Origin of the sequence: Terrabacter terrigena, from assembly GCF_042676085.1 — a bacterium.
Lineage (GTDB): Bacteria > Actinomycetota > Actinomycetes > Actinomycetales > Dermatophilaceae > Terrabacter > Terrabacter terrigena.
Map to the genome: position 1 here is coordinate 54632 of NZ_JBHTKH010000011.1, position 56274 is coordinate 110905.

Annotated in this window: 53 protein-coding genes (2 of these 53 only partly in view); 18 read left to right on the forward strand and 35 right to left on the reverse strand. The window is 72.1% G+C overall.

Annotated elements, in window-relative coordinates; genetic code table 11:
* From ACFQ2V_RS15840 to ACFQ2V_RS15855, 4 genes are all read right to left on the reverse strand, one after another.
* Window positions 1-343 carry the beginning of a 5-oxoprolinase subunit B/C family protein gene (locus ACFQ2V_RS15840; RefSeq protein ID WP_386053817.1) on the reverse strand. The gene continues 1289 nt to the left of window position 1, outside the view, so the window shows 343 of its 1632 coding nt (coding positions 1-343); its start codon is at window positions 341-343; its stop codon lies beyond the left edge, outside the window.
* Between the two features lie 8 nt (window positions 344-351).
* The gene (locus ACFQ2V_RS15845) at window positions 352-1110 is read right to left on the reverse strand and encodes a LamB/YcsF family protein (protein WP_386053818.1); all 759 of its coding nucleotides are present in this window, start codon (window positions 1108-1110) and stop codon (window positions 352-354) included.
* Between the two features lie 53 nt (window positions 1111-1163).
* Complete coding sequence (locus ACFQ2V_RS15850; protein WP_386053819.1) at window positions 1164-2534, reverse strand: 6-phospho-beta-glucosidase; 1371 nt, start codon at window positions 2532-2534, stop codon at window positions 1164-1166.
* A 64-nt stretch (window positions 2535-2598) separates the two neighbouring features.
* The gene (locus ACFQ2V_RS15855) at window positions 2599-3627 is read right to left on the reverse strand and encodes a cation diffusion facilitator family transporter (RefSeq protein WP_386053820.1); all 1029 of its coding nucleotides are present in this window, start codon (window positions 3625-3627) and stop codon (window positions 2599-2601) included.
* A gap of 53 nt (window positions 3628-3680) precedes the next feature.
* Between ACFQ2V_RS15855 and ACFQ2V_RS15860 the strand changes: the two genes are divergently transcribed.
* From ACFQ2V_RS15860 to ACFQ2V_RS15870, 3 genes are all read left to right on the forward strand, one after another.
* The gene (locus ACFQ2V_RS15860) at window positions 3681-4067 is read left to right on the forward strand and encodes an ArsR/SmtB family transcription factor (RefSeq protein WP_386053821.1); all 387 of its coding nucleotides are present in this window, start codon (window positions 3681-3683) and stop codon (window positions 4065-4067) included.
* A 78-nt stretch (window positions 4068-4145) separates the two neighbouring features.
* Complete coding sequence (locus ACFQ2V_RS15865; RefSeq protein ID WP_386053822.1) at window positions 4146-5267, forward strand: carbohydrate kinase family protein; 1122 nt, start codon at window positions 4146-4148, stop codon at window positions 5265-5267.
* 49 nt (window positions 5268-5316) lie between these two features.
* Window positions 5317-5688 carry a hypothetical protein gene (locus ACFQ2V_RS15870; protein ID WP_386053823.1) on the forward strand — a complete coding sequence of 124 codons (372 nt, stop codon included), beginning with the start codon at window positions 5317-5319 and terminating at the stop codon, window positions 5686-5688.
* 103 nt (window positions 5689-5791) lie between these two features.
* On the opposite strand, the gene ACFQ2V_RS15875 is transcribed toward ACFQ2V_RS15870, so the two are convergent.
* The 7 genes from ACFQ2V_RS15875 to ACFQ2V_RS15905 all read right to left on the reverse strand — a co-directional run bounded on the left by ACFQ2V_RS15875 (window position 5792) and on the right by ACFQ2V_RS15905 (window position 14423).
* Window positions 5792-6268, reverse strand: a complete 477-nt coding sequence (locus tag ACFQ2V_RS15875) for a hypothetical protein (RefSeq protein WP_386053824.1) — start codon at window positions 6266-6268, stop codon at window positions 5792-5794.
* A 74-nt stretch (window positions 6269-6342) separates the two neighbouring features.
* A complete protein-coding gene (locus tag ACFQ2V_RS15880; protein ID WP_386053825.1) occupies window positions 6343-7632 on the reverse strand; it encodes a glucoamylase family protein in 1290 nt (429 codons plus the stop codon).
* A gap of 144 nt (window positions 7633-7776) precedes the next feature.
* Complete coding sequence (locus ACFQ2V_RS15885; RefSeq protein ID WP_386053826.1) at window positions 7777-8820, reverse strand: LacI family DNA-binding transcriptional regulator; 1044 nt, start codon at window positions 8818-8820, stop codon at window positions 7777-7779.
* Between the two features lie 91 nt (window positions 8821-8911).
* Window positions 8912-10765, reverse strand: a complete 1854-nt coding sequence (locus ACFQ2V_RS15890) for an ABC transporter ATP-binding protein (protein WP_386053827.1) — start codon at window positions 10763-10765, stop codon at window positions 8912-8914.
* Entirely contained in the window at window positions 10762-11694 is a 933-nt protein-coding gene (locus tag ACFQ2V_RS15895) for an ABC transporter permease (RefSeq protein WP_386053828.1), read from the reverse strand. Before ACFQ2V_RS15895 ends, ACFQ2V_RS15890 begins: the two co-directional genes overlap by 4 nt.
* A complete protein-coding gene (locus ACFQ2V_RS15900) occupies window positions 11691-12680 on the reverse strand; it encodes an ABC transporter permease (RefSeq protein WP_386053829.1) in 990 nt (329 codons plus the stop codon). Before ACFQ2V_RS15900 ends, ACFQ2V_RS15895 begins: the two co-directional genes overlap by 4 nt.
* Window positions 12681-12764: 84 nt before the next feature.
* A complete protein-coding gene (locus ACFQ2V_RS15905; RefSeq protein WP_386053830.1) occupies window positions 12765-14423 on the reverse strand; it encodes an ABC transporter substrate-binding protein in 1659 nt (552 codons plus the stop codon).
* A 231-nt stretch (window positions 14424-14654) separates the two neighbouring features.
* Between ACFQ2V_RS15905 and ACFQ2V_RS15910 the strand changes: the two genes are divergently transcribed.
* From ACFQ2V_RS15910 to ACFQ2V_RS15925, 4 genes are read left to right on the forward strand one after another with little or no spacing between them, the layout of a single operon-like run.
* A complete protein-coding gene (locus ACFQ2V_RS15910) occupies window positions 14655-18089 on the forward strand; it encodes a GH36-type glycosyl hydrolase domain-containing protein (protein WP_386053831.1) in 3435 nt (1144 codons plus the stop codon).
* A 1-nt stretch (window position 18090) separates the two neighbouring features.
* Window positions 18091-20298 carry a glycoside hydrolase family 3 N-terminal domain-containing protein gene (locus tag ACFQ2V_RS15915; protein WP_386053832.1) on the forward strand — a complete coding sequence of 736 codons (2208 nt, stop codon included), beginning with the start codon at window positions 18091-18093 and terminating at the stop codon, window positions 20296-20298.
* Window positions 20295-22628: a beta-galactosidase gene (locus tag ACFQ2V_RS15920; RefSeq protein WP_386053833.1), complete on the forward strand. Its 2334-nt coding sequence runs from the start codon at window positions 20295-20297 to the stop codon at window positions 22626-22628. Before ACFQ2V_RS15915 ends, ACFQ2V_RS15920 begins: the two co-directional genes overlap by 4 nt.
* Window positions 22629-22680: 52 nt before the next feature.
* The gene (locus tag ACFQ2V_RS15925; protein WP_386053834.1) at window positions 22681-23619 is read left to right on the forward strand and encodes an amidohydrolase family protein; all 939 of its coding nucleotides are present in this window, start codon (window positions 22681-22683) and stop codon (window positions 23617-23619) included.
* Here the strand turns inward: ACFQ2V_RS15925 and ACFQ2V_RS15930 are convergent.
* The gene (locus ACFQ2V_RS15930; protein ID WP_386053835.1) at window positions 23609-24010 is read right to left on the reverse strand and encodes a hypothetical protein; all 402 of its coding nucleotides are present in this window, start codon (window positions 24008-24010) and stop codon (window positions 23609-23611) included. The two genes, ACFQ2V_RS15925 and ACFQ2V_RS15930, sit on opposite strands and share 11 nt — an antisense overlap.
* A gap of 176 nt (window positions 24011-24186) precedes the next feature.
* Here ACFQ2V_RS15930 and arr point away from each other — a divergent pair, with 176 nt between their 5' ends.
* On the forward strand, window positions 24187-25140 hold the full coding sequence (arr, locus tag ACFQ2V_RS15935; protein WP_386053836.1) for an NAD(+)--rifampin ADP-ribosyltransferase: 954 nt from the start codon (window positions 24187-24189) through the stop codon (window positions 25138-25140).
* A gap of 401 nt (window positions 25141-25541) precedes the next feature.
* Window positions 25542-26570 carry a molybdopterin-dependent oxidoreductase gene (locus tag ACFQ2V_RS15940; protein ID WP_386053837.1) on the forward strand — a complete coding sequence of 343 codons (1029 nt, stop codon included), beginning with the start codon at window positions 25542-25544 and terminating at the stop codon, window positions 26568-26570.
* 53 nt (window positions 26571-26623) lie between these two features.
* On the opposite strand, the gene ACFQ2V_RS15945 is transcribed toward ACFQ2V_RS15940, so the two are convergent.
* Window positions 26624-27565, reverse strand: coding sequence for a hypothetical protein (locus ACFQ2V_RS15945; RefSeq protein ID WP_386053838.1), 942 nt, complete (start codon window positions 27563-27565; stop codon window positions 26624-26626).
* 342 nt (window positions 27566-27907) lie between these two features.
* Here ACFQ2V_RS15945 and ACFQ2V_RS15950 point away from each other — a divergent pair, with 342 nt between their 5' ends.
* Window positions 27908-28714 carry a hypothetical protein gene (locus tag ACFQ2V_RS15950; protein WP_386053839.1) on the forward strand — a complete coding sequence of 269 codons (807 nt, stop codon included), beginning with the start codon at window positions 27908-27910 and terminating at the stop codon, window positions 28712-28714.
* Between the two features lie 114 nt (window positions 28715-28828).
* On the opposite strand, the gene ACFQ2V_RS15955 is transcribed toward ACFQ2V_RS15950, so the two are convergent.
* Together ACFQ2V_RS15955 and ACFQ2V_RS15960 are read right to left on the reverse strand one after the other, a co-directional pair.
* Entirely contained in the window at window positions 28829-29263 is a 435-nt protein-coding gene (locus ACFQ2V_RS15955; protein WP_386053840.1) for a VOC family protein, read from the reverse strand.
* A 47-nt stretch (window positions 29264-29310) separates the two neighbouring features.
* Window positions 29311-29976, reverse strand: coding sequence for a Type 1 glutamine amidotransferase-like domain-containing protein (locus tag ACFQ2V_RS15960; protein ID WP_386053841.1), 666 nt, complete (start codon window positions 29974-29976; stop codon window positions 29311-29313).
* 225 nt (window positions 29977-30201) lie between these two features.
* Here ACFQ2V_RS15960 and ACFQ2V_RS15965 point away from each other — a divergent pair, with 225 nt between their 5' ends.
* Complete coding sequence (locus ACFQ2V_RS15965; protein ID WP_386053842.1) at window positions 30202-31605, forward strand: hypothetical protein; 1404 nt, start codon at window positions 30202-30204, stop codon at window positions 31603-31605.
* Between the two features lie 88 nt (window positions 31606-31693).
* Window positions 31694-32155 carry a phage tail protein gene (locus ACFQ2V_RS15970; protein WP_386053843.1) on the forward strand — a complete coding sequence of 154 codons (462 nt, stop codon included), beginning with the start codon at window positions 31694-31696 and terminating at the stop codon, window positions 32153-32155.
* A 21-nt stretch (window positions 32156-32176) separates the two neighbouring features.
* On the opposite strand, the gene ACFQ2V_RS15975 is transcribed toward ACFQ2V_RS15970, so the two are convergent.
* The 4 genes from ACFQ2V_RS15975 to ACFQ2V_RS15990 all read right to left on the reverse strand — a co-directional run bounded on the left by ACFQ2V_RS15975 (window position 32177) and on the right by ACFQ2V_RS15990 (window position 36298).
* Complete coding sequence (locus ACFQ2V_RS15975) at window positions 32177-33079, reverse strand: carbohydrate ABC transporter permease (RefSeq protein WP_386053844.1); 903 nt, start codon at window positions 33077-33079, stop codon at window positions 32177-32179.
* The gene (locus ACFQ2V_RS15980; protein WP_386053845.1) at window positions 33076-34026 is read right to left on the reverse strand and encodes a carbohydrate ABC transporter permease; all 951 of its coding nucleotides are present in this window, start codon (window positions 34024-34026) and stop codon (window positions 33076-33078) included. Before ACFQ2V_RS15980 ends, ACFQ2V_RS15975 begins: the two co-directional genes overlap by 4 nt.
* A gap of 25 nt (window positions 34027-34051) precedes the next feature.
* Window positions 34052-35317 (reverse strand): extracellular solute-binding protein, encoded by a 1266-nt coding sequence (locus tag ACFQ2V_RS15985; protein WP_386053846.1) that lies wholly within the window; start codon window positions 35315-35317, stop codon window positions 34052-34054.
* Window positions 35318-35497: 180 nt separating this feature from the next.
* On the reverse strand, window positions 35498-36298 hold the full coding sequence (locus ACFQ2V_RS15990; RefSeq protein WP_386053847.1) for a DeoR/GlpR family DNA-binding transcription regulator: 801 nt from the start codon (window positions 36296-36298) through the stop codon (window positions 35498-35500).
* A 125-nt stretch (window positions 36299-36423) separates the two neighbouring features.
* Here ACFQ2V_RS15990 and ACFQ2V_RS15995 point away from each other — a divergent pair, with 125 nt between their 5' ends.
* The gene (locus ACFQ2V_RS15995; RefSeq protein ID WP_386053848.1) at window positions 36424-37323 is read left to right on the forward strand and encodes an SIS domain-containing protein; all 900 of its coding nucleotides are present in this window, start codon (window positions 36424-36426) and stop codon (window positions 37321-37323) included.
* Between the two features lie 128 nt (window positions 37324-37451).
* On the opposite strand, the gene ACFQ2V_RS16000 is transcribed toward ACFQ2V_RS15995, so the two are convergent.
* The 3 genes from ACFQ2V_RS16000 to ACFQ2V_RS16010 are packed head-to-tail and all read right to left on the reverse strand — an operon-like array spanning window position 37452 to window position 40146.
* The gene (locus ACFQ2V_RS16000; RefSeq protein WP_386053849.1) at window positions 37452-38285 is read right to left on the reverse strand and encodes a class II fructose-bisphosphate aldolase; all 834 of its coding nucleotides are present in this window, start codon (window positions 38283-38285) and stop codon (window positions 37452-37454) included.
* A complete protein-coding gene (locus tag ACFQ2V_RS16005) occupies window positions 38282-39244 on the reverse strand; it encodes a 1-phosphofructokinase family hexose kinase (protein ID WP_386053850.1) in 963 nt (320 codons plus the stop codon). Before ACFQ2V_RS16005 ends, ACFQ2V_RS16000 begins: the two co-directional genes overlap by 4 nt.
* Complete coding sequence (locus tag ACFQ2V_RS16010; RefSeq protein WP_386053869.1) at window positions 39241-40146, reverse strand: ROK family protein; 906 nt, start codon at window positions 40144-40146, stop codon at window positions 39241-39243. Before ACFQ2V_RS16010 ends, ACFQ2V_RS16005 begins: the two co-directional genes overlap by 4 nt.
* Window positions 40147-40362: 216 nt before the next feature.
* On the opposite strand from ACFQ2V_RS16010, the gene ACFQ2V_RS16015 reads away from it, so the two are divergent.
* Window positions 40363-40767, forward strand: a complete 405-nt coding sequence (locus ACFQ2V_RS16015; protein WP_386053851.1) for a VOC family protein — start codon at window positions 40363-40365, stop codon at window positions 40765-40767.
* Between the two features lie 14 nt (window positions 40768-40781).
* On the opposite strand, the gene ACFQ2V_RS16020 is transcribed toward ACFQ2V_RS16015, so the two are convergent.
* Both ACFQ2V_RS16020 and ACFQ2V_RS16025 read right to left on the reverse strand, forming a co-directional pair.
* Window positions 40782-41711 (reverse strand): alpha/beta hydrolase, encoded by a 930-nt coding sequence (locus ACFQ2V_RS16020; RefSeq protein WP_386053852.1) that lies wholly within the window; start codon window positions 41709-41711, stop codon window positions 40782-40784.
* Between the two features lie 66 nt (window positions 41712-41777).
* Complete coding sequence (locus ACFQ2V_RS16025; protein ID WP_386053853.1) at window positions 41778-42119, reverse strand: MmcQ/YjbR family DNA-binding protein; 342 nt, start codon at window positions 42117-42119, stop codon at window positions 41778-41780.
* A 176-nt stretch (window positions 42120-42295) separates the two neighbouring features.
* On the opposite strand from ACFQ2V_RS16025, the gene ACFQ2V_RS16030 reads away from it, so the two are divergent.
* The gene (locus tag ACFQ2V_RS16030; protein WP_386053854.1) at window positions 42296-43141 is read left to right on the forward strand and encodes a hypothetical protein; all 846 of its coding nucleotides are present in this window, start codon (window positions 42296-42298) and stop codon (window positions 43139-43141) included.
* On the opposite strand, the gene ACFQ2V_RS16035 is transcribed toward ACFQ2V_RS16030, so the two are convergent.
* The 5 genes from ACFQ2V_RS16035 to ACFQ2V_RS16055 form a co-directional block, all read right to left on the reverse strand.
* Entirely contained in the window at window positions 43114-43623 is a 510-nt protein-coding gene (locus ACFQ2V_RS16035; RefSeq protein WP_386053855.1) for a GNAT family N-acetyltransferase, read from the reverse strand. The genes ACFQ2V_RS16030 and ACFQ2V_RS16035 overlap by 28 nt on opposite strands.
* A 47-nt stretch (window positions 43624-43670) precedes the next feature.
* Window positions 43671-44453, reverse strand: a complete 783-nt coding sequence (locus ACFQ2V_RS16040) for a hypothetical protein (RefSeq protein WP_386053856.1) — start codon at window positions 44451-44453, stop codon at window positions 43671-43673.
* Between the two features lie 7 nt (window positions 44454-44460).
* A complete protein-coding gene (locus ACFQ2V_RS16045) occupies window positions 44461-44844 on the reverse strand; it encodes a YciI family protein (RefSeq protein ID WP_386053857.1) in 384 nt (127 codons plus the stop codon).
* 3 nt (window positions 44845-44847) lie between these two features.
* Window positions 44848-45729 carry a CPBP family intramembrane glutamic endopeptidase gene (locus tag ACFQ2V_RS16050; protein ID WP_386053858.1) on the reverse strand — a complete coding sequence of 294 codons (882 nt, stop codon included), beginning with the start codon at window positions 45727-45729 and terminating at the stop codon, window positions 44848-44850.
* Window positions 45730-45909: 180 nt separating this feature from the next.
* Window positions 45910-46443 (reverse strand): mycothiol transferase, encoded by a 534-nt coding sequence (locus ACFQ2V_RS16055; protein WP_386053859.1) that lies wholly within the window; start codon window positions 46441-46443, stop codon window positions 45910-45912.
* Between the two features lie 192 nt (window positions 46444-46635).
* Here ACFQ2V_RS16055 and ACFQ2V_RS16060 point away from each other — a divergent pair, with 192 nt between their 5' ends.
* Window positions 46636-48051, forward strand: a complete 1416-nt coding sequence (locus ACFQ2V_RS16060) for an FAD-binding oxidoreductase (RefSeq protein ID WP_386053860.1) — start codon at window positions 46636-46638, stop codon at window positions 48049-48051.
* A 134-nt stretch (window positions 48052-48185) separates the two neighbouring features.
* Here the strand turns inward: ACFQ2V_RS16060 and ACFQ2V_RS16065 are convergent, their stop codons facing one another.
* Window positions 48186-49622, reverse strand: coding sequence for an adenylate/guanylate cyclase domain-containing protein (locus ACFQ2V_RS16065; RefSeq protein WP_386053861.1), 1437 nt, complete (start codon window positions 49620-49622; stop codon window positions 48186-48188).
* Window positions 49615-51363 carry an FAD-dependent oxidoreductase gene (locus ACFQ2V_RS16070; RefSeq protein ID WP_386053862.1) on the reverse strand — a complete coding sequence of 583 codons (1749 nt, stop codon included), beginning with the start codon at window positions 51361-51363 and terminating at the stop codon, window positions 49615-49617. The genes ACFQ2V_RS16065 and ACFQ2V_RS16070 overlap by 8 nt, the downstream gene beginning before the upstream one ends.
* 140 nt (window positions 51364-51503) lie before the next feature.
* On the opposite strand from ACFQ2V_RS16070, the gene ACFQ2V_RS16075 reads away from it, so the two are divergent.
* Window positions 51504-52760: a cysteine desulfurase-like protein gene (locus tag ACFQ2V_RS16075; RefSeq protein WP_386053863.1), complete on the forward strand. Its 1257-nt coding sequence runs from the start codon at window positions 51504-51506 to the stop codon at window positions 52758-52760.
* Complete coding sequence (locus ACFQ2V_RS16080) at window positions 52757-53254, forward strand: DUF427 domain-containing protein (protein ID WP_386053864.1); 498 nt, start codon at window positions 52757-52759, stop codon at window positions 53252-53254. Before ACFQ2V_RS16075 ends, ACFQ2V_RS16080 begins: the two co-directional genes overlap by 4 nt.
* A 21-nt stretch (window positions 53255-53275) precedes the next feature.
* Here the strand turns inward: ACFQ2V_RS16080 and ACFQ2V_RS16085 are convergent, their stop codons facing one another.
* The 4 genes from ACFQ2V_RS16085 to ACFQ2V_RS16100 all read right to left on the reverse strand — a co-directional run.
* The gene (locus ACFQ2V_RS16085; RefSeq protein ID WP_386053865.1) at window positions 53276-53770 is read right to left on the reverse strand and encodes a metallophosphoesterase family protein; all 495 of its coding nucleotides are present in this window, start codon (window positions 53768-53770) and stop codon (window positions 53276-53278) included.
* Window positions 53767-54288 carry an EVE domain-containing protein gene (locus ACFQ2V_RS16090; RefSeq protein ID WP_386053866.1) on the reverse strand — a complete coding sequence of 174 codons (522 nt, stop codon included), beginning with the start codon at window positions 54286-54288 and terminating at the stop codon, window positions 53767-53769. Before ACFQ2V_RS16090 ends, ACFQ2V_RS16085 begins: the two co-directional genes overlap by 4 nt.
* A 33-nt stretch (window positions 54289-54321) precedes the next feature.
* Window positions 54322-55260 (reverse strand): FAD binding domain-containing protein, encoded by a 939-nt coding sequence (locus tag ACFQ2V_RS16095; RefSeq protein ID WP_386053867.1) that lies wholly within the window; start codon window positions 55258-55260, stop codon window positions 54322-54324.
* Window positions 55257-56274 carry part of the coding region annotated (locus ACFQ2V_RS16100; RefSeq protein ID WP_386053868.1) for a xanthine dehydrogenase family protein molybdopterin-binding subunit on the reverse strand (this coding region is incomplete at its 5' end). 675 nt of the annotated region lie beyond the right edge of the window, so 1018 of the 1693 annotated nt are shown. The genes ACFQ2V_RS16095 and ACFQ2V_RS16100, both read right to left, overlap by 4 nt.

Below are 56274 nucleotides of genomic sequence, written 5' to 3' on the forward strand. Positions count from 1 at the left end.
GCCCGGTGAGCCGGGCGACCTCGTCGAGGTCTGCACCGTCGTAGCGGACGGCAACCTCGACCGCGTCGCCGTCGCCCGGGCCGAGGGCGAGGTCCAGGTGGGCGGCGAGCTCCAGGCAGGCGCGTCCCACCTCGTCCCGACGCCGGGCGTCGCGCAGGACGACGAGCACGGTGCGGGCTCCGACGACGACGTGCTCGAGAGCCGTCCCGATCGCCGTCTCGTCGCCCGCCGGCGAGACAGCGGCCGCCAGTCCGGTGCGCAGCGCCAGGGCCGCGTCGGTGTCGGCCACCTCGACGAGCAGGGCCGACGCACCCATCGGGAGCAGTCGCGCCTCCATCGTCATCGCCCCGGTCAGCCTGCGAACGCGCGGATCTCGACACCGGCGGCCTCGAGCTCCCGCCGGACCGCGCGTGCCATCTCGACGGCGCCCGGGGTGTCGCCGTGGATGCACACCGACTCGGCCCGCACCTCGACGTCGGTGCCGTCGACAGCCGTGACGACGCCCTCGAGTGCCAGCCGCCTGACCCTGGCGGCCACCTCCTCGGCGCCGTGCAGCACCGCCCCCGGCTCGGTGCGGGGGACCAGACGCCCGTCGGGCAGGTAGGCCCGGTCGGCGAACGCCTCGCTGACGGCGCGCAGCCCGGCGGCCATGGCCCGGGCGAGCACCACGCTCCCGGGCAGCCCGAGGATCGGCAGCGAGGTGTCGACGGCCACCACGGCGTCGACCACCGCCTGGGCCTGGGCCTCGTGGTGGACGATCGCGTTGTAGAGCGCGCCGTGCGGCTTGACGTAGGCGACCCTCGTGCCCGCCACGTGGGCCATGGCCGACAGGGCACCCAGCTGGTAGATGACGTCGGCGGCGAGGGCGTCCGGCGGCACGTCGACGAAGCGCCGCCCGAAGCCGGCGAGATCGCGGTAGCCGACCTGCGCCCCGACGACGACACCCCGCTCGGCGGCATACGCACACGTCGTGCGCAGGGTGAGCGGGTCGCCGGCGTGGAAGCCGCACGCGACGTTCGCGCTCGTGACGACGTCGAGCACGGCAGCGTCGTCGCCCAGGGTCCACACCCCGAAGGACTCGCCGACGTCGGCGTTGAGGTCGAGGTGCATGCCTCGATCCTGCCGGGACGGAGGGCGATCGGGCCACCGTTGCCGCGGAGCGTCTAGCCCAGTCCGCCGTAGAAGTCGGGCAGTCGCCGGCCGTACTCGGCGAGCAGCTCGCGCGCCACCGTGACGGAGTCGACGAGAGGGTGGAGCGCAAAGGCTTGCACCGCAAGCGATCTCGACTGCTCGGTGGCGGCACGGATGACGATCTCGTCGACCGCCTTGACCTGCTGCACGAGTCCGAGGGCGTGGCCGGGCAGCGGGCTCACCCGCACCGGCACCGGCCCGGCCGCGTCGACCGTGCACGGCACCTCGACGACGGCGTCGTCCCGCAGGCCGGCGACGGCCCCGTCGTTGCGCACGTTGAGGATCAGCCTCGCCGGCTCGTCGCGGGCGATCGCGGCCATCAGCGCGAGCGCGACCCCTTCGTAGCCGCCGCCCTCGACGTCGGCCTCGGAGCGCTCGTGGGAGTCACCGTCGCCGTTCCCGCGGGTCTCCTGCATGTAGGTCGCATTGCGTTCGCGGCGCACGGCGTCCCAGCGCTCCCACGCCTCGCCCGGCGCTCGGGCGACCGCGCCGTAGAACTCGGCCTGCTGCGCGACGAGGTACTCGCCACGGGTCTGGGCGGCCGAGGCGATCTGGGCGACGGCGTCGCGGGTGAAGTAGTAGTAGAAGAGGTACTCGTTCGGGAGCGACCCGAGGCCGCGCAGCCACTCGGTGCCGAAGAGGTGTCCCTCCTCGATCGCGCTGAGCGCCGCGTCGTTCTCGAGCAGGCTCGGCAGCAGGTCACATCCGTCGTGGCGCAGCCCGGTGAGCCAGCCGAGGTGGTTGAGCCCGGCATAGTCGATCTCGAGGTCGTCCAGGTCGTGCCACAGCGCACCCGCGGCGCGCTTGGCGAGGCCGAGCGGGGAGTCGCAGATGCCGACGACGCGGCCGCCCAGCACCGACTGCATCGCCTGGGTGACGAGGCCGGCAGGGTTGGTGAAGTTGATGACCCACGCGTCGGGGGCCAGGCGGCGTACGCGGCGGGCGACGTCGAGCGCGACCGGCACGGTGCGCAGGCCGTAGCCGACGCCGCCGGGGCCGGTGGTCTCCTGACCGAGCAGGCCCATGTCGAGGGCGATGCGCTCGTCGGCGGTGCGTCCTGCGAGGCCACCCACCCGCATCGCCGAGAAGACGAAGTCGGCAGCCTCGAGCGCACTGTCGAGGTCCGTCGTGGCCGTGACCGTCGGCGGTGTCCGCGAGTCGGGGTGCGCACCGAGGTGTGCCTGCGCCTGCGCGCTGAGGACGTGCCCCATGACGTCGAGCCGCGAGACGTCGGTGTCGTGCAGGACGACCTCGGTGACCCGCCGCCGGGCGGTGTCGCGCAGCAGCGCCCCGTGCACGAGCGGCACGCGGAAACCGCCGCCACCGAGAATGACCAGCTTCATGGCTGCACCACCCTCGGAACCGTACCAACCCGCGAGCCCCGCGCCAGTTCTGGCGCGCTCGGACTCAGTCGTGACCCGGATAGGCGTGCACGACCGCCCCGGCGAGCCTGGGGACGGCGCGGACGAGCTCCTGCTCGGCACGGTGGGCGACGGCATGGGCGTCGGTCAGCGACAGGCGCGCCGGCACGTCGAGCTCGGCGTCGGCATGGACCTCGTGCCCGATCCACCGCATGCGCACCCGACGCACGGACAGGACGGCCGGGTCGGAGGCCAGCACCTGCTCCGCCCGCACGACGAGCTCGGGATCGACGCCGTCCATGAGCCGGCGGAAGACGTCGCGGGCGGCGGCGCGCAGCACCAGCACGATCGCGACCGTGATGACGAGCCCGATCGCAGGGTCGGCCCAGCCCCAGCCCAACGCGACGCCGCCTGCCCCGACGACGACGGCGAGGGAGGTGAGTCCGTCGGTCCTGGCGTGGTGCCCGTCGGCGACGAGGGCGGCCGAGCCGATGGCCCGCCCCTCCCGGATGCGGTGGCTCGCGACGAGCTCGTTGCCGATGAAGCCGAGCAGCCCGGCCACGGCGACCCAGCCGAGGTTCTGCACCGGCGCGGGATCGGCCAGGCGGCGTACAGCCTCCCATCCCGCCACGACCGCCGACACCGCGATCATCGCGATGACGAAGAGGCCGGCAAGGTCCTCGGCTCGGCCGTAGCCGTAGGTGTAGCGACGGGTCGCTGCGCGGCGCCCGATGACGAACGCGATCCACAACGGCACGGCGGTGAGCGCATCGGAGAAGTTGTGGATCGTGTCGGCCAGCAGCGCGACCGAGCCGGAGACCACGACGACCGCCAGCTGCAGCACTGCCGTGACGCCGAGGCCGACGAGACCCACCTTGACGGCACGGATGCCTCGCGCGCTCGACTCCAGCGGCGCGTCGATGGAGTCCGCCGCGTCGTGGGAGTGCGGCGTGACGGCGTGCCGCAGGCGGCCGAGCCATCCGCTGCCGTGCTCGTGGCCGTGGTCGCGCTCGTCATCGTGGCTGTGGCTGTGGCTGTGCTGATGGTCGTGCTGGGTGTGGAGGTGCTCCGGCATCCCCACACCTTATCTGCATAGTTGCGAAGGTAGTCAGGCAGTAGGGTCCACGTGTGCACGACGCGATGCCCGACCTGTCCATGCCCGCGGACGAGCAGGCCGACCTCGCGGCCGAGACCTTCCGGCTGCTCTCCGACCCGACCCGCATCAAGCTGCTCTGGGCCCTCCTGCAGGGCGAGTCGTCGGTCAACTGCCTCGCCGAGCTCGCCGGCGTCAGCCCCACCTCGGTCAGCCAGCACCTGGCCAAGCTGCGGCTCGCCGGGCTGGTGCGCGGCCGGCGCGAGGGCACGTTCGTCTACTACACGGCCGCCGACACCCACGTGCACGCCCTGCTCGCCGAGGCCCTGTCCCACGCCGACCACGCCGACGCCGAGCTCGGGCCCGAGAGCGAGCACGACCACCACCTCCCGTCCGTCGCGCGCGGGACGAAACGCGCGTGACCGACGAGTCGGGCGGCATACGCGAAGCAACCCGGGAAACCCGGTGAGTCGCGAACGCACGTGCGGGATCATGGGCGCGTGGCCCACCGACAGTCGTTCGACCCGCTGGCGTCGCGTCGCACCGACGACGACCCGCCGCTCGACGTGTTCGTGTGGGGGACCGTCTTCCTCGACATGATCTTCGCGGGGATGCCGAGCGCTCCCAAGCCGGGCACGGAGGTGTGGGCCGAAGGCCTGGCCTCGTGCCCCGGCGGCATCGCGAACCTCGCCGTCGCGACGCGCCGGCTCGGCCTGCGCACCGGGCTGGCCGCCGCCTTCAGCGACGACGACTACGGCGACTTCTGCTGGCGCACCCTCGAGCAGCAGGAGGGCATCGACCTCGGCCACAGCCGCCGCTTCGCCGACTGGCACAGCCCGGTCACGGTCTCGATGTCGGTCGACCGCGACCGCAGCATGGTCTCGCACGGCCACCCCTCGCCCGTGCCGGCGAGCGAGCTCATCGGCACGCCGCCGCGATCGCGCGCCGTCATGGTCGACCTCGCAGAGGACGAGGCCTTCGGCCCGAGCGGACCGACCTGGGTCGACCAGGCCCGTGAGAACGGGTCGCTCGTCTTCGCCGACGTCGGCTGGGACCCCAAGGAGCAGTGGTCGCCGCACGTGCTCGAACGGCTCGACCGCTGCGACGTCTTCATGCCCAACGCCGTCGAGGCGATGGCCTACACCGGCACGAGCACACCGGTCGAGGCCGTCTACGCCCTCGCCGACCGGGTGCCGGTCGCGATCGTCACCGTCGGCTCCGACGGCGCCCTCGGCATCGATGCCCGCACCGGTGAGGAGGCCCGGGTGCCCTCGCTCCGGGTGCACGAGGTCGACCCGACCGGCGCCGGCGACGTCTTCGGGGCGGCCCTGCTCGTCGGCACGCTCGCCGGGTGGCCGCTCGAGCAACGCATGACGTTCGCGAGCCTGTGCGCCGGACTGGCGCTTCAGCAGTACGGCGGGTCGCTCGCCGCGCCCGGCTGGGGTGACCTCGCCGACTGGTGGACCGCGCTCGTCAGCGACACGAGCGGCGACGCGTACCACCGCTCGCTGCGGCGACGCTTCGCCTTCCTCGACGAGATCGTGCCCCGGGTCCCCGTGCTCGCCTGCCGACGCGCGACGGCCACGATCGCCAGGCGCGCCGACGTCCAGGACCTCGACTGAAGGGGGTCACACCCACCCCGTCGACCGTGCGGGCGGCAGGATGGGGCGCGTGACCGGCCGCGACCTGCCCGACGACATCCGCGACCTGCTGGCGCTCGACCTGCTCGCCGCGCAGGTGCAGGACTGGTCGATCGCGAGCGACTCGTTCACGTGGACGCTGCTCGCCGGCGACAGTGAGCGTGGGCACGAGCTCGCGACCCTGACCTACGTCGGCGCCGTCGTGCTCCACACGAACCGGCGCCACCTCGACCGGGCAGTCGAGGTGGCGGCCGAGGTCGTGGGCTCGGAGGTCGTGGCCGCGGAGGGCGGGGGCTTCGAGCACCGGGTGACGCTCGGGCCTGCCCACGCGTTCGTCATCCGCTTCTGGAGCGTCGACGTGCGCCGTATGCCGGCACCCGACCACCTGCGCCGCACCCGCTGAGCGCTGCGTGGCCGACACCTACGGCTCCCCATATCGAAAAGAGCACTCCGTCCACCTCGGGGGCGCGACGCGGCGCGCTCTCGATGGGGAAGGTGGGCTCGGTCTAGATCGAGGCGGGGGAGTTGAGGGGGTTGTCCGCAGCGGTCTCGGCCGACGTGCGCAGCAGCTCGTCCACGAGGATGAGGGTCTGCTCGTCCTCGTGCGTCATGCGCCGGCCGAACGGCCCCCGGGCCAGTGCCACCGCGGCGCCGACCCGCACGATGCCGAGCCGCACGTCGTCGCGGGCCTCGGCCGACAGGCGCTCGAGCAGGCGCGTCACTGCGAGCATCCCCGAGACGACCGGGCGGCCGTCGAGGGCGAACTCGTCGAAGAGCCAACGGCGTTCGGAGGCAGCCGTCTCGAACACCGCCCGGCCTGCGCCGGTGCTTCGCAGCGCTGCGTCGGTGACGGCGTCCCAGAAGGCACCCCGCTCGTCGTCGTCGAAGACCGTGCGCCCCGTGAGGGCGCTCAGCACCCAGACCGGGCCGAGCCGGAGCGTGGCGACCTCATCCTCGGTCCACCCCTCGAACCACTGCGACACGTCACCCCACCTCTCGCATGCCGGCGACACCCCCAAGCGTACGACCGTCGCGAGAACCGGGTCCCGCCCAGGACTCACGTCAGGGGCATCGTCCGGGCCGCCACGACGGGACGCAGCACGGCCTCGACCTCCGGGGTGCAGAACCAGCGGCGCAGGCAGTCGTCGGCGAGCACGTTCGCGAGCGCCCCCAGGACCATCGACTGGTCGAGGGAGAGGTGGCGGCCCGCGTGCCGCCCGGTCAAGGTGTCGACGCTGTCGATGAAACCGCCGGGGCCGTACGCGCCCAGGTCGCTCTCGATGCGCGCCAGGTTGTCGGCCGCCTCGTCGGGCTCGACCATGAGGGCCATCGCCGACGCGTGGGGGGTCACGACGACCTCCCCGTCCCGCTCGCTCGGGTAACCATCGGCCTCCCAGGCGATCGGCGGCACGCCGAACACCGAGTAGCCGTCACCCGGACAGGCCGATGGGCTGAATCCCCAGTAGCCGTATGCCTTCTCGTCCATCGCGTACTCGCGCTGGAGCGCGACGGTGCGGGCCTGGTTGACCCCCCAGGTGTCCGGAGCCCACTCCGCTTCGGGGACGAAGATCGTCGGCATCAGGGCCTCGAACATCGACCCGCCGAAGGTCGGCACGACGTCGCGCCCGCGGTAGTGGCGCAGCGGAGTCTCGAGCGAGGCGTAGTGCTCGGGCGGGACCTGGCCGTGCGCGATGCCGACGTAGCTCGCGATGCGCGGCTCGGAGTCGAGCAGGTCGTAGTGGTGCCGGGTGTGGAAGACCGGCGCCTTCCCGTCGACGAACGACACCGGCCGCGTGTCCGCGCCGGGGTCGACGACCCAGAAGCCGCCGCTCAGCCGGCCACCCGGGCCTTCGTCGCCTGCTGCCGCGTCGTGGAAGACCCCGAAGTCCATCCGGTCGAGCACCGCGTGGACCTCGTCGGCCAGCGCGGGCTCGGCAGCCGCCACGACCATGAGCCCGGCCGCGAGCCAGCCGTTGTCGACGCTCGAGAGGAACGGGTGGATCGTGCCGCCGTCGGGCATCCGGTGCATGAGCGCGCCGGTGCGGTCGTCGTACCAGTTGTAGAACATGCCGCTCTCGCCGTGCACCTCCATCCGATGGAGGGTGGCAAGCAGACGGCCGAGCCCGTCGCGGCAGACCTCGGGGTCGACGAAGCCGAGGTCGCGGGCGGCGACGGTGCACCACAGCAGCCCACCGATGTTCGTCGGCGACGTGTAGCCGCTGCGGGTGTCGGGGTCGAGCGAGACGCCGATCGAGTCGGTCGGCAGGCCCGAGACGGGGTCGGTCATCGCCTCGAACGAGCGCCAGGTGTCGGCCGCCCAGCGGCGGAGAAGGTCGTGGTCGGGCACGGGGTTCCTTGTCGTGGGGCAGCGGGAAGGGTGGCGAAGGACTGGCGAGCGGTCGCACGGACCGCCACGAGACGGCATACGTGGACGGGGCGAGCGTGCGGGGACGCGTCGTGGCGGTCGGTCGGCCCGGACGCCGAGGAGGGGTCAGGCTCTGGCGACGGAGGTCGGGTCCCAGTCGCAGCCGCACGAGCCCCGGACGACGAGCCGTGTCGGCAGCACCTGCGGCTGCACGTCGAACCGCCGGCCACCGATGCGCTCGTGGAGCCGGATGGCCGCCCACCGCCCCAGCTCGCGCATCGGCTGCTGGACGGTGGTGAGGCCCGGGGCCAGGTAGCGCGAGGTCATGATGTCGTCGAAGCCGACCACGGCGACGTCGTCGGGCACGCGCCGCCCCTCGCGCGCGAGCATGACCATCGTCGCGAGGGCGAGCTCGTCATTGGCACAGACGAGCCCGTCGAACGAGGCGCCTGACGCCTCGGCCGCGAGCAGCTGCTCGACGACGCTCTTGCCCGACAGCTCCTCGTACCTCACGCGGACCGGCGCAACGGCCTCGACGCCGCGCTTGCGGGTCAGGGCGTGCTGGAAACCGCGGTAGCGCTCGGAGATGTCGTGCGAGTCATCGGGGTCACCGACGAAGACGAGACGGCCGCGACCGTGCTCGAGCAGGTGGCGCGTCAGCTCGGCCGAGCTGATGAAGTTCTCCACCTGCACCGAGTCGCAGCCCTCGATGGCCTCGCGGGCCACGAGCACGGTCGGTGTGGTCTTGACGATCTGCCGGATCAGCGACTCGCTGATCGTGTCGTTGGCGATGACGATGCCGTCGATGCGACCGAGGATCTTGCGCACCGACGCCTCGGCGTCCTTGGAGGCGTCGCACACGACGACGACCACCGACTGCCCGTCGCGGGCGGCCGTGGACTCGAAGCCCGACAGCAGCTCAGAGTAGTACGGCCCGGCCAGCCCCGGCAGCACGAGCCCGTGCGTCTCGTGGGTCGGCACGTCGACGGGCCGACCCGCACGCAGCGGGACGTACTCGAGGTCCTCGACGGCACGCAGCACCCGCTGGCGGGTCCTCGCAGAGGCTGGCGTGGAGCCGCTGAGCACGCGCGAGACGGTAGCGATGGACACGCCGGCACGCTCGGCCACGGTGTAGATCGTGACCGGGCGGTCATCGTGCTCTGTCGACACCCGGGCTCCCTCTGTCGGGGTCCACTGTGCACGCCACCACGAGGCTCCACAACCCGGACGCGCCCTGCGGCGCCGGCGTCCCGGGCGTCGGTCAGAACGGGTTGGGGATCGCATCGATGAGCTTGCGGGTGTAGGCGTCGCTCGGGTCACGGATCACCTTGAGGGTCTGCCCCTGCTCGACGACCCTGCCGTTGTTGAGCACGATCACCTCGTCGGCGAGCATCCGGGCGCTCAGCAGGTCGTGCGTGATGTAGAGGATGCCGACGTCCTTCTGCTGCACCAGGTCGTTGAGCAGCTCGAGGATCTCGGCGCGGATCGACACGTCGAGGCTCGAGATCGGCTCGTCGGCGACGATGATCTCGGGCTCGACGGCGAGGGCCTTGGCGATGACCACCCGCTGGCGCTGCCCACCCGACAGCTCGTAGCCATAGCGGTTCATGAAACGGTCGGCCGGGGTGAGGGCGACCGTCTCGAGCAGCTCCTTGACCCGCTCGCGCAGGGCGTCGCCGCGCAGCCCGTGGTAGTTGGCGAGCGGCCGGGCGAGGATGTAGCCGACGCGCTTCGCCGGGTTGATCGAGCTGTACGGGTCCTGGAAGACCATCTGCACGTCGCCGCGGTAGTCACGCAGGGCGCGGCCGCGGAAGCCCGCGACCTCCTGGTCGCCCTTCGGACCGTGGAAGACGATGCGCCCGCTCGTGGGGCTGTCGACCCCGGTGATCATCCGGGCGAGCGTGGACTTGCCGCTGCCGCTCTGGCCGACCAGCGCGGTGACCTCGCCCTTGCGCAGCACGAAGCTCGCGCCGGTGACGGCCTCGGTGCGCTGGACCGCGAGCCCACGCCGGCGGGTGAAGACCTTCGAGACGTCGTCGACAGTGAGCACCACGTCACCGCGCAGGGCCCGGGTCGACTCCTCCGACGTCTTGACGAACTGCGGCCCGTCGAACGTGCGCTTCGGCTCGCCGTGCTCGCCCGCACCGCCCTCGCGCTGCTGCGCCTCGGCGACGATGCAGGCGGCCCGGCCAGCGCCCAGCGGCACGATCGGCGGCTCGACCTCGGTGCACCGGGCCACCCGCTCGGGGCAGCGCGGCGCGAAGCTGCAGCCGGCCATCGGGAGGCTGAGGTCCGGCGGACGTCCAGGCACGTAGGTGATCCGCACCGTCTCCGCGCGCGGGTCGCCGTACGAGCCGAGCAGGCCCTTGGAGTACGGGTGGTAAGGCTGCGTGAGGAGCGCAGCGGCCGGCTGCTCCTCGACGATGCGGCCGGCATACATCACGAGGATGCGGTCGGAGAGGTCGAGCACCGTGCCGATGTCGTGGCTGATGAACAGCACGGCGAAGCCCTGCTCGGCCTGGAGCCGGCGCACGTTCTCGAGGATGGAGTGCTGCACGACGACGTCGAGCCCGGTCGTCGGCTCGTCGAGGAGGACGAACTTCGGTTCGAGCGCCAGGGCCAGCGCGAGGTTGACGCGCTGGCGCATGCCGCCCGACAGCTCGTGCGGGAAGGCGCTGATGAACCTGTGGTCGATGATGACCATGTCGAACAGCTCGCGGATGCGTCGGGTGACGGCCTGGCCGCGCAGCTTCGAGTGCTGCTCGATGACGTCGCGGAACTGCGCCTCGACCCGGGTCACGGGGTTGAGCGCGTTCATGCTGCTCTGGAAGACGGTCGAGATGTCACGCCAGCGCAGGTCGCGCAGCTCGTCCTCCGACAGGTTCGTGATGTCGGTGCCGTCGAAGGTGATGCTGCCGCCGCTGATGCGCCCGGGGCGCTGCAGCAGCCGGAGCAGCGCCGTGCCGAGCGTCGTCTTGCCCGAGCCGGACTCGCCGATGAGACCGACGAACTCACCCGGATCGATGGAGAAGCTGACGTCCTGGACCGCGTCGAGCGACCGGTGGGCCTTGGGTTCGTAGCGGACCGAGAGGTCATTCACGTCGAGCAGGCTCATGCGTCCTCCCTGAGGTGCGGGTTGCTCAGCAGGTCGACACCGAAGTTGATGAACGCCATTCCGGTCATGAGGATGGCGAGGACGAGCCCGGGCACGAAGACCCACAGCCACAGTCCCTGCGTGATCGCGCCCTGCGCGTTGGCCTGGTAGAGCATGGTGCCCCACGAGACGCTCTGCGAGTCGCCGAGACCGAGCACCGCGAGGCCTGCCTCGGCGCCGATCGCTCCCGTGGCCGAGCCGACGAAGGCCGCCGCCACGAGCGAGCTCATGTTCGGCATGATCTCGCGGAAGACGATGCGCATCGTGCCCTCGCCGGAGAACTTCGCGGCGGTGACGAAGTCGCGGTTGCGCAAGGTGATGATCTGCGCTCGCTTGGCCCTGGCGCCGCCGGCCCACGACGTGATCGCGATGACGCCGACGATGAGCCAGACGCCACGCACCTCGGAGTAGGCGACCAGGGTGATGATGAGCGGCAGCGTCGGGATGACGAGGGCGACGTTCGTGATGAACGAGAGGACGTCGTCGACGATCGTGCCCTCGGCGTAGCCCGAGATCATCCCGATGACGAGTGCGATCATGGTCGCGAGCAGGCCGCCGAAGAGGCCGACCAGCAAGGAGATCCGCGACCCGTAGATCAGCTGGGACGCGATGTCGCGGCCGTCGGTCGTCGTGCCGAGCCAGTTGTCACCGCTCGCCCCGGCCAGCGGGGTGAACGACGAGTCGAGCGGGTCGTGCGGCGCGATGAGCGGCGCAAGGACCGCGACGAGCACGTACGCCGAGACGATGACGATGCCGACGCGGGCCTTCCTGCTGCTCCAGACGACCTGCCACCAGCGGTCGGGTCGCTCGACGTCGGGCACCTGCTGGAAGCTCGCCGACTGGGCCGGATCACCTTCTGCCATCACGTCGTTCAGGGGTGTGGTGGTCATGACTCCGCCCTCCTCGCGCGCGGGTCGAGCACTCCGTAGAGCAGGTCGGCGACGAGGTTGGCGATGAGCACCCCGACGGTCGTGAGCAGCATCAGCGTCTGCAGCAGCGGGTAGTCCTTGTTCTCGACCGCCTCACCCATGAGCCGCCCGAGGCCGGGATAGTCGAAGGCCTGCTCGACGAGGATCGCGCCGCCGAGCACGCCGCCCAGCGCGAGCGCGAAGCCCGTGACGCTGGGGAGCATCGCGTTGCGGGCGGCATACTTCAGGGCGACCACCCGGTCGGGCAGGCCCTTGGCCTTCGCGAGCCGGATGTAGTCCTCGCCGAGGTTCATGATCATCGTGTTGCGCATGCCGAGGATCCAGCCGATCGGCGTGACGATGAGCAGCGCGAGCGCCGGCAGGAACGAGTGCGACACCGCCTCCTGGATGAACGGGACGTTGAAGCCCGGGGTCGACTCCTCGTAGCCGCCCGACGTCGGGAACCAGCCGAGGCTGTAGCCGAAGACGTAGAGCAGCAGCAGCGCGATCCAGAAGGGCTGGAGCGTCCCCAGGAACGTCGAGCCAAGGGTCACGAAGGAGTCGAAGCGCGAGTTGCGCCGCCACGCGGCATACGCCCCCAGCACGATGCCCACGACGAAGGACAGCACCTGTGTGACGGTGACGAGGACGACCGTCCACCAGAAGGCCTGGCCGATGACCTCGGTGACCTTGAACGGGTAGTAGCTGTAGGAGAGCCCGAAGTTGCCGCGGACGAGCTCACCCAGGTAGGTGCCGTACTGCTGGAGCAGCGAGCCGTCCGGCGCACCGAGCATCGCGCGCATGGCGCGGACCTGGGCAGGGTCGAGCGCGGCGTCCTTGCCCGCGAGCTTCTTGACCATGATCTCCGCCGGGTCGCCCGGCTGGAGACGCGGGATGAGGAAGTTGAGCGTCACCACGGCCCACAGGGTCGCGAGGAAGAAGCCGAACTTCCGTGCGAAGTACTTCATGACGACCTCACCTTCGTCCAGGCACCCGCCCCCACCGGGGCGGGCTCACGAGGAGCCCACCCCGACGGGCGTGCAGGGGTCGCATCAGTTCGGCGCAGTCAGGCGCGTGATGACGAGGAGGCGGTCGTCGACCGGGTTGGCGTACGCGTTCTGCTCGCTCGGCCAGCCGACCGCCTTGTCGGTGCGGTAGAGGATGCGGGCCGGGGCGTAGATCAGCGAGGTGACCGGGTACTGCGTCATCATCGTCTCGACGAGCTCCCCGAGGTACTTCTTCTGGTCGGCCTTGTCGGTCGACTGGGAGAGGTTCTTCACCGCCTCGTCGGTGGCGGGGTCGCTGTAGCGCTCGACGTTGGGGAAGATGTCGGTCGCCGTCGGCATCTGCTTGCTCGAGAGCTTGGCGCCGATGTTCTTGGCGAGCTCGCAGCCGCCGTGGAGGTACTCGAACATCAGCTGGAAGTCGCCGGTCTTCTTCTGGCCGTCGACCGAGTCGGGTGCCGAGGCCGTCACCTTGGTGTTGACCCCGGCGTCGTTCATCCCCTTGGCGACGACGTCGGCCATGGCCTGGTAGTCGATGAAGCCGGCCTGCACGGAGAAGTTCACCGAGAGCGGCGAGCCGTCGGGGTTGGTGCGCTTGCCGTCCGCGCCCTTCTTGTAGCCCGCCGCGTCGAGCATCTGGTCGGCCTTCGCGAGGTCGAACGGGAGGACGGTGTCCTTGCCGGCGTACTTCTCCGGCAGGAGGTTGTCCATCGACGGCAGCTTGAGGCCGGTCTGGCTCGCCGGCTTCATGATGCCGTAGGTCGCCTTGGTCGACATGCCCTGCTTGTCCATCGCGTAGCTGATCGCCTCGCGGAACTTCGGGTCGTTGAAGGGCGCCTTCTGGACGTTGCCGGTGAGCACGGTCGTGCCGTTGGGGGCGTAGTAGAAGTGGTTGTTCTTCGGGTCGGCCTCGACGAACGTCTTCTGCGGGTTGGGGATCTCGCCCCAGTACGCGTCGAGCTGGCCCGAGCGCAGCTTGAGCGCGGCCTGCGAGGCGTCGTAGTTGCCCTCGAGGACGAGCTTCTTGACCTTGATCTTGTCGGCCTGCCAGTAGTCCGCACGGCGCTCGAGGACGAGGCGGCGGCCGTTGTAGCTGCCGACCTTGAACGGGCCCGTGAAGACGGGCGTCTTGTCGACGTACTTCGACGGGTCGCCGACGGTGGAGTAGTAGTGCTCGGGAAGGATCTTCGTGGCGATGATGGCGTCGTACTTCGGCGCCGCGTTGCCGGTGAACTCGAAGACGACCTGGTTGCCCTGTGCCGTCACGGACTTCGCAGGCGCACCGAAGGTGTCGTTCCAGACGCCGGCCTTGTCGATGGCCGGATACTTCTTGAGCAGGTTGAAGGTGAAGGCGACGTCCTGGGCCGTGAAGGGCTTTCCGTCGCTCCACTTCACGCCGTCGCGGATGTCGAGGGTGAGCTTCGTGGCGCCCTCCCACGTCGACTTCGTCGCGAGCCAGGGCGTCTCCTCGCAGGTGAGGTTGTTGCGCACGATGAGCGGCTCGTAGAGCCAGTTCGAGGTGAGCGGCTTCGGCGAGTTGGGGTTGTAGTTGACGAGTCCACCGACGGTGGCGTCCGCATCCGACGGGAACGTCAACTGTTCGATCATGCCGCCTCCGCCGCCAGCACCCCCGCTCGCGCTCTCCTTCTGCTTGGCGCTGCCCGCGCACCCGGTGAGGGCGAGGGCGGCGGCGGTCAGACCGGTCACGATCAGAGTGGGTTTTGTGCGAGTCAGCGTCATTGCGGAGCTCCGTCAGTCGTTCGGCATGGTTCGTGAGGGGCGGATTTCCGTCAGGTTAGGGGCGCCCGGATGACTGCTGTCAACGCTCTGGAGGCATGTAACTACTTTCATGGGCTGCGTCGTGCGTGGTCTGACTTTCATTTGTTTTCAAGGGGATTCGGCCTGTCCAGAAAAGAGGGCCGCTGGTAGGAATGAATGGTGCTCGACGACAACGCTGTCCTGACCGCCCCCGAGGTCCTCGCCCTGAAGGGCCCATCCGGCCTCTTCGCGGAGGTCCTCGACAACGGTGCCCTGCGCCGGCTCGAGGCCTTCGGCACGAGCCTGCTGCTGCACCCTGCGACCGTCGCAGAGGCCGGTCTCGCCAACGTGCACCTGCGGGTGCACCGGCCGGACGGCATCGCCCGCCTCGCCCTCCTCGGCCCGGGGAGCGGCTCCGTCGTGTCGCACGCGGACGGCGCCGTCGTCGTGACCGGCCGGCACGAGGGGCTGCGCTACCGCCTGGTCTTCCGTCTCGGAGCCGATGTGTCGGCGCAGCCCACCTGGCACTGGGACGTCGACCTGACGAACACGACCGGTGAGCCGGTCACGGCCGACGTCGTGCTCACCCACGACCCCGCGCTGGCGCCGCTGGGCAACGTGCGCATCAACGAGTACTACGTCAGCCAGTACCTCGACCTCACGCCGGTGGCCACCGCGGAGCACGGCACGGCCGTCGCGGTTCGGCAGAACATGCCGGGCGAGCGCGTGCCGTGGCTCATGGTCGGCACCACCGGCACCGGCACCGGCTGGGCGACCGACGCCCTCCAGCTCGTCACCCGCACCGAGCGGTCCGTCGTCTGGTCCGGCCTCGACGCGGCCGACCTCCCGGGCACGCGGCTGCAGCACGAGCACTCGCTCATCGCCCTGCAGGACGCCCCGGTCACGATCGCACCGGCCGACTCGCACCGCACCGGCTTCTGGGGCATCGCCCTCGACGACCACCCCGAGGCCACCTCCGACGACGACGCCCGGTGGGCCGACGTCGCGATCGCGGCCACCCCGACCCCGTGGGCGCCGGCGGGCGACGGCGCCCACGGCCAGGACCGTCCCGTCCCCGCCACGCTGTGGTCGTCGAGCCGGCCCTTCGCATCACAGCCGCTCAGTCGCGAGCAGCTCGATGCCGCAGGCCTGCTCACCGATCGACAGCACGTCGAGTCCGCCGAAGACGGCACCGAGCTCGCCTGGACCGTTCGCGGCGGGCAGCTCGTCACGCCCACCAAGGAGGTCGCCGTGCTGCGGCCCCACGGGCACCTGCTGCGCACGGGCGACGCCTTCACCCCCGACTCGCGCTCACTCGCCTCGACCGTGTGGATGACCGGCACCTTCCACTCGCAGGTCACCCGCGGGCACGTCGGCCGCAGGTCCGTCGCCACCGGCCGGCGCACCTACCTCGGCCTCCAGCGCGCGCACGGCATGCGGCTCTTCGTCGAGGACTCCGACGGCGAGTGGTCCCTCCTCGAGACACCGAGCGCATGGTTCACCGGCCTCGACCACTGCACCTGGTGGTATGCCGCCGAGTCGGGTCCCCTGGTCACCGTGACCTCGAGCGCGCCGGCCCACCAGCACACGCTGAGCCTGTCGGTGGGCCAGGAGGGCGCGACGCCGAGGAGGGTGCTGCTGGCGGTGCAGGTGGCCGACGACCTGTCGGACGCGCCCACCGTCGACGTGGCACACGACCACTTCGACGTGACGACGACCGGCGACCCCCGCCCGTGGCGCGTGTCCTGGACCGGACCGGGTGCCGCCGAGGTCGGCGACGGGCGCCTCCAGGCCGACGGCGCGGCTCGCGGCCCGGGCTGGGTCACCGTGCTGTTCGAGCCGTCCGCGCAGGTCGAGGTCGTCGTCGCCTCGGCACCCGGCGCCGGAGACGCCGCCGAGGGCGAGGTCACCCCAGCGGGTGAGCACCTCGGTGCCGGCTTCTGGGACCGGGCCGGCCACGCCGTCTCGCTGGACGGCCTGCGCCTCGGCGACGCCGCCGGAGCGCAGGCCGCCCACCTCTCGGCAGCGCTGCCCTGGTTCACCCACAACGCCTTCGTCCACTACCTCTCGCCGCGCGGTCTCGAGCAGTTCTCGGGCGGCGCCTGGGGCACGCGCGACGTGTGCCAGGGACCCGTCGGCCTGCTGACCGCCCTCGGCAGGCAGGAGTCGGTGCGCGACGTGCTGCTGCGGGTCTTCCGGGCGCAGAACGCCCGCGGCGACTGGCCCCAGGCCTTCGAGTTCCTGCCACCGCTGCCCGAGTCGGGCCAACAGGACTCGCACGGTGATGTCGTCTTCTGGCCCGTCCTCGCAGCGGGCGACTACCTCCGCACCACCGGTGACGCGTCCCTGCTCGACGAGCCGGTCGCGTTCGTCGGTGACACCGGGCTCGAGGCGGCCGCACCGGTCGCCGAGCACCTCCGGCGTGCGGTGACCCGCATCGCGGAGTGCACGGTCCCCGGCAGCCCGCTGCCGGCGTACGGGCACGGCGACTGGAACGACTCGCTGCAGCCGGCCGACCCGCGCCTCGCCGCCAACCTCGTGTCGACGTGGACGGCGGTGCTCCAGACCCAGGCCCTGCGCACCCTCGCAGAGGGGCTGCGGGCGGCCGGCGCCCCCGACGGGCCCGACGACCTCGCCACCGAGGCCGACGAGCTCGCCGAGCGCACGCACGACGCGCTGCTGGACCAGCTCGCCTCCGACCCGGTGCTGCCCGGCTACCTGCTGCACCACGACGACGGCCGCGTCGAGCCGCTCGTGCACCCGACCGACGAGCGGACCGGGCTGCGCTACGGCGTGCTCCCGTGGATCCACGCGATCGGTGCCGACCTGCTCACCCCCGAGCAGGCTCGCCACCACCTCGACCTCATCGAGGAGCACCTGCTCGGCCCCGACGGCGCGCGCCTCTTCGACCGGCCGGTCAGCTACGTCGGCGGACCCATGACGGTGTTCCAGCGAGCCGAAGCGAGCACCTTCTGGGGCCGCGAGATCGGCCTCATGTACATGCACGCGCACCTGCGCTACGCCGAGGCCCTGGCCCGCGTCGGCGACGGAGACGCTCTGCTCACAGCCCTCGCCAAGGCGAGCCCGGTCGGGCTGGAGTCGCTCGTGCGTCAGGCGCGTCCCCGCCAGACGACGTGCTACTACTCCTCCTCCGACGGCGCGTTCACCGACCGCTACGACGCCTCCGACCGGTATGCCGCCCTGATGGCCGGCGACGTGCCGCTCGAGGGCGGGTGGCGCATGTACTCGTCGGGCCCGGGGCTCGTGCTCCGGCTGGTGACCGAGGTGCTGCTCGGCATCCGGCAGCGCGGCGACGACGTGGAGATCGACCCCGTGCTGCCTGCCGGCCCGGGCGACGACGCCCTCGCCGACCGCGGGCTGACCGCCCGCCTGCCGCTGGCGGGACGCGACCTGACGGTCCGCTACGTGCTCGGGCCCGAAGGACACGGCGTTCGCCGCATCACCGCCGGTGGTCGCGAGCTCGACCTGCGCCCACTGAGCAACCCCTACCGCCGGGCGGGGGTGGCCGTCCGGGGCGCCGACCTGCTCGGCAACGCCGACGACGACGACACCGACGCCTCGACCGCCATCGAGATCTACGTGGAGACCCACTGACATGACCGACTCCAGTGCCACGCCTTCGCGGCCGTGGCTCGATGCCACGCTGCCCGTCGAGGAGCGCGTCGACCTGCTCATGGCCCGGATGACCCTCGCCGAGAAGGTGGGCCAGACCCACCAGGTCGCGAACATCGACCCCGACGCGGACGCGGAGGCGATCCGGGCCGGCCGGCTGAGCTCGAGCCTCTACGCGTCCGGTGCCACGGGCGGCAACGAGCGCGACGAGGGTGTGCTCGTCGGCAACATCGACGCCGCGCAGCGTCATGCCGTCGAGGGCAGCCGCCTCGGCATCCCGATCCTCTTCGGCCGCGACGTCATCCACGGCCACCGCACCGTCGCGCCGATCCCGCTCGGGCTCGCGGCGTCGTTCGACACCGATGTCGCGGAGGCAGTCGGTGAGATCGCGGCCCGGGAGGCCGCGGTCGACGGCGTCGCGTGGACGTTCACCCCCATGGTCGACATCTCCGAGGAGCCGCGCTGGGGTCGCGTCGCCGAGTCGCTCGGCGAGACACCGGTGCTCTCCGGGCGCCTGGCCGCCTCCATCGTGCGCGGGTTCCAGGGCGACGACCCCAGCGACGCCGACCGGATCGCCGCGTGCGCCAAGCACTTCGCCGGCTACGGCCTCGCCGCAGGCGGGCGAGACTACGACACGGTCAGCGTCGGCGAGAACACGCTGCGCAACCTGCACCTGCGGCCGTTCAAGGCAGCGGTCGACGCCGGCGTCCACACCGTCATGGCGGCGTTCAACGACGTCGACGGCACCCCGATGCACGCGCACGAGCACCTGATCCGCGAGGTGCTCAAGGGCGAGTGGGGCTTTGACGGCGTCGTCGTGGCCGACTGGAACGGCATCGGGCAGATCGTCTTCCAGGGCGTCGCCGCCGACGACCGCGAGGCGGCCGCGCTGGCCATCCGGGCCGGCGTGGACCTCGACATGGTCAGCGGCGCCTACCTCGCCCACCTCGAGGATCTCGTCGAGTCGGGCGAGGTCGACCTCGCGCTCGTCGACGACGCGGTGCGTCGGGTGCTGCGCCTCAAGTTCCGCCTCGGCCTCTTCGAGCGGCCGTATGCCGCCCGCCCGGGTGCCGCGAACGCGCCCACTCCCGAGACGCGCGCCGTCGCGCTGCGGGCAGCCCGGGCTGCCCACGTGCTCGTGAAGAACGCCGGTGTGCTGCCGCTCGACCCTCATGCAGACGCGGGCACGGGCACGGGCACGGGCACGGGGAAGGTGCTGCTCAGCGGCCCGTTCGTCGACGAGGGTGAGGCGCTGCTCGGCACGTGGACCCTCGACGGCCGGGGCGAGGACGTCGTCACTCCGGCCAGCGCCCTCCGCGAGCGCCTGGGCGACCGGCTCGACGTCTCCGACGGTCGCTTCTCCGACCGCACGCTCCAGCAGGCTCGGCGGGCCGACCGGACCGTGCTGCTGCTGGGCGAGCACCCGTCCCGCTCGGGCGAGGCGAACTCCGTCACCGACATCCGGCTGCCGCACGGGCAGCTCGACGTGCTGCGCGCGGTCGCCGGGCTGGGCAAGCCCGTCGTCGCCGTCGTCTACACCGGCCGACCGCTCGACCTGTCGGAGGTGCTCGACCTCTCCGACGCCGTCGTCGTCGTGTGGCACCCCGGGGTCGAAGCCGGAAACGCCCTCGCCTCAGTGCTGTTCGGCGAGGTCGAGCCGCACGGACGACTGCCGATGACGTTCCCGCTGACCACCGGGCACATCCCCACGAGCACGCACCAGCGACCGACCGGCCGGCTGATCCGCGCCGACGTCGACCTCGACGAGGGCCGCTACCTCGACGCGCTCACCTACGCCCGGCTCCCCTTCGGCTTCGGCCTCTCGTACACCACCGTCGAGTACGGCGCTCCCGTCGTCTCGTCGCCGACCGTCGCCCGCGACGGGTCCGTCACCGTGACCGTCACCGTCACGAACACCGGCGAGCGGCCCTGCCGCGAGGTCGTCCAGCTGTACTTCCGTGACCCGGTGGCGCAGGTCACCCGCCCCCTCGTCGAGCTCACCGACTGGGCCCTCGTCGACCTCGCACCGGGCCAGGCGCGCGACGTCACCTTCGACGTGCGCGCCGAACAGTTCGCGTACGCCGGCCGTGACCTCTGTGCGCGCGTCGACGAGGGCGAGATCGTCCTGCTCACCGGCCCCGACTCCGCCCGACTCCAGTCCACCAGCATCACCGTGAGGACCGACTCATGATCGAGACCACCCGACGCCAGATCCGCATCGACGGCGAGCCCCGCATCGTCATGTCGGGCGAGGTGCACTACTTCCGCGTCGCGCGGGCGGAGTGGGGCCAGCGCCTCGACCTGCTCGTCGAGGCCGGCTGCGACACCGTCGCCTCCTACGTCCCGTGGATCTTCCACGAGCTGCCCGACGGCTCGCTGGACGTCACCGGGCAGACGCGACCCGAGCGCGACGTCGGCGCGTTCATCGACCTCGCCGCCGAGAAGGGCCTGCGCTTCATCGCGCGCCCGGGGCCCTTCATCATGGCCGAGCTCAAGAACGAGGGCATCCCGTTCAGCGTCTACCGCGACCACCCGGAGGTCGTGCCCGTCGGCTGGGACGGCGAGCCCGTCTCGTCGCGCACCGTCGACTACCTCGCGCCGGCCTTCCTGCGCGAGTGCGGCCGGTGGTTCGACGCGATCATGCCGGTCCTGGCGCCCCGGCTGCAGCCCGCCGGCGGGCCGGTCATCGGCGTCCAGCTCGACAACGAGGTGGGCATGCTCGCGTGGGTGACGAACTCGCCCGACCTCACCGACGGGCTCGTCGAGTCCTTCGGTGACTTCGTGCTCGAGCGCCACGGCGACGCCCACCCGTATGCCGTCGCGCCGGGTGAGGACGGCTGGGCGCACGCCGTGCGCTCCCCGAAGGAGGAGTGGGCCGGGGCGCTGCGCCTCGACCTCGGGCTCTTCATGCGACGCAGGTTCGCGGAGTACGTCGCCACGCTGCGCCGGATGTGCGAGGAGCGCGGCGTCGGCGGCGTGCCGTTCTTCGTCAACATCCACGGCACCGAGGGCGGCAACGGCGCGCCGTTCCCGATCGGCATCAGCCAGCTCGTCGACACCTACTCCGGCATCCCGGGCATGGTCTCCGGGTCGGACCACTACCTCGGCGAGGCCACACTCAACACGATGACCGACCTCTACGTCATGAACGCCTACATGGCTGCGGTGCACGACGACGACCAGCCGCTGACGTCGCTGGAGTTCGAGGCCGGCTCGGGCGACTACGGCGCGGGGGCGGAGATGCAGTACGACCCGTCGACCGTGGACCTCAAGACGCGACTCTGCCTCGCCCAGGGCAACCGGCTCGTCAACTACTACCTCTTCGCCGGCGGCATCAACCCGCCGCTCGACGAGCGGGTCGACGACGGCAACGACCGCATCTCGTTCACCGGTGAGCGGCACGGCACGGCGGCCCCCGTCGGCCCGGAGGGCCAGCGCGGCTACGCGTACGGGGCCACGGCGCGCAGCATCCACGCGGTCAAGGCGAACGAGCCGTGGCTGGCGCGCATGGACGAGGACCACGACGACGTGTCGCTGGGACTCGTGCTCGACGCCTACATGACGGAGTACCACCACCCCGGCTCCGAGACCATGACCGAGGTCGTCGACGACCTCACCTCGCACCGCGGGGCCGGTGAGCGCAAGGCTCTCGCCCGGTCGCTGCTGCTCGGTGGGTTCCGTTACGGCGCAGTGCATCTCGAGCGCCGCGACCCCGCCCAGGGGTCGACGGTGATGGTCGGGACAGGACGCTACGTGTCCCGGGTCGTGCAGGAGCGGCTCGTCGGTCACGTGACGTCCGGCGGCAACGTCGTGCTGCTCGGCAAGGTGCCCGACCGCGACCTCGACGGCACGCCGTGCACGCTGCTCGCCGACGCGCTGGGCATCCGACCGGGCGAGGTCGTGCGCGACACCGGCCACTACTACCCGTCGCTCGTGGCGCACGGCTGGGCCGAGCCGTGGCCCGAGATGCGCGCCGGCTGGGTGCAGCACCTCACGCACGAGCGGGGCGACGTCGTGCTGACCGACGTCTACGGTGCGGTGTGCGGCGTCGACGTGCCGCTGGGCGAGGGGCGCGCCATCGTGCTCGCCGCGCAGGTGCCGTCCGACGAGGTGCTCTTCGACCGGGCGCTGTCGAGCCTGGGCGTCGCCCCCGGGCTGCGGCTCGAGACGCAGTGGCCCGGCGTGTTCGCGACGACGACGAGCACCGACGACGGGCAGCGCGCCCTGCACCTGATCAACACGTCGGGCGTCGCGGCCACCGTGACCGTCGCCCTGGACGGGACTCCGATCGCTGCCGGTTCGACGCTGGTGGTGCCGGCGCGCTCCGGGCACATCCTGCCGCTCGGGCTCGAGGTGGCCGGCCGCCGGCTCGACTGGGCCTCCGCCGAGATCGCCGGCGTCGACCCCGACGGCGCGGTCCACTTCCGTGCGGGCCTCGAGGAGGACGGTGGAACGGCGGTCGTCCTCGGCGGCCGCACCGTCCAGCTCTCGCCGGGGGAGAACACCCTCCGCGCGGAGTGAGCCGGCCCGGCGGAGGTGAACGAGGCAGACTGGCGCGGGGAAGGGAGCGTGGATGACCGGGTCCGGACCGTCATCGGATGCCGACGTGCCCGGCTGGGTCGCGTCGCTGGGACTGCCCGGTCTCGTCGACCTGCACGTCCACTTCATGCCCGAGAGCGTCCAGCAGAAGGTGTGGGGGTTCTTCGACCAGGTCGCCGAACGAGGTGACCCACCCTGGCCGATCACCTACCGGCAGGACGTCGAGGACCGGGTTGCCGTGCTGCGTGGCCTCGGGGTGAGGGCGTTCACGTCGCTGAACTACGCCCACCGCCCCGGTATGTCCCGCTGGCTGAACGACTTCTCCGCCACCTTCGCCGCGGACCACGACGACGCCATCCACTCCGCCACGTTCTTCCCCGAGCCCGGGGTCACCACGATGGTCGCCGAGGCCCTGGGCAGCGGCGCCAGGGTGTTCAAGGTGCACGTCCAGGTCGGCGAGTTCTCACCCCTGGACCCCGCGCTCGACGCGGCATGGGGCCTCATCGCGGCCTCCCGCGCACCCGTCGTCATCCACTGCGGCCACGGACCTCACCGCGGCAGGCACACGGGACCCGAACCGATCCGCGAGCTCGTCAGGCGGTTTCCGGCCCTGGTGCTGGTCATCGCGCACGCCGGTCTGCCCGACTACCGCGAGTTCGCCGGGCTCGCGGCGCGACACCCGAACGTCTACCTGGACACCACGATGGTGGGCACTATCTACATGGAACGCATCGCACCGGTCCCGGCCGACTATCCGGCGCTCATGGCGGACCTCGAAGGCAAGGTCGTTCTCGGCACCGACTTTCCGTCGATCCCCTATCCCTACAGCCACCAGCTCGAGGTGCTCAGCGACTGGGGACTCGGCGACCGGTGGCTGCGCGAGGTGCTGTGGCACACGCCCAACCGGCTCCTCACCGGCCGCCAGGACGCCTCGGGCCTGGACGGCCGGCCCTCGCCGCCGGTCAGCCCTTGAGGTAGAAGCCGTTCGTCTGTGAGCGCGAGGGGTCGCTGGCCGTCGGGTCGAGCGCGGCGAACGTGAAGTACACCTCGTCCGTCTTGCCCGTCGCGGCGTTGCGGCAGAGGTAGTCACGCGGCAGGTTCACGGCCAGCTTGCGGGTGCAGCCCTTGGCCGCGTACGTGCTGTCGAGCTTGCCCTGGACGGTGGCCACGCTGTCGGTCGAGCGGACGACGGCCGTGGTCGAGCTCTGCGAGACGAGTCGCCCCGGGTTGGTGGGCAGGGGCATGGAGGTGGGCCACGTGCCCGTCGAGCCGGACGAGCTGCCACCGCCGCTGGCCGTGGCGACACCAGCACCCAGGACCACGACCGCGATCGTTGACACTCCGATTGCCGCGAACTTCTTCATGACTCTCCTTGTGAAACCACGCTTGGGGTGCCCTCCCGCTCCCGGGACATACCCACCATTCCCGCGCGCCTATACCAGAGGCAATGCGACCTTGGTGCTAGAACCACGAAAACTGCCTCGTCCTTGGGGGAAGGAGTTCTGGGGAGCGACGGGACGAAGTGTGTCAGATTGGGATGATGCAGACGAGTACCGGCGACTTCGAGCTGTCGATGGACGAGCTGCGTGCCGTCGCGGCGTATGCCGTCGCGTGCGCCGAGCCGATGATCGTGCTCTTCCAGAGGGACCACCCCGACGACCCGCGCCCCGAGGCGGCGCTCGAGGCGGCGCGAGCCTTCGCCGAGGGGGCGCCGCGCTCGAACCTCCAGCGCACGACCGCCACCGACGCCCACCGCGCCGCCAAGGAGGCGGCCTCCGAAGCCGCCCGGCACGCAGCGACCGCCGCCGGTGACGCGGCGGCCGCGGCATACCTCTACCCCCTGGCCAAGGCGACCCAGGTGCGCCACATCCTCGGCCCCGCCGCGCACGCCGCGCGGGCTGCCGAGCTCGCTCGCGGCGACGACCCCGTCGTCGCCGAGTACGTCGTCACCGCCGCGGCCGGTCGAGCGACCCCCGTCGTCCTCGACGTGCTCTCGCGCTACCCGCGCGTGCCGAAGGGGCGCACGCGCGTCTCCGTCCTCATGGCTCGGCTCGACAGCCTCCTGCGGGACCCGCGGCCGGCGCCGCGCGTCGTCGACGACACCGGGCCGTTCTTCCACGGCACCAGGGCCGACGTGCGTCCCGGCGACCTGCTCAGCCCCGGGTGGCGCTCCAACTACGGTTCCGGCCGCCAGTCGAAGCACATCTACGTGACGGCGACGCGCGAGGGCGCGCCGCTCGCCGCCGAGCTCGCTCGCGGTGACGGCCCGGCCCGCGTCTACCGGGTCGAGCCGCTCGGTCCGCTGGAGGACGACCCGAACGTCACCGACAAGCGCTTCCCCGGCAACCCCACCCGCTCCTACCGCACCACCGAGTCGCTGCGGGTCCTCGAGGAGATCACCGGCTGGGACCCGCCCTCACCCGAGATCGTGGCGCACATCCGCAGCCGCATGGGCGAGCTGGCCGAGCTCGGCATCGAGGCCATGGACGACTGACCGACGCGGTCACGCCCCCCAGGGGCCGTGCGGGGAGGTCGGGCCACCGGCAGGGCCAGGCGCAGCGCCCCCGCTGCGACGCCACCGGCGACGACCACCGCGGTCACGGCCGCCGTCACACGCCACGTGAAGGTACGCGCGACCATGACGATGGACGGCGTGCTCAACGCAGGCAACGTGACGAGCAGCACGCCGACCACCCCGAAGCCCGCACCCGCCGCCATCAGCCCGGCGCCGAGACTCGTGAGCGGTCACGACTCATGACGGTCCCTTCGCAGGTCAGGCCGTGCGGAACCCGCACCTGGACGACTCGACCGTCTCCTTACCCTCGCCCGTCGTCGGATGGCGCGCTGACGCCGTGGGGCCGTCGTCGCGCCGGCGCCCGGGAGCACACTGGGAGGGTGGTGGTCGTCGCGTCGCGGCCGGGCCGGGGGACCAACCTCGCGCTCCTGGTGCTCCTGGCCGGTTCGTTCGTGACCGGCTGGGTGTGCTTCGGCGTCGGCGTGCCGTCCGGGTCCCGCGCGGCGAGCGTGGTGCACGGCGCGCTGGGTCTCGGCATCGCCGTGCTCGCACCGTGGAAGAGCGTGATCGTCCGACGCGGACTCCGCCGTCGCCGGCGGCACACCGTCGCAGTCGTGTTCGCGCTGGCGCTCACGGCCAGCCTGCTGGCGGGCATCGTGCACTCCACGTTCGGCCCGGCGCGAGTCGCAGGCGTCAGCGCGCTCGCCGCGCACGTCGCGTTCGCGGTCGTGGCCGTCCCGCTCGGGGTGGGCCACGTCCTCCGTCGCCCCCAACGCGTACGCGTGAGCGACCTTTCCCGGCGGACAGCCTTGAAGGCGTTGGCATTCGGCGGCACGGCTGCCCTGGCGTACGCAGCCCTGTCGTCGCTGACCTCGGTGACGGGGCTGCCCGGCGGGCGACGTCGCGAGACCGGCTCGTACGAGGTCGGGTCCGGCACACCCTCCGCGCTGCCGGTCACGCAGTGGTTCACCGATGCCGTGCCGGAGGTCGACCCGGCCGCCTACGGCCTGCACGTCGAGCGTCCGGACCAGCCGACGCGGCGGATCTCCTACGGCGAGCTGCAGGCGATGGCCGGCACGACCCGGGCGGCGGTCATCGACTGCACCGGCGGCTGGTGGTCCGAGCAGACGTGGCGTGGGGTGCGGCTCGACGCGTTGCTCGGGCCGCTCGGCAGCGGGTCGATCGTCGTGCACTCGGTGACGGGCTACACCCGGCGCTTCCCGGCCGAGGATGCCGCGAACCTGGTCCTCGCCACGCAGATGGGTGGCGAGCCGCTCTCAGCCGGTCACGGCGGCCCCGTCCGACTGGTCGCACCTGGACGCCGCGGCTTCTGGTGGGTCAAGTGGGTAGACCGGGTCGGCGTCGATGCTCAACCGTGGTGGTCCCAGTCGCCCTTCCCCCTGCAGTGAGAAGGCCGCCCGAGTCCGTGGACTCGGGCGGCCTTCCCGCACCCCCTCGGTGGTCAGCCGCCGATGGGCGTGGGGTTGGTCGGGTCGGGTGGCACGGGGAGCGAGCCGCGGATCTGGTTCTGCGCCTGGCAGCTCTGCGTGCAGCTCGTCGCCCCCTGGCTCAGCTCGATCGCGTCCTCGCCGAGAACGCCGCCCATCCGGCCGCCCGAGGCAACCGACCACGTCGTGACCGAGCCGGTCTGCGAGGTCTTCGTCGCCACCTGCGGGCTGTCCTTGCCGAGCAGCATCTGGTGGTAGCCGGTGCTGCTCTGGGCTGCGGAGACCGCGTCGGTCCCGTTGCCGAAGTTGACCTTGCCGGTGAACGGGTTCACGAAGTAGAAGAGCGTCGGGCCGAGCGTGTGCGTCAGGGTGACTTTGTTCGCGAACTCCGGCTCCATCTGGAAGATGCCACCCTGCGGGGCGTCCTTCGCCTGGACCTTGAGCTTGCCGCCGGCGGTGCGGAACAGGGCCACGAGAGTGTCGTCGCGGACCTGCAGCTCCAGCACCGGGCCGGCGAGCTGCGCGGAGGTCAGGGTCGGCACCTTGCTCTTGAAGACCACGGTCGGGCTCGTGACCATCCGGTCGGGGGCCGGTGCACCGGTCAGGGTGTAGTCGTAGACGCCGAGCGTGGCCGGGTCGATGGTGAAGGTGGTGTGCACGCCGGTGACCTTCACGACGCCCCGCACGGTGCCCTGCGCCTTGGCGTCCCTGCCGGGTGCCGGGTCATAGGTCGTCCCGTTCACGGTCACGGCGTAGTTGCCGCCCGAGCTGCCGGTCGCGCTGCCGGTAGAGCTGCCGGTCGCGCTGCCGGTCGCGCTGGTCGTCGTGCCGCCGGTGCCGTCGTCGCCGGGCTCGCCGCCCTTGGCGGTGGCGACGCCCGACAGGCTGAGGCCGAGGAGGGCGCCGGCGGCGAGAACGGCCGTTCCGCGCAACAGTCCCTGGGTCGTCTTTCGCATGTGTGCCCCTTGCTGGTCTTGCCAGGCGCACCCCGGTGGTGTGCCGCGCCCAGCACACACGACAGGCGGTACTACCCGAAACCGGACAAAGGTAGTAATACCGGGCGAACCGGATGACAGGGCCGACCCTCGGGCTGACCGCCCCGACGACCGCAAGGCAGCCGCGATCATCGACCGGGTCGACTTCGTGCCGCTGGGCAGAGCGCGTTCTCGACGCGCAGGACGCCCACGACCTGACCGACGGCGTCGCGACCTCGATGGAGCACGGCTGCGCGAACACCGACGGACTGAACGTAGGCTCTAGGGGCCATCCGGCACCTGATCGCACGTCGAGGAGGCTCCGTGTCTCACAGCCCGTCCCGCATCCGGGAGATCCTGCCGACCTCCAGTCGCACTGCCCTGGGGGCGACCATCGCCGGTGGCGTCCTCACCGCTCTCGCGTCGGCGCCCGAGCGGATCGGCCACCTGTTCCGGCACCGCTTCCCCATGGTGGCGGTCACCGGCATGACAGGGGTGGGCAAGAGCCAGCTCGTCGACCGCCTCACCCGCCGCAGCTCCGCCGACGGCGTGGCCCCTGTGGGCTCGGCCGTGATGGAGCGTCGCACCCGCCGCTCGCCGCGGCTGCACGGCTTCCGGTTCCTCGTGGTGCCGGGCGACAACGCGGCCACCCGCCTCGGCGCCCTCGATGAGGTGTTCCACGACGAGCCGGTCGACGGGGTGATCCACGTGGTCGCCAACGGCTACGCGACACCACGGCGGGCTGCGGGCACGACGGGCACGGCGACGGCGAGCCGCGAGGAGCAGCTCGCCGCCGAGCTCGAGGACTGGGCCATCACGTCGCACCGGATCGCCTCCATGGCCGTGCGCCGTCACAAGCCCATCTGGCTCGTCATCGCGGTGACCAAGACCGACCTCTACCCCGACGACATCGACGAGGTCGTGCACTACTACTCGCCGGGCAGCGGCTCACCGTTCGGCGACAAGGTCGACGCCCTGCGGGCCCTGGCGGGCGGCGCGAAGCTCTCGATCGACGTGCTGCCGGTGTCGACCCAGGGCGGCGACCGCAAGTCCGCGCTCCCGGCCAAGCAGGCCGGTGCCATGGTCGACGCCCTCGCCGACCGGCTCGGCCAGCTCAGCGGACACGCCTGAGCGGCCTGAGCGGCGCGGGCGGCGCACAGCGTGCGCGCTCCCGGTCAGAGCTGTCCGGTGCCCCGGCTCCGGACAGCCGCGTGTGCGCACGACTTCTGAATGCGCACCGGCAACTCAGTCCAGACAGAACTCGTTGCCCTCGACGTCCTGCATCACGAGGCACGACTCGTTGACGCCGTCGGCGAGGAGCAGCCGCTGGCGTGAGGCGCCGAGCGCCTCCAGCCGCGCGCACTCGGCCTCGAGCACGGCCACCCGCTCGTCACCGACCAGACCGGTGCCGACGCGCACGTCGAGGTGCACCCGGTTCTTGACGACCTTGCCCTCGGGCACGCGCTGGAAGAACAGCCGGGGTCCGACGCCCTCGGGGTCGACGCACGCGTACGCCCCGCCCTGGGCCTCCGACGGGAGCGTGGCCTCGAACTCCTCCCACGACTCGAAGCCGGGCGGGGGTGGCGGGACGACGTAGCCCAGCACCTGGCACCAGAAGAGCGCGACGCGCTCCGGCTCGGCGCAGTCGAACGTGACCTGGAACTGCCTGACCGTCGTCATGCGCCCACCCTAGGCCGCGGGCGCCCCCTCGTCGCAAGGGATTTCGGCTACTCGTGGATCAGCGTCCAGCGCCCCTCCGACACGATCTCGAGCTGCCCGTCGACGACCACGAAGGCGGTGTCGTCGTCGACGGCATACGCCGGGCCCTCGATGCCGGCCGCCCACTGCTCCGCCTCGGCCCGGGTGTTGCCCGGCACGTCGTCACCGTTGACGTGGGGGCAGATGAAGAAGTCGACGAGGCCCAGGGTCTCGTCGCCGCCGGTCGGCGGCCGCCACTGGACGAAGTCGTCGCCGACCCGAGGGGTCATCACCATGCTGCCGGCGCTGAGCCCGACCCAGACGGTGTCGAGCGTCGGCAGCAGGTCGGCCAGCCCGGACTCGCGCATCCAGTGGGACAGGTAGAGCACGTCGCCGCCGGCGACGAGCAGGGCGTCGGCCTCGCGGACCTTCGGCACCCAGAGGTCCTGGTCGATGCTCGGCAGCGCGGTGAGCTCGAGAACGCCCATGGACTTCCACCCCAGGCCGACCATCCCGTCGGAGCGGCCGCTGATGAACTGCCACGGCTTCTCACCGGGACCGACCCACGGGTGGGCGTACTGCGCGGTCGGGATGCACAGGGCGGTGGACTCAGCGATCGGTTTGCCGAGGAGACCGACGAGCGCCGTCTCGATGCTCGGGTTCTTGACGCCCGCGGACGTGAGGAGGAGCTTCACCGTGCCTCCCTGCAGGGCGAGGATGTCGACGTGGTCAACCTACCGGCCGACGTTGGCGTTTCGACGTCGGCTGGGTACCTAGGGTCCAATAGACCCGCGGGCCGAATCCCGCGACCGACCCGACCCTCACGACCCAGGCCGACCATGACGCAGACGCTCGCTCCCGCACACCGGCGGGCCCGCCTGCTGCCCTCGGTGAGCTCCGTGCCGCAGCACCGTCTCCTCATGCCTGCGGTCATCGCGGTCGCGTTCCTCGTCACCCAGGGGGTGGCGCAGGCGGTCACGCCGTTCATCCGGCAGGACGACTGGACCTTCCTGCTGCCCGACGACCAGCCGAACGTGGCGCCCCCGCGCTACTACAACATCAGCGAGGGGCGCTGGCTGAACACCGGCTGGTGGTGGCTCGTCGGCCAGCACGGCACCCCCACGACCGCAGCCCTCACGTATGCCGCCGGCTACGCCGTGCTCGTCGCGGGAATGTGGCGGGTGCTCCACCGGTCGGGAGTGCGACCCGGTCCCGTGGTCGACGCCCTGCTCGGCCTCGCGCTCTACGCCTCGTGCGTGTGGGTGCAGCTGCTCTACTGGCCGGGTGCGCTGACCCCGTCGGTCCTCGTGGGTGCGGCGGCGATGTGGCTGCTGCCCCGGGCGGCCGCCTCCCGCCCGAGGATGGCGCTCTGGCTGCTGCTGAGCGGTGTCGCAGCGGTGCTCAGCTACCCGCCGATCGGGGTCGTGCTGCTCGTCTTCGCCGTCGTGTTCCTCCGCGACTCCCCATGGCGCCGCGTCCTCGGCGTCACCGCCGGCTGGGTCGGCTCCTTCGCCGCCGGGGTCGCCGTCGCGTACACGCTCAACTGGATCTTCAACCAGCACTTCGGCATCGAGATGGCGTCCTGGCGCAACGCCAACCCGCTCACCTCCCTCGACGCCCTCCGGGTCAACGCGGGACGCTGGTTCGAGTCGGTCGGGGGCCTCTGGGCCGCCCAGTGGTGGGTCGCGCTCGTGGGGCTCGTGGCGGCGGTGCTCGGGTGGCGCGAGACCCCGGTGCGGGCCCGCCTCCAGCGCCTCCTCGTCGCCTTCGTCGTCGCGTCCGGCCTCGACGCGGCCCAGACCCTCGTCACCGGCACCGTCACCGAGGCCCGCGGCCAGCTGTGGACCTGGCTCGTCGCCGTCCTGCCGGTCGCCTTCCTGCTGCTCCATCGCCGACAGGCGAAAGACCGGGGCGTACGCGCGCAGGTCGCCGAACGCGTACCTGCCCTGCTGCTCGCCGTCCTCGCCGTCGCCGGGGTGCTCTCGTGGCGCGCCGACATCGGCGCCCACCAGGCCACGCGCGTCCAGTACGACGCCATCGCCGAGGAGGCGACCGCGCCGGAGCGCGGACAGGCCGCGACGCGAGTCGTCGTGTACCAGGACCCGGCCGTCAGGAACACGCGCGACGGCCGGCTCATGGCCAGCACGATGTTCATGGCCGTCCGCCAGGAGACCGGCGGGGTGCAGCCACGGTGGTGCCGGGGCGACGAGTGCACCGTGCTGGCCAGGCAGGCGGCGGACCACCCGGTCGTCCGCATCGACAGTCCCGCCGGGCTGAGCCACGTCATCGGCATCGTCGTGCCCGCCCCACCCGGCTGGGTCTGACGCGTAGTAGCGCCGCCGCACCGGCGCTCGGCGTCCCCGCCCCACGCCGTTAGCCTTGGCCCAGGTGCCCTGCGAGCAGGAGGTGGTCATGGCGTACGACGTCGACTTCACGGAGGTCTCGACGGTCGGTCTCGAGTCGTCGCCGGTGGCGGAGTCGCTGGCCGGTCTGCGGGCCAACGAGGCCCGCTACTTCTCGCACAAGTACTCCCACACGTTCAGCGTCCAGCCCGCCGACGAGGCGACCGATGTCGTGGCGTACGTGAGCAGGATCCTCGAGCAGGAGCGTGGCATCGTCATCGCGTCCCCGGCGCTCGAGGCCACCGAGTTCGAGGTCGACGGCGTCCGCTGGTCCTACGTCTTCTACGAGTCCGGCCTCTCGGTGAACGTCCTCTACACGCTCGCCGAGGGCGGCAAACGGGCCGTCGGGTTCAAGCTCTCGGACGGCATGGACGTTCCCGACGAGCTGGGCGACTTCAAGTTCGCGCGTCAGAAGTCCAGGCTGGCCGGCACGATCCGCGGCTCCTACTTCGTCATCAAGGGCGAGTACTGAGCCTGGGCCACCCGGCCGGGTCTACTTGACGCTGCCCGCGGTCAGGCCGCCGACGAGGTGCTTCTCGATGACGGCGAAGAGGATGACGACCGGCACGACGGCGATGACGGAGGCCGCGAAGAGCTGGTCCCAGTGCTGCTCGTAGCCGGTGATGTAGGCGCGCATGCCGACGGTCAGCGGCTTGCGGTCGTCGTCGATCATCAGGGTGAGGGCGACGACGTACTCGTTCCACGCGGCGATGAAGGTGAAGATCGTCGCAGTGACGAGGCCCGGCAGGGTGAGTGGCAGCATGACGCGGCGCAGCACCTGCCAGCGAGACGCCCCGTCGAGCGCTGCGGCCTCCTCGACCTCGGTCGGGATCGAGGCGAAGAAGCCGTGCAGGATCCAGATCGCGAAGGCGAGGTTGAACGCCGCGTTCGTGATGATGAGCGCGCCGTAGGTGTTGATCATGTTGAGCTCGAAGAACTGGCGGTAGAGGCCCACGACGAGCGAGGTGGGGGCGAACATCTGCGTCACGAGCACGAGCAGCAGGAACGCGCCGCGGCCCGGGAAACGGTGCCGCGCCGTCATGAACGCCGCCGGGATGGCGACGAGCACGACGATGACCGTCGAGCCGGTCGCGACGACGAGCGAGGTCTTGAGCCAGGCGAGGAACCGCTCGTCGCCGAGCACCTGCGCGTAGGTGTCCCCCTGCCACACCTTCGGCAGGATCGTCGGTGGGGTGCTCTTGACGTCGCTGCTCGTGCGCAGCGAGTCGAGCACCATGACGAGGTAGGGCGCGAGGAAGACGAACGCCACGAGCGCCCCGCCTGCAGCCATCAGGACCCGCTTGCGCCGCTTGGGGTCTGCGGCGTGCGCCGTGCGTCTGCCCTGCGCCTCGACGCTGCCCGTCTTCGTGGGCGCCGACGCGGTCGTGGTGCTCATCGGCTCGTCTCCTCGCGCCAGTTGATGATCTTGAGGTAGATCGCGACGACGACGAGGATCAGCACGACGTTGAAGATGCCGGCCGCGGCCGACATGCCGACGTCCTTCTCCTGGCTCTTGAAGGCCAGCTTGTACATGAACGTGATCGTCGTGTCGTGGAGGTAGCCGGGGTTGCGGTCGTTGAGCGTGTAGACGATCGGGAAGCTGTTGAAGACGTAGATGACGTTGAGCACCGTGGCGATCATCAGGGCCGGCCGCATCAGCGGGAGCGTGATGTTCCAGTAGCGCTGCCAGGGGCTCGCGCCGTCGACGGTGGCCGCCTCCATGACGTCGTCGGGGATCGCGCCGAGGCCGGCGATGAAGACGAAGATCGTGAACGGGAGTGACACGAAGACCCCGACGACGACCATCGAGAACATCGTCCAGCTGTCGTTGCCGAGGAAGTCGATCGGCTGGTCGATGAGGCCGACGCCCTGCAGGACGTGGTTGATGATCCCGTAGTTGTAGTCGTAGAGGAGCACGAACAGCTGGCTCGTGATGACGAGGGAGGCCGCCCACGGCACGATCACCGCCCACCGCACGAAGCGGCGGCCGGGGAAGCTCTTCACGAGGAACTGCGCCAACGCCAGGCTGACCACGATGGTGATCGCCACGACCGCGACGACCCAGACCACCGTGTTGCGCAGCACCGTGCCGAGGTCGGGGTGGGCGAGCACGTTGGCGTAGTTCTGCCACCCCGCGTCACCCTTGCGCAGGCCGGTGATGGAGTACTCGCCGCGCGATGCGTCGAAGAGCTTGACCGCGGGGAAGAGCACCACGCCCAGGATGAGCGCGAGCGCCGGCGCGAGCCACAGGAGCGCGACGAGCGGGTGGACCCGGCCCACGCCCGAGGTACGCCGCCGGCGCCTGGTGGCGGGCGGCGTACCTCCGGATGTCGTGACGGACAAGGCGACTCAGCCGTTCAGCGGACGGTTACTTCGTGGTCTCGGCGGTCTGCTGCAGCTTGTCGAGCACGGCCTTCGGGTCGCCGCTCATCGCGCCGCCGAGGTTCTGCTGGACCGCGAGCTTGATCTTGTCCCACGTGGGGTCGTCGGTGGGCGTCAGCTGCGCGTTGGGCAGGGTGTCGAGGTAGACCTTGAGCTTCGGGTCGCCGGCGAAGGCCTGGAGGCCCGACTTCGTGACCGGGAGGAAGCCCTCGGCCTTGATGAACGTGTTGACCTGGTCGGGCTGGTAGTAGAGCTCGTAGAAGGCCTTGACCGCCTTCTCGTTGCCCGGCTTCTTGAAGGCCATGAGGTAGTCGGTGACACCGAAGGTCTTGCTCTCGGAGCCGTCGTTGGTCGGGAACGGCGCGACGCCGTAGTCGACCTTCTTGTCCTTGTCGAGGTCGGCGGCGAGCGGGCTGAAGCCGATGACCATGCCGGCCTTGCCCGACTTGAAGAGGTCGAAGGCGTCAGCGCGGTTGGTGCGGGCCGGGTTGTTCTGGGTGAGCTTCTCGTCGGTGAGCTTCTTGAGGAAGGTCAGCGTCTCGACGTTCTTGTCGGAGTTGATCGTCCACTTGTCGGCGTCCTTCCACGTGCCACCGTTGTTGAACAGCCACATGGAGAACTCGCCCTGGGACTCCTCGGGACCGAGCGGAAGCGCGTAGCCGACGTTGCCGGTCGCGGCGATCTTCTTCGCGTCGGTCTCGAGGTCGGCCCACGTCTTCGGCGGCTCGTTGATGCCGGCCTGCTTGAAGAGCGTCTTGTTGTAGAAGAAGGCGCGGGCGGAGGACAGGTCGGGGAAGCCGTAGAACTTGCCCTGGTAGGTGCCGTACTTGACGAAGGTGTCGAGGATGTCGCTCTTGACGCTCGCGGGGAGCACGGCGTCGGAGTCGTAGAGCAGGCCGTCCTTGGCGTAGCTGGCGTACGCGTTGAGGTTGAGGATGTCGGGGGCCTGGTTGTTCTGGATCATCGTCGAGGACTGTTGGTCGATGTTGTCCCAGCTGACGACCTGCACATCGAGGGTGTAGCCCGTCTTCTCCTTGTACGTCTTGGCGAACGCGTCCCAGAAGGCCTTCGTGTGGTCCTTGGAGTACTCGGCCGCGACGATCTTGATCGTCTTGGCCTCCTGTCCGCTGCCGCCGGTGGAACCGCCTGCACCGCCGGCGCTGCCGGCCCCGGTGCCACCGCCACACGCGCCGAGGGCGAGACCTGCAACGGCCAGCCCCGCGAGGACCACCGACTTCTTCGTCGAGCTCATGTCTCTCCTTGGTTCGCTTGCTCTGGGTGCTCGGCGGGTCGGCGGCGCTTCGAGCTGCTCACGCCCACTCCCTCACACGGTGACGCCCAACTTAGATCGGCACTTTGCCATCCCGCAAGACCAAAGATGACTGAAATTTGGCTCAGGCAATCACAATCGCGCAAGTCACCGTGTGACCGCTCAGACCTCGTGCACCTCGACGCCCGCCTCGCGCAGTGCGTCGACCTCGTCACGGTCTGCGCCCACCGTAGTGACGAGATGGTCGATGCGCTCGGCGGGACAGATGGAGGCGAAGGTGCGCACCCCGAGCTTGTCGCCCGTGGCGACGCAGATGACCTGCTTGGAACGCTCGATCATCGTGCGGATGATCGCTGCCTCCTCCTCGTGCCGGCACGTCGCCCCCTCGCGCACCGAGAGCCCGTTGACGCCGACGATGGCGACGTCGAGCCACAGCTGGTGCAGTACGAGCGTGGCGAGCGGGCCCGTCACCTCGTAGGACTCGGGGCGCGCGACACCACCGAGCGAGACGCACTGCACGTGCGGGCGCAGCACCGCCTCGGTCGCGATGTTGAGCGCGTTCGTGACGATGGTGATCTCGCCCTCGCTCGCGAGGTCCTCGCGGGCGGTGATGGCGCGCGCGGTGGCCGTGGTCGTGGTGCCGCCGTTGAGGCCGATCACCTGGCCGGTGCGCACCAGGGCGGCGGCCGCCTCGGCGACCCGGCCGCGGTCGTCGTCGGACCGGGTGCTGCGGTAGCGGTAGGGCAGCTCGTAGGCCACCGAGGTGGCGACGACGCCGCCGTGGTTGCGGGCGACGAGCTGACGCTTGGCCAGCTCGGAGAAGTCGCGGCGAATGGTCGCCTCGCTGACGCCCAGCAGGTCGGCGGCCTCGCCGACGCCGAGGCGGCCGGTGGTGGCCAGGCGGTCGAGCATGATCGACCAGCGGCTGGCGCGGTTGCGGGCGAGATCGCTCTCTTCGGTCACGCGCTGACCATATCGCGCAGAACGATCAATAGACATGACTGTCTATGCGCGTTTAGGCTGTGTTTCGAGCAAACACAAGCAGAGGCGGGTTCGGTCGCCTCACCCTCGAGACCTCGGAGTCCACGATGCCCCAGACCACGCACCTCGCACAGGAGATCGCCACGCAGCCCGACGACTGGGAGCGTGCCGCGGGTCGCCTCGACGAGGTCGGCCGCCACCTGCCCCGTCCGGGCGAGCGGGTTGCGACGATCGGGTGCGGCACGTCGTGGTTCATGGGCCAGGCGTACGCCGCCCGCCGCGAGGAGCTCGGCCAGGGCCTGACCGACGCCTACGCCGCCTCGGAGCACCGGCTCGCCCGCGGCTACGACCGCGTCGTGCTCATCAGCCGCTCCGGCACGACGACCGAGGTGATGGAGGTCGTCGAGCAGCTGCGCGCGGCCGGCACCCCGCACGTCTCGTTCGTCGCCACGGCCGGCACCCCGGTCGCGGAACGGTCCGACGCGACGATCCTCATGGACGACGTCGACGAGCGCTCGGTCGTGCAGACGAGGTTCGCGACCACCACCCTCGCCCTGCTCCGCGCCTCACTCGGCGACGACCTCGCACCGGTGGCCGAGCAGGCCCGCGCGGTGCTCGCGGAGGACGGCGAGACGGCATACGGCGCGCTCCTGCTGGCCGGGCAGCTGACGTTCCTCGGGCGCGGGTGGTCCAACGGCATCGCCAACGAGGCGGGGCTCAAGCTGCGTGAGTCGGCGCAGTTCTGGTCGGAGGCCTATCCCGCGATGGAGTACCGCCACGGCCCGATCAGCATCGCCTCGCCCGGGCGCGCGGTGTGGGCCTTCGGCGAGGTGCCGGAGGGGCTGCCCGAGCAGGTGCGCGCGACCGGGGCCCACTTCGAGCACCGCGACCTCGACCCGCTCGCCGACCTTGTGCGCCTCCACCGGCTCTGCCTCGCCAAGGCCGACGCCGCCGGCCTCGACCCCGACGCCCCCCGCAACCTGACGAGGAGCATCGTCCTCACCTGACACCCCAGTCGAAAGGGCAGTCCGTCCGCCTCGGAAAGGCCGACGGACTGCTTTCTCGATCGAGAGAGCACTCCGTACGCGCCGTGGGGTGACTGAGCGCTCTCTCGATCGCGGCGGAGGAGGCCGGGTCAGCGGAGCGCGAGGAGGTCCATGAGGCGGGCTGCCTCGTCGGTCACCGCGTCGCGGGCGGCACCGAGGTACTTGCGCGTGTCGACCGTCGGGCACTGCTCGAGCCGCTCGGTCATCGCCCGCGTGAACACCTGGTTGAGGTGTGTCGCGATGTTGACCTTCGTCATGCCTGCGCGCACCGCCGCGACGAGACCGGCGTCAGGCACACCCGACGAGCCGTGCAGCACCAGAGGAACGGGCACCGAGCTCCGCAGTGCCGCAATGAGATCCGTGTCCAGCTCGGCCGTGCGGTCGGTCATCGCGTGGCTCGACCCGACGGCCACGGCGAGCGCGTCGACTCCGGTGTCGGCGACGAACCGTGCGGCGTCGTCGGGGTCGGTGCGCACGCCCGGCGCGTGGACGCCGTCCTTGCCGCCGACCTCGCCGAGCTCGGCCTCGACGCTCATGCCCGCGACCCGGCACAGTTCGACGACGCGTCTGGTGACGCCACGGTTCTCGACGTCGGGCAGTGTCGACCCGTCGAACATGACCGAGGTGAGACCGAGGCGCGCAGCCTCCTCGACGAGCGAGACGTCCTCGACGTGGTCGAGGTGCACCACGACGGGCTGCGTGCACGCGTCGGCGATCGCCAGCGTCGCGGCCGCGATGGGGGCGAGCGAGCCGTGGTAGCGCACGCAGTTCTGCGAGATCTGCATGACGACCGGCAGGCCGACGCGCTCGGCCGCGGCGGCATACGCCTCGGCGTGCTCGATCTGGATGACGTTGAACGCCGCGAGCCCGCGGCGTGCGCCCGAAGCCTCGGCCAGCAGGGGCGCCAGGGGTGAACGGCTCACGTGCGGATCTCCTCGATCTCGACGGCGGGGAGCAGGCGGTCGACGTCGGCCGGGTCGACGGACCCGGCGACGGGTTGGAGCACGGCTGCGGCCGACCACGCGACGCCGTGGCGCAGCGCCGCCGCCCACTCGTCGCGCCCCTGCGGCAGGCCGCCCGCCCCATGGTCGGCGAGCTCGACCGCCAGCGCCGCGGTCAGGGCGTCGCCGGCGCCCGTCGGGTTCCCGGAGAGGGGCCGACGCAGGTACGCGTGCAGGGAGACGTCGTCGTGGACGAGGACGAGCCCGTCGGTGCCGTCGCTGACGACGGCGCACCTGGCGCCGGCGGTGACGAGGGCGCGGGCGGCGCCGCGCACCGACGGGACCTCGCCCCGACCGAGACCGGCGAGCGTGACCGCGGCCTCCAGCCGGTTGGGTTTGACGAGGTCGGGACCCGCACCGAGCGCACGCGTCAGGTGGATGCCGGTGACGTCCAGCACGACGCGCAGTCCGGCCTCGTGCGCGCGCACGGTGACGCGGCGGACGAAGTCGGGATCGGTTCCGGGAGGCAGGCTGCCCGACACGGTGAGCACCTCTGCGTCGGGCGCCAGCTGCGCGATCTCGTCGGCGACGCGCTCCCACACGCGCTGCGACTGAGCCGTGCCCGGCTCGTTCAAGAGCGTTGCCCGACCGTCTGCCTCGACGACGGCGACGGAGCGTCGGGTCGGCAGGGGCGAGGAGACGAGGCGGTGCGGCACCCGCCGGGCGTCGAGGTCGGCCGCGAACAGCTCGATCTCCAGCGCGCCGACGGGAGCGACGGCCACGGCCTTGCGCCCCATCGCGCTGAGGACCGCGGCTACGTTGAGCCCCTTGCCACCGGCCCGCTCACTGACCGAGCCGACGCGGTGGGACTCGCCGAGCGCGACGGAGGTGACGGCATACGTGATGTCGAGCGCCGGGCTTGGCGTCAGGGTGAGAATCATCGACCGACGAGGTCGAGCGCGATGGTCGCGGCACCGAGCGAACCGGCCCGGTCGCCGAGCGCAGCGGCCTCGACCGCCACGTCGTCGCGGCCGCCCAGCCGAGCAGTGAGTGCGGCGCGCAGTGGCTCGAGGAGGGTGTCGCCGGCGTGCACGAGGCCGCCGCCCACGAGCACGAGCTCGGTGCCTGCCGCGGCGACGACGGGCGCGACCATGATCGCGAGCGCGTCGATGGCCTCCTGCCAGATGCGGCGGGCCTCGGGCTCGCCGGCGTCCGCGCGACGGGCCACCTCCTCGGCGTCGCCGACGATGCCGGTCGCCTCGGACCACCGTCGACCGATGGCACCGGCGCTCGACAGCGCCTCGAGGCAGCCGCGCTGGCCGCACCCGCAGCGCGGACCGTCGGGGTCGACCACGACGTGACCGATCTCGCCGGTCCACAGTGAGCCGTTGACGAGCCGGCCGCGGCAGAGGACCGCGCTGGCCAGGCCGGTGCCGAGGGGCACGAAGAGCACGTTGTCGGCGTCGCGGGCGGCACCGAGGCGATGCTCGGCCAGCAGGCCGGACCGTACGTCGTGGCCGATCGCGACAGGTACGTCGACGTGCGCGGACACTCCGGCGCGAAGGTCGAGGTCGCGCCAGCCGAGGTTGGCCGACCAGACGCCGATGCCGGCGACCTCGTCGACGAGGCCGGGCACGGCCACGCCCACGGCGAGCACCTCGACGGCGACGCCGGCACGGGCCGTGAGCTCGATGACGGTCTTGGCCGCCACCTCGCCGAGCTGAGGGCCGACCTCGGACGGGGTCGGGGTCACGGTCTCGGCGAGGATCTCACCGTCGGGGGTCACGAGGGCGGACTTGACCCGGGTGCCGCCGACGTCGATCCCGACCACTGCTTCGCGCATCACGACGCGCAGTCTATGCGCAATATTGCTTGTTTCGACAGTCCGTCGATCACATTCGGACAGAGCGCAGGCACAGGTGGCATGCTCCCAGCCTGCCACCGCACGACCTCTCGCGCGCGTGAGCCGGCGCTCGACGGGTGGGGAGCCTGCGGGTCGCCAGCACACGGCATACGGAGTTCGCTTGCGGCGCGGACCTGCCGGGACGACGCTCGGCCCATGGCACTGGAGATCCACAACATCACGTTCGACTGCGCCGACTCTCGCGGGCTCGCGACCTTCTGGGCGGGCCTGCTCGGCTGGAACGTCTACTACGACGACGACCCGGAGGTCGTGGTCGCCCCGTCCTACCCCAACCCGGGCATGGGGCTGCTCTTCATCCCCGTGCCCGAGGGCAAGACGGCCAAGAACCGGGTGCACCTCGACGTCGCACCCGACGAGGGCACTCGTGACGAGGCCGTCGAGCGTGCGGTCGCGGCCGGCGCGACGGTCACGGGCGACCACCGCAAGGACGACGGCACCGGCTGGGTGACCCTCCTCGACCCCGAGGGCAACGAGTTCTGCATCGAGCGTGGCGCGGCCGAGCGCGGTCCACGCACCTCGACTGCCTACCGCATCGGCTAGCTCGCGCCCCGGGCCTACGGCCCGGCGTCGGGCCCGGCGTCGGGCCCGGCGTCGGGCCCGGCGTCCGGCCCGGCGTCCGGCCCGGCTCCGTGCCTGGCGAGGAAGGCTGCTGCCGTGTCGGCGACCTCCCGCCAGCCGCTGTCGACGACGAGGGAGTGGCCCCGGCCGGGGATCTCGGTGATCTCGGTCGGGCTCGGGTTCTTCAGCTGCAGGTCGTAGGACGCGTGCGCGACGGCCCACGGCACGATGTGGTCCTTCTCGCCGCTGATGACGAGCAGCGGACCGCGGTCGGGGCGCGCGACGTCGACGGACGCCTCGGTGCGCGGGTTGAGGTTCGCCGTGGCCGCCTGGAAGAGCGGGCGGCCCGGCGCCGCAACGACATACGTGCGGTAGAGGTCGGCGGCCTCGCCCGCCGGCACCGCGTTGGCGAACGCGTAGCGGAACTGGTCGAACGTGAGCGACACCGCCCGGTTGTAGTTGGCCGGGTTGGTGAGCACCGGCGCACTGGCCCGGAGCGCCGAGAGCGGCAGCGGCAGCACGCCCCGGAACGGCGCGGGGTCGATCGCGACGGCGGCGCGCGCGAGCCCGAGTCCGGCGAGCTTCTGGGTGATGAGCCCGCCGAAGGAGTGGCCGACGACGATCGGCTCGCGATCCAGCAGGCGGATCACGTCGGCGAAGTGGTCGGTGACCTGGCCGACCGTCTTGCCGGCGAGGACCTCCGGGTGGGCTCGGGCAGCCTCGACAGTCTCGGGGTCGTCGGGCCAGCCCGGCGCGAGGGTGGCGTAGCCGAGCGACTCGAAGTGGGCGCGCCACGCGTCCCAGCTGCTCGGCAGCAGCCACAGGCCGTGCACGAAGACGACGGGCTGCCGGCCACCCGCATTGGCGGCCGCGACCTCGGCCCGCTCGCGGTCGGTGAGCACGGACGCGGCGGGGCTGGTGCTCATGGAGGTCTCCTTGCGTCGAGGGTCGGCCGCCGTTTGCGAACCAGCGGCTCCTTCGCGTCAACTGTTTCAGTCGGCCTGCGCGAGCGCCACGCTCCTGGGGACGACCATGCGCCAGGCGTCGACGACGATCTCGCGCATGCGCGGCTCGTCGAGCGCGTCGAGCCGCACCTCGACCCAGTTGAACCGCAGGTCGGAGCGACGCGGCATGAGGAACACGTCGGGCTCGCTCGCGACGAGGACGTCGCGCTCCTCCTTCGGGAAGGCGAAGCCCATCTCGGTCTCGTCGGCGGAGAACGCGAGCCAGACGATCTTGCCGACCCGGAACTTCACGCGGTCACGCACGAGCACCTCGTAGGAACGGGGCAGCTGCTCGGCCACCCCGCGCACGTCGTCGATGGTCACGGCCACCGTTCCAGCCTGCCACGGCCATCGCTCCGACACGCCGTCCCGATGCCTCTGGATGCGAGCCGGGGGCCCTTCCGCGTGGGCCGCCCACCGGCATACGCTGCCGGTGTCGCGACCCCGACGAGCTCTCGGGCGGGCTGAAACGTCGACTCCACTCATGACTGACAAGGAGACGACGTATGCCGTCGAGCACCACCCCGCCCACAGTCCCTGCACCAGCCGCACCCACGGTCCCGCAGCGCCTGCTCGCCTTCCTCGACCGCCTCGGAGCCGTGCTCGAGGAGCGCGGTGACGCCGTGGCCCTGCTCGGGCTCGGCTCGGTCGGGCGCGACCTGCACCGTCTCGACGAGCACTCCGACGCCGACTTCTTCGTCGTCGTCGACGACCGGGCCGCGCGTGACCGCTACCTCGCCGACATCGACTGGCTCGAGGCCGCCCACCCGGTCGTGTGGTCGTTCGAGAACAGCGGAGCCGGCCGCAAGGCGCTGCTCGAGGGCGACCTCTTCGCCGAGTACGCCGTCTTCTCCGTCGCGGAGATGGACACGGCCGGCTACCCGCCGGGGCGGATCCACTGGAGCCGCACCGACGCACCTGCCGGCCTCGAGGTGCCGAAAGTGCCCGTGCCGCAACCGGACTCGTTCGAGCACCAGGTCGGTGAGGCAATCACGAACCTCTACGTCGGGCTGCACCGCGACCTGCGCGGCGAGCGCCTGACGGCGACCCGCTTCATCCAGGGGTATGCCGTCGACCGGTGGGTCACCGTGCTGGGCCACCTCGGCCTCGGGTCGGGCGCCGCGCAGGACGTGTTCGTCGTCGACCGGGGCGTGGAGCGCCGCTTCGGGCCCGACCTGCTCCCGCTCGCCGACCTCGTGCCGGGCTACGAGCGCAACGCGCTGGCCGCGCAGACGCTGCTCGACCTGATGGAGTCGCACGTCGAGCTGGACCCGACGATCGTCGCGGCCGTGCGCGACCTCATCGACCGCTCGCGGGCCGCAGCTCAGGCGCGCTCGAGGTCGAGCGCGTAGACGAGCAGCGCCGTGCCCGGGACCGGCGACCAGTCGCGCTCGGGCACCCGCACGAAGCCGAACCGCTCGTAGAGGCGGTGCGCGGCGTGCATCATCGGCTGCGTCGACAGCACGACTCGATCGCGCCCGAGGGCGCGGGCGCGGTCGAGGCACTCGTGTACGAGGGCGCCCCCGACGCCCCGGCCGCGACCGTCGGGCGCGACGGCCAGCGTGCGGAACTCCGCCTCGCCGTCGCCCGCGATGTTGGCGAAGGGGCCGGGACCGCCGACGAAGGCCACGCCCCCGAGCACGGTGCCGTCGCCGCCCACCGCCACGATGACGTCGGCGTGCGCGGCCCGGTGGCGGACGTCGCGCAGCACGTCGAGGTAGGGGTCCTCCGCGCCGAAGTCGAGCAGGCCGTCGTCGAGGTAGGCGTCGGCGGTCAGCTCGCCGAGCCGCTCGTAGTCCTCGGGTCGCGCGGCGCGGATCGTCAGGCCGTCCATGGCGCCAGTCTCGCAGCCGTCGAGCGCAGGCCTCGACCGGCGGCGGCCTACCGCGGACCGGTGGGTGCGGGCACGCCGAGCCGGGCGAGCAGTGCCGTCAGGGCCGCGGCCACCTCGGCGGGCGCGACGAGCATGTGCAGGTGGTCGCCGCCCAGGCTGACGACGGGCCAGCCCTCCTGCTCGGCCAGGCGGCGCTCGTCGGCGTAGGTGTCGCCGAAGGCGAGGTACGCGTTCGGCGAGTCGGTCCACCCGGCCGGCACGGCGACCGTGTCCCGGAAGTACGCCAGGGGCAGGCGCTGCTCCTCTCGCTCGACACGCAGCCGGGTGGCCTGGTCGGGGAAGAGGACGTCGACGTCGGTGTCGGCCCACCACCGGGTCCAGGGCGGCAGCAGCCCTTCGGCGTCGGCGAGGCCCTCGAGGAAGTCGAGGAACGCGGACGGCGCTAGCGTCGTCTCGCCGCTGGACGTGCGTGAGGTCGGGTCGCCGGTGGGCTGTGGCGACCCGGGCTGCGCGCTCCGGCGCGCGATCACGGGCGGTGGGAGGGCCGCGTCGACGAAGACGGTCGCGACGACGGGCCGCTGCCGCGCGACCTCGGGCACGAAGAGGCCCGCGTTGCTGTGCGGCACGAGCACGACCGGGCGGTCGGCCGGGACGGCCTCGAGGAAGCCGGCCAGCGCGTCACCGGCCGTGGTGACGCCACGAGGCTGACGGCATACGTCCACGGACCAGCCTGCTTCGCCCAGATGCTCGGCGACCGGCGTCCACACCGCCGGCCCGAGCAGCGGGCTCGGCAGCAGCACGAGCAGGGGGTCGTGGGGCCGATCTGCCACTGCCGGGTCAGCCCTCGGTCATGCGGCGACGCTCGCCGACCGGGCCGCCGGCGAGCGGGAAGGCGAGCGAGCCGGCGCGCACCCACCACTCCATGACGTCGTACGCCAGGCGCCCGGCGACCACGGAAGGGTCGGCGTCGCTCAGCCGGGCGGCCTCCTCGGGCCCGCACGCGAAGACAGACATGCCGCGGTGGGTGGGGTCGCTCTGCTCGTCGAAGGGGCCGTTGGCCACGGTCAGCCCCTCACGGGCGAGGTGGGCGCGGTAGGCCAGGTGCCGCTCCTGGAGGGCGTCGAGCTCGGCGTCCGACAGCTCGGGCGCCTCGGGCGGGCGCCGCAGCAGGACGACCGTGTAGACGTCGAACTCGTCGGGGACGTCGGCGTCGGCGGCCATCGGTCAGGCGGCGAGACGCCAGGCGAGCACGCCGAAGAGGACGCCGAGGGAGTTCGTGGCCCAGTGCATGCCGACGCTCGCGAAGAGGCTGCCGCTGCGACGGCGCAGCTCCCCGGCGAGCACCCCACCGAGTGCCGTGAACAGGACCGTGCCCCCGACGACCGCGACCTTCGCGAAGGGCCCGAGGGCGGCGACCGCGCTGCCGACGGCCTCGTTGCCGGTGGCGGAGGCCATCGCCGGGAAGACGTGCCAGAACCCGAAGAGCACGGACGAGGCGACGAGCACCTGCCACATGCGGGCGTGGCGCGAGAGGAAGCCCCACAGCACGGAGCGGAAGGCGACCTCCTCCAGCAGGATCGTGCCGACGGGGATCATCACGAACGCGGTCAGCAGCGCCCCGGCGGGCGGTAGGTGGTAGCGCGCGTCGAGGAAGGCCGTGCGCGTGGACGGCAGGAGGATGCCGGCGAGGTAGACGAGCGCGACGACGCCGATGACGCCGAGGCCCCAGCGGAGGCCGCGGGCGTGCGTCTGGCGGGCCAGGCCGAGCTGGTGCCAGCTCAGGCCCTGCCACCGCGCGAAGACGAGCAGAGCAGCGGCGCCCACCGGGCCGAGCCACATCGTGTCCCACCCGAGCACGTGGTTGGCGACGTTGACGCCGGCGAGCGCGAAGACGACGCCCACGGTCGCGGCGAGACGGGCACGCCGGCCTCGGGCGATCAGCGCGAGACGGCGACGCCGGGTCGCCTCGTGCGCCAGCGCCTCGGCGCGGCGGTGCGTCAGCGGGTGAACCCCGTGGGCCCGTCGAGCCCCGCGCCCAGCACCCGCAGCGGCGCCGTCGGCCTGCGGCGCGACGGCGGCTGGGACATCCAGGACGGAGGTGGTCATCACCTCCATGGTCACACGCGAACCTGTGCTCCGCCGTGCGTGCCGGGAGCTGTACGCCACCTGCTCACCGGCCGCCCCGGCGACCCCGGCGACCCCGGCGACAACGGACGACCCACCAGCCCCAGGAAGACGTGGCCAGCGGGACCGGTGGTTCGCGGGTGCCGAGTGTGACGGGCCTCGTCAGCGGCGGCGCTCGACGAGACCGCGGACGTACTCCGCCTGCCCGAGGTGCTTCGCCGCGTCGTCGAGCACCGAGACGATCCGCACGCCGACGGTGACCGGGGGGTCCCAGTGCCGGTCGACGACCCGGCCGTATGCCGTCGCGTCGAGCCCGTCGACATAGGTGACGGTGCGCTCGTGCACCGCCTCCTGGTAGGCCGCGAAGAGACCGGGGTCGGCGACGGTGAACCGGCCGACGTCGGTCGAGCTCATGCTCCAGCCGTGCGCGTCGGGCGGGTAGGGCAGACCGAAACGCTCGACCCAGCCGTCGCCGGACCACACCGACGCGTCCGCACCGGCGAGGTGCGCCACCTGGTCGTCCTGCTGCCGGGTGAGGTGCCAGACGAGCCACGCGATGTGGTTGGCGTCGGGGTCGGGCCGCCAGAGCAGCTCGTCGGTCGAGATCTCGTCGACGACCTCGGGCACGCCGTCACGGATGCGGCCGAAGCCGTCGAGGAGCAGGTCGCGGGCAGGGTCCTTCGTCGCGTGGTCCACCCGCCCAGCATGCACCCGGACGGCCACCGAACGCAGGCTCGCCGCGCAAGGGGGCCAAACACCATCGGATCCGGTTGGCGCACAGCGCCGCCGGGATGAAACGGACCTTTCACGCCCCACGTATCTGGGCGCCCGGTCGCGTCTCTGAACACTCGCGCCCACCACCGGGGCGACCCCGAACAGGAGAAGCAGATGACGACCATCCTCACCCCCACCGCCCGACGGGCCACCAGCCTCGCCGGACTCTGCGACGGTGACGTCCACCTCCCCGGCGATCCCGGCTACGACGCGGCCCGCACGCCGTGGAACGTCGCCGTCGACCAGCGACCGGCCGCCGTCGCCCGGCCCCGCACCGTCGCCGACGTGCAGGCCGTGGTCCGCGCCGCAGCCGCGGCCGGGCTGCGCATCGCGCCGCAGAGCACCGGCCACAACGCCGGGCCGCTCGTCGCGCACGGCCTCGACGACGTCGTCGTCGTGCGCACCGAGCAGATGCGCGGCGTGAGCATCGACGCGACGCGGCGCATCGCCCGCGTCGAGGGCGGCGCGCTCTGGATGGACGCGGTCGAGCCGGCTGCCGACCACGGGCTGGCCGCCCTGCACGGCAGCTCGCCCGACGTCGGCATCGCCGGCTACAGCCTCGGGGGCGGCATCGGCTGGTACGCCCGCAGGCTCGGCCTCGCCACCAACAGCCTCACGGCCGTCGAGCTCGTCCTCGCCGACGGCGAACACGTGCGGGCCGATGCCACCGAGAACCGCGAACTCTTCTGGGCGCTGCGTGGCGGTGGCGGCAACTTCGGCGTCGTCACGGCGCTCGAGTTCCGCCTCTACCCGATCGAGACGGCGTATGCCGGCATGCTCGTCTGGGACCGTGACCAGGCCGAGCGCGTACTGCGTCGCTGGGCCGACTGGGCGCCCGAGGCACCCGACGCCGTCACGACCTCCTTCCGGTTCCTCAACGTGCCGCCGCTGCCCGACATCCCCGCGCCGCTGCGGGGCCGGTCGCTCGTCGTCATCGACGGTGCCGTGCTGGGCTGCGACGCCGAGGCGCGGTCGACGCTCGCCCTGCTGCGCGGGCTCGGACCCGAGATCGACACGTTCGACCGGGTGCCCGCGCGGACGCTGACCCGCCTGCACATGGACCCGGAGGGCCCGACGCCCGCGGTGTCGGACGGCACCCTCGTCGGCGAGCTGCCCGACAACGCGATCGACACGGTGCTCGAGCAGGTCGGTCCGGGTTCGACGTCCTCGCTGCTCATGACCGAGTTCCGCCAGCTCGGCGGAGCGCTGGGTCGCGCTCCGGAGGAGCACGGTGCCCTCGCGACGATCGACGCGGCGTACGCGGTCTTCGCGTGCGCCATCGCGGCCACGCCCGAGATGGCCGCGCAGGGACAGCTGGACGCGCGGCAGCTGACCGGGTCCCTCGAGCCGTGGTCGAACGGCCGCAGCTACCTCAACTTCACCGAGACCGAGGTTGACGCCCGAACCGCGTACGGGGACTCGGCGTGGTTGCAGCTCAAGGGAATCCGCTCGGCGTACGACCCGGACGACCGGATCGTCGCGAACCACCGCATCCCTCGGCTCTTCGAGAAGGGCCGCGTCACCCCCTGACCGATCGAGAGAGCACCCCGTCACACATGCCCTGCGATGCACATGAGCCGTCGTCGGATCCGGCTGCGACCGACACACCGTCCGCGGGCCGGGTCGAGCGCCGGCGGCTGGGGACGGGCGGCGATGCGGCAAGGTCAGGACACGTCGCCGCCGAGCGCCTGCAGCACGAAGGCCTCGACGGGCTCGCCCTTGCCCTTGAGGTCGAGCGGCCCGAGCGGTTCGACGACCGCGCCCGGCAGGAGCGCCACGGTGTCGGCGGTGACGGCGACGCCACCGACGGGAGCCTGCCCCTCGATGCGCGAGGCCACGTTGACGGCATCGCCGATGACCGTGTGCGTGCGGCCGCCCTCACCGCCGAGCACACTGACGAGCACCTCGCCGCTGTTGATGCCGACGCGGAACCGCGGCCAGCCTGGGTGCGCGTCCGCGATCCGGGCCGTCTCGACCTGGAGGTCCAGTCCCGCCTGCGCAGCGCGGCGCGCGTGGTCGGGCTGGTCGCCGAGCCGGTTGAAGGTCGCCATGATCGCGTCGCCGATGAGCCGGTCGACCGTGCCGCCGTGGCGTCTGACGACGGCCGGGATCGCGACGGAGAAGTACGCGTTGAGCATGTCGGTCACCTCCGCCGCGTCGTGCGCCTCGGAGAAGGTCGTGAAGCCCTTGAGGTCGGCGAAGAGGATCGTCATCTCGCGCTTCCCGGCGAGGGTGTCGGCCGTGTAGAGGTCGGCGTAGCGCTCCTCGTGCCATGACTGCTGGGCCCCCCAGGCGACGAGGACGAAGGCGACGAGCATCAGCACGTGCCACTCCCACCACGAGTAGCGCCAGTTCGGGGCGAGCACGATCGCGACCATCGCCTCGGCGAGCAGCACCATCGACGCCGCCATCGCGGCAGGCAGCAGGCCCCCGCGCCGTCCCCAGAGACGTACGTAGGTGACCGCAGCGAGCGCGTAGAGCACGACGGCGACGACGGCCACCACGACCATCAGCGGTGCGGTCGGCGCGAGGCCCGGTCCCGCGCCGAACGGCGGCAGCCTCGACAGTGACAAGGCTCCCCACGCGACCATGACGAAAAGGAGGGCGGCGCGCAGCAGCCGTGCCTGCCGCATCGCAGCGGCCGCCCGGGAGGCGTCGACGTCGCGCACCGACGCGACGGCGAAGAGGGAGCCGATCGCGATGCCGACGGGGGTGGCGACGTTGAAGCCGGCCGAAGGGGTCTCGAGCAGCATGTGCGGCGTCGCGAGGGCGTGCAGGCCCAGGAAGCCCGCCGACGACAGGAAGGCGAGCGAGACGTACATGACGCGCACGTCGCCGCGCCGCACCGCCGCCGCTCCCGTGCCGTATGCCGTCACGGCGCTCAGCAGGGCGGCGCCGAGCACCAGCCAGAAGTGCGTCGAGTCGTGCTGCCACTGGTGGTCCAGACCGTCGGACACCCGCAGCACGCCGAGACCGACGAGCGGGAGGGCGAGGACGGCCGCGCCGAGCAGGACCCGGCGGGACCGCCCGGCGGCAGCTGCCGTGGCGGCCGTCCCCGTCGGGGTCGGTGCGCGCGGGCCGCCCGCCGCGTGCTCAGCCACGGCTCTCGGCCTTCGTGAGCGCGAGGTACTGGTGCACCTCCGACACCACGACGGAACCCTCACCGACCGCCGAGGCGACGCGCTTGACCGATCCCGACCGCACGTCCCCGACTGCGAAGAGGCCCGGCAGTGCCGTCTCGTGCGCGCACGGCGGCCGTTCGAGCGACCAGGCCCCCGCCTCCCGCACGTCGGCCCCGGTGAGGACGAAGCCCCAACGGTCGCGCACGACGGAGTCGGGCAGCCACGACGTGTGCGGCTGCGCACCGATCATCACGAAGAGGCCGTCGGCCGGGACGGTGCGCCGCTCCCCGGACGTGCGGTCGGCGACGACGACCTCGGACAGCCAGCCGTCGCCGCCGCCGTCGACCACCTCGGCGTTCGGGACGACCGTGATCGTCGGCGACGCCTCGATCTCGTCGATGAGGTAGCGCGACATCGTCGACGACAGGTCGGGGGTGCGGACCACGAGGGTCACGTCGGCGGCATACCGCTGCAGGTGCAGGGCCGCCTGGCCGGCAGAGTTGCCGCCGCCGACGATGACGGTGTGCGCGCCGGCGAGGCCGTGCGCCTCGGAGACGTTCGCGCCGTAGTAGACGCCCGACCCGCTCAGCGCCTCGAGCGACGGCACGCCGAGGCGGCGGTAGGCCACACCGGTGGCGAGCAGGACCGCCCGGGCGCGCACATCTCCGACGTCCGAGACGGTGGCGCGGAACCGGGGCGCCCCGGCGCCGCCCTCGGGCCGCCCGTCAGGCTGGACGGCGGTGACGCGGCGGGTCAGCACGAACCGGGCGCCGAACACCCACGCCTGCTGGAAGCCGCGCTGGGCGAGCTCGGCCCCGGACAGGCCCCGCGAGAAACCCAGGTAGTTGCGGATCAGCGAGCTCGTGCCGGCCTGCCCGCCGAGCGCCTGCTCCTCGACGCAGACGACCGACAGACCCTCCGACGAGCCGTAGACGGCGGCCGCGAGGCCGGCCGGTCCGGCACCGACCACGAGCAGGTCGACGTCGCGCACCTCGTCCTCGCCGCTGTCACCGCCGCCGAGGTCGGTCCCGATGCCCCAGGCCCGGCAGATCTCGACGTCGCTCGGGTCCAGCAGCACGCGGCCACCGAGCGCGGCCAGCCAGATGACGAGCGGCCCGTCGGCGGCCGCCGGGTCAGGCGCGTCGACGGAGCGGAGCACCGCGACCGCCTCAGGAGTTCCCCGGTCGAGGTACGCGTGCGGGATCCCGTTGCGGGTCAGCAGGCTTCGCACGGCGTGGCCGCGAGGGTCACGGGCGGCACCCACGACCACGACCTCGCGGCGCCGGTTCTCGACCGTGCGCGACCACACCTGCACGAACTCCGACACCGTGCGACAGAAGAGCTCGTCGGGTGAGCTCCACGGCTCGAGCACGTAGTAGTTGATGTCACCGTGCGACATCCCGCGCAGGATCTCATCAGCCGTGCGGCGGTCGGCCCACGCGCCCCAGGGCACGAGCAGGGCGCGGGCGGCGTCGGGGTGGAGGGTGCGCACCGAGCGCAGCAGCTCGGCACCGCTGACGTCCGGCAGCCACGGGTCGGCCAGCACGAGCGCCACCGGGTCGCCCCGTCCGGCCGCCAGCCGGAGCTGTTCCAGCGCGACGGAGCCGTCGGACTCGCCGCGCACCCGGAAGTCCGCACCGAACCGGCGGGCGAGCTCACCCTCGGTGCGCGCGAGCGCGTCGAGGTCGGGATCCACGACGAGGAGCAGAGGACGGGCCACGGGCACCCCTCACGTTGCAGGGCGGGACGGTGCGACAGCTGCGACCACCCCGCTTCCGACGGTAGGACGCCCGGGGGCCGCTCGGGGCCCGAACGCCCGTTCCCGTCGGCGCCGGGAACCGATGGGCGAGGATGGAGCCCATGGCATCCCACGGCACCGAAGCCTCGCCCGCCACGGGCTACGACGTCGAGCGCATCCGCTGGCACTTCCCGGCGTTGCGCGAAGGGGCGGCCCACTTCGACGGACCCGGCGGGTCGCAGGTGCCCGACGCCGTGGCCACCGCCGTCGTCACGACGATGACGTCCGCCATCTCGAACCGCGGCAGCGTGACTCCTGCGGAGCGTCGTGCCGACCGCATCGTCGTCGCCGCGCGGGCCGCGATGGGCGACCTGCTGGCCGCGGACCCGGCCGGCATCGTGTTCGGCCGGTCGGCGACCGAGCTGACCTTCCACCTCGCGCGCACGATCTCGCAGGACTGGGGCCCCGGCGACGAGGTCGTCGTCAGCCGGCTCGACCACGACGCCAACGTGCGCCCGTGGGTGCTGGCGGCCGAGGCGCGGGGTGCGACGGTCCGGTGGGCCGAGTTCGACGCTGCCACGGGCGAGCTCGATCCCAGCGCCTTCACCGCTGTGGTCAACGACCGCACGCGCCTCGTCGCCGTCACCGCGGCGTCGAACCTCATCGGCACCCGACCCGACCTGCCCGCCATCGCCGACGTGGTGCACGCGGCCGGCGCCCTGCTCTGGGTAGACGGCGTGCACGCCACGGCCCACGTGAGCACCGACCTCGGCGCCACCGGTGCGGATCTCTGGGTGTGCTCGCCCTACAAGTTCCTCGGACCGCACCTCGGCGTGCTCGCAGCCTCGCCCGCGCTGCTCGAGACCCTGCACCCCGCCAAGCTCGTCCCGTCGTCCGACGCCGTCCCGGAGCGGTTCGAGCTCGGGACGCTGCCGTACGAGCTGCTCGCCGGCACGACCGCCGCCGTCGACTTCCTCGCCGACCTGGCCCAGCCCGACCCCTCGGCCCCGCGCCGCGACCGGCTCGTCGCGTCCTTCGCCGCCCTCGAGCGGCACGAGGACGCCCTGCTCGCCGGGCTGGAAGCGCGGCTGCGCGCGATCCCCGGCCTGACGGCATACAGCAACGCGAAGCGCCGCACCCCGACGCTGCTCGTCACCGTCGACGGCCACGACCCACAGCAGCTGCGTGACGCGCTCGCCGGGCGCGGCGTCAACGCGCCCGCGGGCAGCTTCTACGCGTGGGAGTGCAGCCACCACCTCGGGCTCGGCGCCGGCGGTGGCCTGCGGATGGGGCTCGCGCCGTACACGAACGCCGACGACGTCGACCGGCTGGCGACCGGGCTCGAGGAGATCTGCGGGTCAGGGGAGATGAGCCGATGAGCAGGCCGGTCCCGCTGCCGACCGGCCCGGGCCAGGAGTCGGTCTGGGACTACCCTCGCCCGCCCTCGGTCGAGCCGACCGACGAGCTCGTCGAGGTCGTGCTGGGCGGCGAGGTCGTCGCCTCGACCCGTGCGGCACTGCGGCTGCTCGAGACCAGCCACCCGCCGACCTACTACCTGCCGCGCGACGCCTTCGCCGAGGACGCGCTCCAGCCGGCCGAGGGCCACACGCACTGCGAGTGGAAGGGGCAGGCGTCGTGGTTCGACCTCGTGGCCGGCGACCGACGCGCCGCGCGCGCCGCCTGGCACTACCCGGACCCGGCGCCCGCGTATGCCGTCCTGCTCGGTCACGTGGCCGTCATGCCCGCCCTCGTCGACGAGTGCCGCGTCGACGGCCAGCGGGTGCGTCCGCAGGAGGGCGGCTTCTACGGCGGCTGGATCACCGACCGGGTCGTCGGCCCGTTCAAGGGTGGGCCCGGCTCCTGGGGCTGGTAGGGCTCGGGACGACGACGCCCGTCAGCGCGGCAGCTCGTGGATGCGAGCCTCGACGACGGCGCCGTCGCGCAGGTCGAGCACCGCGTAGGTGCCGGCGGGCTGGCGGCGGCGGTCGGTGGGCGAGCCGGGGTTGAGGATGCGCAGGCCGTCGGCGGTCTCGTCGAGCGGGATGTGCGAGTGCCCGAAGACGACGAGGTCGGCGGTCGGGAAGAGCCGGCGCAGCCGGGCGCCCCGCCCCTGCTTCTGGCCGCTGTCGTGGATCATGCCCACGCGCACTCCCGCGAGCTCGACCTCCAGCGTCTCGGGCGCGCCCCACTCGGCCACCTCCGGCACGTCGTTGTTGCCCATGACGACGTGGACCGGGGCGTGCGTCGCCAGCAGGTCGAGCACGTCGGGCGTGCAGACGTCACCGGCGTGCAGGACGACGTCGGCACGCTCGAGCTCGGGCAGCAGGGCGGGTGGGCAGGCCGTCCACCGGCGCGGGCTGTGCGTGTCGGAGAGGACGAGCACCCTCACGCCGACGCCCTGTCGCTCAGCGCCGGCCAGTCGGGAAGCAGGGGTTCCAGCGCGGCCAGCTGCTCGCGCGACACCCACGACGGGTTGGACATGAACGGCTGCCGCTGCACCTCGAGGTCGTCGACACCGGCGGCTCGGAGCTCGGTGTCGGCGACCGGCGTGTCGAGCAGCCGCACGTCGATCTCGACCCGCTCACGCACCGCGTGCGAGGCGGCGGCGGTGCGCCACAACCCCTGGCTCGTCTCGACCCAGGGCTCCACCTCGCTGACGGTGTGGCCCAGGCCCCACACGCCGCGGGTCAGCCCGTCGCGGCCGTCGCCGGACACCCAGAAGACGACACGGTCGCCCGGCGCCACCAGCCGGGTGCGGTAGCTCGGGTGCACCGCCCAGGACGTGAGCCGCTGACGGCCCGAGTCGAGGAGCGCCTGCAGGTCCCACAGGGCCGGGTTGCACTTGAGCAGCCACGCGCCGAGCCGGGCCCTGTCGACCGACCGTCCGCCCTGCCCCGCTCGCGCCACGCCTTGCCCTCCCGCTCCGGACCTGCCCCCTCCCTACCCGCTGACGCGCTCCAGCACCTCGCGGACCACACCGGCGACGAGCTCGACCTTGTAGCCCGTCTCGGGAAGGGGGCTCACGCCCTCGGTCGCGGCGGCGGCTGCGGCGCCGATCGCGTCGTCGTCGAGCAGCGAGCCGACGAGGATGCCTTCGGCGGCGTTGAGCCGCAACGGAGTCGGTGCGACCCCGCCGATCGCGAGACCACACTCCGACACCCGTCCGTCGGCGTCGCGCACGACACGGCAGACCGCCTCGACGAGCGGCCACTCCGCCTCGAAGCGGCTGATGGCGCGGTAGTAGGCCGCGCGCTCACCAGCGACCGGGGGCGGGAGCACCACACTCGTCAGCACCTCGTCGGCGGCCAGCAGGTGGTCGCGGCTCGGGTCGGACCCGTCGCCCAGAAGGTCACCCACGGACAGTCCGTCACGCTTCGTCGTGTCGACGCCGGCGGCATACGTCAGCAGGGCCATCGCGAGGGAGGACGGGTGCGGGTGGACGCACGGTGCGGTGTCGAAGACGTTTCCGTAGAGGTGGCGCCCGTCGCGCGCGGGGCAGCTGTCGCCGCCGGACTTGAAGCACGAGGTGTGGGGGTGGCGGAAGTACCAGCAGCGGGTGCGCTGGAGCAGGTTGCCGCCGATCGTGGCCATCGCCCGCACCTGCGGGGTCGCCAGGCCGCCCGCCGTCAGCGCGAGCGCCGGGTAGTCGTCGGCGAGCTCGCGCGCGAGGGTCGCGACCGTGGTGCCGGCGCCGATGGTCGTGCCGGCCTCGCTGCGCTCGATTCCGGCGAACCCGGGGATGCCGGTGAGGTCGAGGACGTGCGGCGTCGCGCCGCTCGTGCGCAGCCGCTCCTGCAGGTCCGTGCCACCGGCCCGGTAGACGAAATCGTCTCTGCCTTCAGGGCGCTCGTCGTATGCCGTGAGGATCGTGACGCTCATCGGGCCACCACCGTCCGGAGTCCCGCGAGGACCCGGTCGGGCCGGACGGGCAGCGTGAGCGGACGCCAGCCCGTCGCGTTGAAGATGGCGTTGCCCACCGATGCGGCCGGGCTGATCGTCGCCACCTCGCCGAGGCCCACGCCGCCGCCGGGCACGCGGTCCCACCCGTCCTCGTGGAAGTGGATGTCGATCTCTGGGGTGTCGCCGAGCTGCGGGATGCGGTAGTCCTCGAGGTTGGCGGTCAGGGTGAGCCCGGTGTGCGGGTCGAGCACCTGGTTCTCGTAGAGGGCGAGGCCGATGCCCTGGATGATCGACCCCTCGCACTGGCTCCGGGCGAGCACCGGGGCGTGGATGCGGCCGACGGCGATGCCGCCGTGCACGCGCAGCACGCGCGTGCGCCCGGTGCGGGTGTCGACCTCGACCTCGCTGACGTGGAGGGCTGCCGAGAAGCCGCGGCCGACCTGGATCCCGTTCATCGTGATCGGGACGGCGCGCAGGCCACGGTCGCCGCCTCGCTTCGCCGTTGCGGATGCTCCGTCGGGTGCTGCGCCCAGGTCGCGGCCCACCCGGTCGCGCAGGCTGGTCGCGGCCTCGACGGCGGCCGACCACAGCGAGACCGTCGTGCGGCTGCCGCCCGACGCGGGGCCGTGGGTCGTTCCGGCGTGGGAGCGCCCAAACCGCACCTCGACCTCCGTGGGGTCGACGCCGAAGACCCCTGCCACGGCACGGGCGACGACGGTGCGACTGCCGGTTCCCATGTCCTGCGAGGCGGTCGAGGCGACGAGACGCCCTCGGGCGACGGTCACGACGACCTCGCAGTCGGGGTCGACGAGGTAGATCCAGTTGCCCGTCGCCACGCCGACACCGCGCCGGAACCGCCCCGACGCGCTGCCGGTCACCGGCCGCTGCTGCCAGGTCGGCAGGGCGCTCGCCCACCGGTAGAGGGCCTGGCGCTTCTGGTTGCCGTCCCACTGGGCCCGCAGCGCGATCGGGTCGCGGCCCGTGCGGTGCGCG

Excerpts from the sequence above, each read along its gene's own strand:
- ACFQ2V_RS16005 (WP_386053850.1), bottom strand. The coding sequence starts at position 39,244 with ATGATTCTCACCCTGACGCCAAGCCCGGCGCTCGACATCACGTATGCC.
- ACFQ2V_RS15850 (WP_386053819.1), bottom strand. The coding sequence starts at position 2,534 with ATGAAGCTGGTCATTCTCGGTGGCGGCGGTTTCCGCGTGCCGCTCGTG.
- ACFQ2V_RS15915 (WP_386053832.1), top strand. The coding sequence starts at position 18,091 with ATGACCGACTCCAGTGCCACGCCTTCGCGGCCGTGGCTCGATGCCACG.
- ACFQ2V_RS16080 (WP_386053864.1), top strand. The coding sequence starts at position 52,757 with ATGAGCAGGCCGGTCCCGCTGCCGACCGGCCCGGGCCAGGAGTCGGTC.
- arr (WP_386053836.1), top strand. The coding sequence starts at position 24,187 with ATGCAGACGAGTACCGGCGACTTCGAGCTGTCGATGGACGAGCTGCGT.
- ACFQ2V_RS16045 (WP_386053857.1), bottom strand. The coding sequence starts at position 44,844 with ATGGCCGCCGACGCCGACGTCCCCGACGAGTTCGACGTCTACACGGTC.
- ACFQ2V_RS15920 (WP_386053833.1), top strand. The coding sequence starts at position 20,295 with ATGATCGAGACCACCCGACGCCAGATCCGCATCGACGGCGAGCCCCGC.
- ACFQ2V_RS16010 (WP_386053869.1), bottom strand. The coding sequence starts at position 40,146 with ATGCGCGAAGCAGTGGTCGGGATCGACGTCGGCGGCACCCGGGTCAAG.
- ACFQ2V_RS16020 (WP_386053852.1), bottom strand. The coding sequence starts at position 41,711 with ATGAGCACCAGCCCCGCCGCGTCCGTGCTCACCGACCGCGAGCGGGCC.
- ACFQ2V_RS16050 (WP_386053858.1), bottom strand. The coding sequence starts at position 45,729 with ATGACCACCTCCGTCCTGGATGTCCCAGCCGCCGTCGCGCCGCAGGCC.
- ACFQ2V_RS15855 (WP_386053820.1), bottom strand. The coding sequence starts at position 3,627 with ATGCCGGAGCACCTCCACACCCAGCACGACCATCAGCACAGCCACAGC.
- ACFQ2V_RS15845 (WP_386053818.1), bottom strand. The coding sequence starts at position 1,110 with ATGCACCTCGACCTCAACGCCGACGTCGGCGAGTCCTTCGGGGTGTGG.
- ACFQ2V_RS15895 (WP_386053828.1), bottom strand. The coding sequence starts at position 11,694 with ATGACCACCACACCCCTGAACGACGTGATGGCAGAAGGTGATCCGGCC.
- ACFQ2V_RS16015 (WP_386053851.1), top strand. The coding sequence starts at position 40,363 with ATGGCACTGGAGATCCACAACATCACGTTCGACTGCGCCGACTCTCGC.
- ACFQ2V_RS15995 (WP_386053848.1), top strand. The coding sequence starts at position 36,424 with ATGCCCCAGACCACGCACCTCGCACAGGAGATCGCCACGCAGCCCGAC.
- ACFQ2V_RS15925 (WP_386053834.1), top strand. The coding sequence starts at position 22,681 with ATGACCGGGTCCGGACCGTCATCGGATGCCGACGTGCCCGGCTGGGTC.
- ACFQ2V_RS15965 (WP_386053842.1), top strand. The coding sequence starts at position 30,202 with ATGCCTGCGGTCATCGCGGTCGCGTTCCTCGTCACCCAGGGGGTGGCG.
- ACFQ2V_RS15955 (WP_386053840.1), bottom strand. The coding sequence starts at position 29,263 with ATGACGACGGTCAGGCAGTTCCAGGTCACGTTCGACTGCGCCGAGCCG.
- ACFQ2V_RS16030 (WP_386053854.1), top strand. The coding sequence starts at position 42,296 with ATGCCGTCGAGCACCACCCCGCCCACAGTCCCTGCACCAGCCGCACCC.
- ACFQ2V_RS15970 (WP_386053843.1), top strand. The coding sequence starts at position 31,694 with ATGGCGTACGACGTCGACTTCACGGAGGTCTCGACGGTCGGTCTCGAG.
- ACFQ2V_RS15945 (WP_386053838.1), bottom strand. The coding sequence starts at position 27,565 with ATGCGAAAGACGACCCAGGGACTGTTGCGCGGAACGGCCGTTCTCGCC.
- ACFQ2V_RS15985 (WP_386053846.1), bottom strand. The coding sequence starts at position 35,317 with ATGAGCTCGACGAAGAAGTCGGTGGTCCTCGCGGGGCTGGCCGTTGCA.
- ACFQ2V_RS15900 (WP_386053829.1), bottom strand. The coding sequence starts at position 12,680 with ATGAAGTACTTCGCACGGAAGTTCGGCTTCTTCCTCGCGACCCTGTGG.
- ACFQ2V_RS15890 (WP_386053827.1), bottom strand. The coding sequence starts at position 10,765 with ATGAGCCTGCTCGACGTGAATGACCTCTCGGTCCGCTACGAACCCAAG.
- ACFQ2V_RS16095 (WP_386053867.1), bottom strand. The coding sequence starts at position 55,260 with ATGAGCGTCACGATCCTCACGGCATACGACGAGCGCCCTGAAGGCAGA.
- ACFQ2V_RS16035 (WP_386053855.1), bottom strand. The coding sequence starts at position 43,623 with ATGGACGGCCTGACGATCCGCGCCGCGCGACCCGAGGACTACGAGCGG.
- ACFQ2V_RS16060 (WP_386053860.1), top strand. The coding sequence starts at position 46,636 with ATGACGACCATCCTCACCCCCACCGCCCGACGGGCCACCAGCCTCGCC.
- ACFQ2V_RS15975 (WP_386053844.1), bottom strand. The coding sequence starts at position 33,079 with ATGAGCACCACGACCGCGTCGGCGCCCACGAAGACGGGCAGCGTCGAG.
- ACFQ2V_RS16075 (WP_386053863.1), top strand. The coding sequence starts at position 51,504 with ATGGCATCCCACGGCACCGAAGCCTCGCCCGCCACGGGCTACGACGTC.
- ACFQ2V_RS15930 (WP_386053835.1), bottom strand. The coding sequence starts at position 24,010 with ATGAAGAAGTTCGCGGCAATCGGAGTGTCAACGATCGCGGTCGTGGTC.